This window comes from Kitasatospora sp. NPDC024654, from assembly GCF_055559155.1.
In genome coordinates this window covers 1,199-42,779 of record NZ_JBVHLF010000067.1, presented here as the reverse complement: position 1 = coordinate 42,779, position 41,581 = coordinate 1,199, and the positions used below count along the sequence as shown (strand labels likewise).

Here is a 41,581-nt window from a genome sequence, read left to right as displayed (position 1 = left end):
ACGCGCAGTCCTACCCGACACCGCCCCGGGAACGGACCAACGCGACATCACAGGCATGAGATCAACCGGCCGCTGCCGTGAAACATCGAGGCCGGGGACATTACGGGCGAACCGCCGCGACGATCACCGAGCACAGGCGGCTGACGGATCGAGGCCAAATCGCAGCTTGATCACCAACCCGATTGAGCGACAGAGTCCTTCGTGGTCGATGTCGAGCAGTGCCGGTGCATTCTCGGATGGGCTGTTCCGGTCATAAATACCTTCAGTCGTACTAGGAAGGGTGGTGCCGAGGAAGCGTTAGGGCGAGCCGGATCCCGGCCTCCCCAGAGTCAGATGAAGGAGCGTTACTTTGAGACAGACCAGGCGTTTCACCGCCATCCTGACGGCCGCTCTGGCCGTGTCCGCCTGCGGCATCGGCAGCGCCGCCGCGGCGACGGACCACCACCACAAGGCGCACTCGTCCTCCCATCGCGACTACACGGAGTACGTGGAGGACTACTCCTCAAGTGGTGGCCGCGGGCACCACCACCACGGCGGCGGCTCGGAAGGAGACGGCACCGTCGCGATCGGCTACGAGGTGCGGACCGCTATGACGGGCGTTCCCGCCGTCGGCTCGTTCGCGGCCGTCGCGCAGTGCTCGTCAGGCAAGCGGGTCCTCGGCGGGGGCTACACGACCAATGGCGTCACCGTCGCCCTCCCCCTCACCGCCGAGGGTCCCACCGCGCTTTATGACGGTTGGTACGTGAGCGGTGTGGCCGTGTCCGCAGGCGGTACTGTCACGGTCTACGCGATCTGCGCCTCGGTGTGATCCGCCCGCGAGGGTGAGCCCTGACCGCCGGGTCGGGCCGGCCGGCGACTGGTACCCGTCCCTCCAGCCCGACGCGGCGCCACGTGCGCCCAACCGTGCGGTAGTGCGCGCGGTGGCGGCCCGGACGGCGATCCGGCGCGGACGTCAGTTGGTACAGAAATTGACGGTGATCGGGCTGCCGGCGCAGTTGGTGGGGTGGTTGTCGGCGATTGTGGAGTCCTTGAGCCTCACTGGAGTACTAGTTGACACATACTGCCGATATCTGCCACCAAGATCATCGGCGGTTGGGTAGATGCAGATCCACCTGGCGCCAGCAGCGCAGCAGTCGGCATTACGTGGTGCTTTGAGCCGTGGCCACGACCGACGACGGGCCATGGCTATCTAACCTCGGCACTTCGGGGTGACAGTGGCGGCAGATCGAAGGAGCGTCCGATCGCAGTGACGGTCCGTCGGTGAAGCACTGGTCCATCACCCCGAAGTGCCGAAGTCAGTAAAGGCGCGCTCGGCCGGGGCCGGTTTCTTCTGCTCCCTGGTGCCGCAGCCCTCAGGAACCAAGATCAGCTCGCGACGCCACCGGACCCCGAACGGAGCCGAAGACCGTGCCGACCCCTGCGGGGCACGGTCGTTTGGTTGCCCCGGATGGCGGATTGCAGCCATGATGTACCACCGCTACGAAACGGGAAACGCGCAGCGAAGTGGCAGGGGCGGAATGAGTGAGTTACACCTGAAGCTCGTGGCGCTGCTGGTCGGCACTGGGATGGTGGTGGCCGCAACGGTCTTCGGTTTCCTCGGTCCTTTGGAGTCCATGTTCACCTATTCGCACGAAGGGCGGACGACTCCTTGCCCCCCTGGGGTGCGCTACTCGGCCCGCCTGAACTGCGTCTGGCAGGAGGCCGGCACTGTGACGGGAGTCCGGTACATAACGCACGGTGGCCCCGACGGCGATCCAGATGAGTACGAGGTGGACGTCCGCACCGCCACTGGGGGCATCGAGAAGGTCGATACCAGCAAAGCCGTGTACGACCGGGCTGCGGAGGGCGAACAGGCGATCCTGCACGTGTGGCGAGGCGACGCGGTCGGCCTCACCGTGGACGGTCGCACCCACGACCAGGGACCCTGGCCGTCGGATTCCTGGTACGGATGGGCGATTCTCGCCTGGGACGGCGTCGGACTGGTGATCAGTGTGGCGTGGCCTGGCGGCCCGACTCGGGAGAGTCCTCTTGCCTGGGCCCTCCCTTGGTCGATCATGGGGCTCCTCGTCGCTCTCGGCGTGGCCGGGATTCTGATGAACGTGAAAGTGTGACAGGAGCCGCCTGTGAGCACGGTGGAGCCGAGTCCCCGGCCCCACCGTGCCGTCGCATGCCTGCCAGCTACCTGACCTCGGCACTTCGGGGTGATGACGGTGGCAGATCGAGGAAGCGTCCGGTCGCCATGACGGCCTGTGGTGAAGCACTGCTCCATCATCTCGAAGCGCCGAGGACTCCTCCAGCTGCGTCAGGTCCGGCGCACACGCCGCCACCGGCGAGGTCAGGTCCATCGGCCTCGCCCGCCGCTGCGCGGCCGGCGCCATGTCCAGGCACACGTTCGTCGCGATCCGGTACAGCCATGTCCGCAGCGCCGAACGCCCCTCGAACCCCGCGTACTTCGACCAGGCCCGCACCAGCGTCTCCTGCACCGCATCCTCCGCCTCGAACGCGGAACCAAGCATCCGGTAGCAGTAAGCCGTCAGCTCCCTCTGGAACGGTTCCAGCTGCTCGACGACGTCATCGGGCGGCCCGTGTTCGGGCCGCCCCTTCGCCGTTCCCGCCCGCCGCCTACAGCGCAGTCCACCCACAGGGCCGTCCGCCCTGGCCGCCGAGCGGGTGCCAGACCGGGGACGACGGTCCGCGCTGGACCAGGTCCTCGATTCGGGCGGCGCCGGCCGGAACGGCGGTGAGCATGTCGGCGACGGCCGGGTTCTCCTCGGCGGCCAGCCGCAGGTCCGCCACCGCCGGGCGCACCCTGGCGGCTGTCGTGCCGACCAGGACGATCAGCAGTCGGGGGAAGGAGCGCCAGCGCCGCTCCCACGCCCGACCCGGCCCGTCCTCGCCCGCCTGTTCCCACACCTGGGGCCGTCGATGAATTAGGTCCTGTCTGGAGTCCGGATCACAAGTTCGGTAGATCGCATGCGCGTGGAGGGCCGGATTTGATAGTCAATCAGTCATGGCGCGAGGCGATCTCACCGACGAGCAGTGGACCCTGATCGAGCCCCATCTCCCGGTCGCTGCGGTCGGGCCTATCCCCGACCTGCGGAAGCACTTCAACGCGGTGATGTGGCGCTTCCGTGTCGGCAGCCCCTGGCGCGACCTGCCGGCCGAGTTCGGGCCCTGGCAGAGCGCGTACGACCGGTTCCGGATCTGGGCGAGGCAGGGCGTCTTCCAGCAGTTGATGGAAGCGGTGATCGCCGAGGCCGCGGCCCGTGGCGAGGTCGACCTGGGCCTGGTCAGCGTGGACTCGGCGACCGCACGGGCCCACCACCACGCCGCCGGGATGGTCCTGGACCCGGAGCAGCTGGCGGCCCTGGAGGCCGCCGTCGAGTCCGAAAAGGGGGCGACACGAAGGGACAACAGCCGCAAGACGGACAGGCTGAGGACGCCTCGCGCGCCGAGCGCCGCCGGGTCCGTCGGCGACACCGAGCCCGCTTGAAGGCCGCTGAACTGGGGCGTTCCCGAGGCGGGCTGACCAGCAAGATCCATCTGGCGACCGACCGGCGCTGCCGCCCACTGGCATTCGTTCTCACGCCGGGACAGGCGGGCGACAGCCCGCAGTTCGTCCCGGTCCTGGAGAGGGTCAAGGTGCGCGGACCGGTCGGACGCCCGCGCACCCGACCGGACGCGGTTGCCGCAGACAAGGCCTACTCGTCCCGGCGCAACCGCCACTACCCGCGGCGGCGCGGGATCAAAGTGGTGATCCCGGAGAAGGCCGACCAGGCCGCGAACCGCAAGAAGCGCGGCAGCGCCGGTGGCCGGCCGGTCTCGCACGACGCGACGCTGTACAAGGACCGCAACACCGTGGAACGGTGCATCAACCGACTTCGGAACTGGCGCGGCATCGCGTTCCGCTTCGACAAGACCCCGGAGAGCTACGAGGCCGGACTGCATCTGTGTGGCGCGATGCTCTGGCTTCGCAGCGTCACACCACATTCATGATCTGGACTCCAGACAGGACCTAGGCGTGTGCCCACGCATTTCCGGCGACAGCACACGCCTCGCAACACCGTGACCTGCACGGACACCGCTCGACAGGCCCATCCATGCCCACGAACTGCGGAACTCGGGCTGTACGACCTCGTCCACCAACTCGTCTGCGACCGGCCCGATGGCCGGGGCTCACTCAGGGCCCGCACACCGCGTAGACGGTGACAGGAACCAGAGCAACGAGTGTGGTGGCCTGCCAACCAGTGGCAGGCGAACCACCAACAGGACCATTGAAAGTGATCGCTGCCCCCGACACGCTCGAGAAACCACCACCGATGGCGTGAGTACCAGCCGGGCATGACGCCACAGCGTTACCAGCGCCGGAAACTGTGACGACCGAGCTCTGCGCTCCATCACTCGCGCCCTGGGCTCCTTGGTTGCCCTGCGGCCCCTGCACCCCGGTGCTGCCCTGGGCACCGGTGTCACCCTGGGATCCCTGGCTCCCCTGAGCACCGGTGGTGCCCTGGGATCCCTGGCTGCCCTGCGCACCGGTGCCGCCCTGGAAGCCCTGCGGCCCCTGCACCCCGGTGCTGCCCTGGGCACCGGTGTCACCCTGGAAACCCTGCGGCCCCTGGACACCGGAGTCACCCTGGAAACCCTGGCTCCCCTGGACACCGGAGTCACCCTGGAAACCCTGGCTCCCCTGAGCACCGGAGGTGCCCTGCGCCCCCTGGCTCCCCTGAGCGCCAGTGGTGCCCTGGAAACCCTGGCTCCCCTGAGCACCGGTGCCACCCTGGAAACCCTGCGGCCCCTGGACACCGGAGTCACCCTGGAAACCCTGGCTCCCCTGAGCACCGGTGCCGCCTTGGAAGCCCTGCGGCCCCTGCACCCCGGTGCTGCCCTGGGCACCGGTGTCACCCTGGGGCCCCTGGCTCCCCTGAGCACCGGAGGTGCCCTGCGCCCCCTGGCTCCCCTGAGCACCGGAGGTGCCCTGCGCCCCCTGGCTCCCCTGAGCGCCAGTGGTGCCCTGGAAGCCCTGCGGCCCCTGCACCCCGGTGCTGCCCTGGGCACCGGTGTCACCCTGGAAACCCTGGCTCCCCTGAGCACCGGTGCCACCCTGGAAACCCTGCGGCCCCTGCGCACCGGTGCCGCCCTGGAAACCCTGCGGCCCCTGCACCCCGGTGCCGCCCTGGGCACCGGTGTCACCCTGGAAACCCTGGCTCCCCTGAGCACCGGTGGTGCCCTGGAAACCCTGCGCCCCCTGGCTGCCCTGAGCACCGGTGCCACCCTGGAAACCCTGGCTCCCCTGAGCACCGGTGCCACCCTGGAAACCCTGCGGCCCCTGCACCCCGGTGCTGCCCTGGGCACCGGTGTCACCCTGGAAACCCTGGCTCCCCTGAGCACCGGTGTCACCCTGGAAACCCTGCGCCCCCTGGCTGCCCTGAGCACCGGTGCCACCCTGGGAACCCTGCGACCCGGTGTCGCCCTGGGGTCCTTGTGGGCCGGGTTCTCCTTGGGGTCCTTGCGGGCCCGGGCGTTGATGATGGCCGCCGCCGCCCTTGCCTCCACCGCCTTCACCACCGCCGCCACCCGCCGGCTGCTCCGTACGGTGAGCGGGATTGGGACTCCCAGCGCCACCCGGGCCGTACGTCCGGTGCGCGTGATCGGTGCTGGTCTTCTCGGTCGCGTCGGCCAGAGCCATCGTTGTGGAAGCCAAGTTGACGGTTAGTGAAAGAGCGGCCGCCGCCGAGACCATGGTGACGGCCTTGACGCGCGATCTTCGAAGCGATTTGTGCTCCACTGCTGGAACCTTTCCCATCGTGGTGGTCGGCGTAGTTGTCCGGGACGGCGTCCGGGTGCCGTTCCTCAGGATGCGATCAGTGCGTTCGCGGCGCACGCCCTCGATCTAACGTCCCGTGAGTGCGTTGGCTCTCGGTGGCCTGGCGGCGACGGCAGGACCTGCAGGTCGGGGCCGACCAGGGGCGTAGAGGGTGTCCTGGAGGCTGGTCCTGTGCGCTGGGCTCTTTGGGGGTGCGCGAGTGGGCGTTGGGGGCCGCTGCGTCGTTTGCCCAGGCGGTGCACCTGCTGCTTCGGGCGCGCCGGTCTGCGCCGCCCCGGCGGTCCTGGTGCGCCCGTGGGTTCTCGGCTGACGGTATGAGAGTCACTCACCCTCAGTTTCGGTCATCGGTGGATATGACGGCGCGTTCGGGGTCGGCCGGGGCCCGGCCGTGCTCCTCCGGGGGCGTCAGGGGAGGTCCAGGTGCGGCTCGGTGCTTGTGGTTCGATGCTCTGCGCGTGCAGGGGTATTCGCCATATGTCAATCCCCTGGTTTCGTAGAGGCTTTCTTTATGCGGCCAGGCCCTCCTGGCGGTGACCGGCGCGTGCTTCGCTGATGATCCGTTCGAACTCCACCGGCGGCAGTCCGCCGGCCGCGCTGTGCCTGCGGCGTGTGTTGTAGAAGTCGGCGATCCAGGTGGCGATCTCCAGTCGGGCCTCGGCTCGGGTGGCGAACTTGTGCCGGTGGATGTACTCGACCTTGATGAGCGAGTTGAAGCTCTCCGCGGCGGCGTTGTCCAGGGCCGATCCCATGCGCCCCATGGACTGCACCACGCCCAGCCGGTCACACAGCTCGTTGTAGGCGGCGGACGTGTATTCACTGCCGCGGTCGGAGTGGAAGATCACCCCGTCCACGGCGCCGCCCCGCGTGGCGGCGGCCATCTTCAACGACGCGGCGACCAAGGCCGCGTCATGGTGGGCGCCCATCGCGTAGCCGAGGAGGCGGCGCGAGAACCGGTCGATCACCGTGGCCAGGTACAACTCCCCCTCTCCGGTGTCGACTTCGGTCATATCGCCGACCCACAACACGTTCGGCGAGACGGCGTCGAAGTGCCGGCCGACCAGGTCGCGGGCCGCCCGGCGCTTGCCCTGCCGGGTCAGCGAGCGGCGCCGACACGGCGGCTTGCGGCCCTGGAGCCCGAGGTCCGCCATGATCTCGGCGACCGTGCTCACCGAGACCTTCCAGCCCTCGGCCCACAGCTCGAGCGTGACCCTCGGCGAACCGTACGTCTCGCCCGAGCGACGGAAGAAGTATGTGATCCTCTCCTCCAATCGAGCGCGTCTGACCTCACGGTTCGTCGGCGCGGCCGGACGATTGCACCACTTGTAGTACCACGCCTCGGACACGCCGAGCGCGCGACAGGAGACGGTATGCGGTATGCCGTGCTCGGCCCTCTGGCCGCTGATCACCCCGACGAGCGCCGCCGGGTCCGCCACAGCTACTTCACCCACAGGACCATGCAGCGCTTGAGGACATCACGCTCCATCTCCAGCTCCCGTACCCGCTTGGCCTGTTCGGCGGCCCGCCACCGCAGCCGGGCCAGTTCCTCGTGTTCGGACTCGCCCAGCGTGCCGTCACCGCCGGCCTTCCATGCCCGGCAGACCCAGGTGGCCAGGGTGGTCTCGTTGATCCCCAGCTCCCGCGCCACCTCCGCCACCGCCCTCCCGATCTCGGCGACGATCCGCACAGCCCCCTCACGGAACTCCGCGTCGCCGTCCTACTGACCGCCGGAGCCGGCGCCATGAGCAGCGCCTTGGCCGCGAACAAGCCCACCGGAGACATCGTCAACATACACGCGGCCAAGCCCAACGGGACGATCGGTTCCACCCACTGAGTGGGCCGCTGAACCGCTCAGTCCGCTGCCATGCGGGCTGGGCGGTTCTGGCGCTCCCGCCCTGGCTGAAGGCTGAGGCGTCGACTGGCCATCCAGGCGCTCAAGTCGGGCCAAAGTCACTGGCATTGGGGCTAGTCCCGTCCTTCGCACGTCACTCGGGAGGGTGAAGATCGAATGCCTGAATTGGTAGGGTTCGACGTACAATCGGACTCAGCCCCAGCGTCCGCATCGTGAGATTCCGATGCCGTCGCCAGTTGGCTATCGATCTTCACGCCCATGTGCGAAGTCTCCGGCTAGTGGCCCAGCGCGTGGGCGAGCTGCTCCTTGTTCATCCTCGAGCGGCCGTGGACGTTGCGCTGCTTGGCCTCGTTGTACAGCTGCTCCTTCGTCGGACCCTGGGAGCCGCTGTGGGAGCGCAGGCCGCCGCGCCGGCCGGAGGAGATGTCCTTCACCGAGCTGCGGCTGGCGGTCTTCGACTCGCTGTGGCGGGCGCGTTCCTTGTTGACGGTGCGGGCGGCGATCTCCTTGGCCCGCTTCTCGCTCTCACCGCGCTCCAGCGCGCTGTCCTTGATGTGCTCGTACTGGCGCTCCCGCTTGGGGCTTGAACCGCGTGGCATGTCACATACTCCTCGTCGGCGATTGCGTTCCGGTCGGCGGAAGGCGTTTGCCCCGCCACCCGGATGCGAACCCGCACGGCCCCGGCCGCAAGCCCGCCCTCACTCGCCCGGCCGCCCGCCACACCGCCGCGCCCACGGTTGCGAGACGCTGGGCTGCCTGTTGCTGGACGCTGCGGGTGCGGGCCCGGTCGTCGAAGCGCCCGTGCGCCCCGAAGTCCTGTCCGGTGTCGACCGGCTGGAAGAGGTTGTCCGGATCACCGGTGCGCCGCCGCTCACCGCTCTGCTGCGAGTCGAAACCGGTGCGCGCCAGGTAGTGGTCCAGCAGGCCGGGCGCGATCGCGTTCGCGACCAGGGTGGCCACCGTGCTGGCGCCGACCCAGTACTCCCGCCGCTCGGGATGGTCGGCCGCGTACACGATGGCGCGGGCGGCGACCTCGGGCTGGTAGATCGGCGGTACAGGCTGTGCCCGCTCGGGCAGGCGGGAGCGGACCCAGTCGAACTGCGGGGTGTTGACGGCCGGCATCTGCACCATCGTGGTGCGCACCTGGGTGCCGGAGGCGAGCAGTTCGCAGCGCAGGGCTTCGTGCCAGCCCTGGATGGCGTGCTTGGCGCCGCTGTAGGCGCTTTGCAGCGGGATGCCCCGGTAGGCGATGGCCGAGCCCACGTGCACGAGGACACCGCGATCCCGCGGGAGCATCCGGCGCAGCGCGGTCCGGGTGGCGTACACGTAGCCCAGGTAGGAGACCTCGGTGACGCGACGGAACTCCTCGGGTTCGATGTCGGTGAAGGGGGCGAAGACGGAGGTGAACGCGTCGTTGACCCATACGTCGATCGGGCCGAGCTCGTCCTCGGCCCGCTGGGCGGCGGCCTCCACCGCGTCCGGGTCGGCCATGTCCGCCTCGATGGCGATCACCTTTGTGGCGCCGGCCTGCTCGGCCTCCCGTACCGCGCCGTCCAGACCGGCACGGCCGCGGGCGACCAGTGCGAGCCGGTCACCTCGGCCGGCGAACGCCACGGCCGCGGCCCGGCCGATGCCGCCGCTCGCCCCGGTGACCACCACTGTGCGCGGGTCCTGCAAGTGATGTGTCATGCTCTGCGGCTAACCCCGCGGCGCGAGGACAAACCCCGGCAACTGGTTAGCGCGCCTGTTTGGCCCGATATGGTGGTTGGCCCATCCTGACGAGGCCGCCTGCGGCCGACGGATGCATGCCAGCTACCTGGGCCCGGGGGAAGTCCTGCTGCGGACTGTGGGGTCCCAGGGCAGGCATTGTGGTGTATGCCTTGGGAAGCAGAATCACAGGGCAGTAAACCTGTGAGGGGGGCGTGATGCGACACGACTACCGGCTGGAAATCGCCGCGATCGACGACGGCATGCTGGGTGGGCGGAAGCCCTGGCGCAGTTCGGGCACACGCCGGCGGTGGCGCGCATCCACGGCGCGGTCGGCATGGGCGGCGACCAGCTACTGGACCATCTCCTGGACAAGGACCGCGACCACGGCCAGGACGCGGCGATCGACCAGGCGCACCAGGCGCTGTTCGCCCGCTACTGGCCCACCCTGCGGGCCTTCGACGGGGCGGCCGATCTGCTGCGCGACCTCGCCGGGCGCGGCTGGACGATCGTGCTCGCCTCCTCCGCCTCCGCGAGGGACCTTGCGGTCATGCGCCGCGTCCTGGACGCCGACGACGCCATCACCGCCGCGACCTGCGCCGACAACGTCGATGCCAGCAAAACCGCCCCGGACCTCGTGCACGCCGCGCTGGCGAAGGCCGGTGTCGAAAGCTTGTGGAGGAGATGCCGTGCGGGCCGACTGCGGGATAGCCGACTGACCGATGACAGACTAGCCGGAGACTTCGCACATGGGCGTGAAGATCGATAGCCAACTGGCGACGGCATCGGAATCTCACGATGCGGACGCTGGGGCTGAGTCCGATTGTACGTCGAACCCTACCAATTCAGGCATTCGATCTTCACCCTCCCGAGTGACGTGCGAAGGACGGGACTAGCGGATCAGGTCGGCCTGGAGGTCCCGTGGCCGGGACGCGGGGTGGGCCTGCACACTGCCATGGCGTTGACCTGGAGGTTCGCGCCGCCCTCGGCAGAGGGAGCGCACCGGGTACCAGCCATGCGTCAGGGAGTGGTGTTCCCGAATGTCCGTTTCGGGTGCGGGCTCCGGCCCGAAGACGGCCTGGGGTCGCGACAGGCCGTGCGGAGCTGTCTCGCTGCCGGTCAGGGAAGGCCGGTCGAGTCGCGCGGGCTGGCGACGGGCACTGCCCTGGTCCACAGCCCGCCGGTCCACCGGAGCCGTGGACACTCGACTCCGACGGGCAGTCACGGCCGAACCCGCGGGTCGCCCCGACCTCCGCCTCAGTGATGTACCCACGCACTGTCGAACTCGGGCGTCGCTAGAGCCTGGTCGTGCGCCGCTGTGCGCATCTTCCTCACCTATTCGAGCCGTATCAGCGCTCTTTCGTCGTGGAAGGCTCCGAGCAGAAGCTCACGCGAGGGGGAGACCTTGGTGACGGCCTGTGCTCCGTTCCGTGGCCACGACCACGACGACCTCGACCAGAAGCATCGCCGATCGGGCGGCCGGTCAGCTCATCCGATGACCGATCAGGAACGCGGCAGTCGGCCGGATGCGGGTGGCAGGTCGGCCGATGCCGGTACTCGCGGGGCTCACCCGGTTCGCTTCCGTGGTGACACCGCCAGGCCGTTACCGCCGACCGGGGTTTACTCGGGAGCTGCGGCCGGTGGTTGTCCGATGCTCGCCGTCGCTCGGCCGAACCGGCGGCGGGCCCTGGTGGGGCTCCCGCCTCGGGCGGCTCAGCCGGCTCTGGTGGTCCGGCCGCGGAGGAACGTTCCGGCCGTGTGCCGGCACGTCGGGGCGGGTATGGGCGGCGGACCTTGTTCGGCTGGTGGTGACTGATGGCCGGTCTGGAAGCGGATGCCCAGCCGTTGGTCCTGATCCCCGTCTGCGCGTTGGCCGCGCCGATCCTGGCGGACCGGTTGCAGCGGTGGTTGCCGATGCCGACGGTGGTGTTCGAGATCGTGCTGGGTGTGGTGGTGGGCCCTCATATGCTGGGCTGGGCCCGGGTCGGTGACCTGGTGGAGATTCTCTCGCAGTTCGGCCTGGCGATGCTGATGTTCCTGGCCGGATACGAGATCGACTTCGTGCGGCTGCGTGGCGAGCCGCTCCGACGGGCGGGGCTGGCCTGGGTGGCCTCGCTGCTGGCCGCCTTCGGCGTCGGTGTCCTGCTCCATCACGTCTCCTCCGACGACGTCTTCGCCGGACTCGCGCTCACCACGACGACGCTGGGCACCATCCTGCCCATCCTGCGCGACTGCGGCGATCTGCCCACCCCGTTCGGCTCCATGGCCCTGGCCACCGGGGCGATCGGCGAGTTCGGGCCGGTGATCGCCATCGCCGTCCTGCTGAGCGGCAACACGCCCGCGAAGACCGCAGCCGTGCTCGGAGCGTTCACCGCTCTCGCCGGCATCGCCGTCCTCATCGCGCGCCGCCCCCACCCGCTGTGGGTGACCAGACTGATCGGACGCACACTGCGTTCCTCGGGCCAGTTCGCGGTACGCGCGGTGGTGCTGGTTCTCACCGGGATGGTGGCCGCCGCCATCTGGCTCGGCGCGGACATGCTGATCGGCGCGTTCACCGCCGGGGCCGTCTCCAAGCTGCTGCTCGACCGAGCTCCCGAGGCCGCGGTGGAAGTGGTCGACGCCAAACTGGAAGGCATCGGATTCGGTTTCCTCATCCCGGCCTTCTTCGTGGTCAGCGGGATGGACTTCGACCTGCACGCCCTGCTGTCCGCACCCGGGGCCCTCCTGCTGCTCCCCTTCTTCCTCCTCCTGCTCGCGGTCACCCGGGGATTTCCCGCCGCTCTGCTCGCACCACCCGGGCTCACCCGCCGTGACCGCGTCGCCCTCGGCCTCTACGGCGCCACCGCACTGCCCCTGGTGGTCGTCATCACCACCAGCGAGGAGGACGCCGGCCGGCTCCGCTCCTCCACCGCCGCCGCGCTGGTCGGCGCCGCGATGCTGTCCGTCCTGCTGTTCCCCTTCCTCGCCGGGCACCTGCGCAGCAAGTCCCCGCGGCAGCACCGCCGAGCGCACCGCAAGCCGCCGCGCAGATGGGGGCACCGGCTGTCGGCCGTCCCGGCCACTCGCCCGGCCACTCGCGCAGCCGTGACTTCGACACCCTCGTCCCGGCACGGTGAGGTGGGTTGAGCCAACCGTCCCACGACGCTCCTGTTCACGGGAGACCGAAGGGCCGCTGTGCGCTGGAACCCGGTGTACAGGTCCGCGTCTGTTCGCGCCGTTAACGTGCCGATAAAATGATTCGCGGTGTGCCGGGAAGCCTGGTCGGCGTCGCGGGGGTAAGGACTGCAGCAGTCGGCGGCAGCGCCCCCGCCTTCGTGATGCAGGGGCTTCGTCGATGCGTGCTGTGGGAACCGTCCTCTTCCTGGTGGTGCTGGCCACGGCCGTGGCCACGTTCGCCCGGCGATGGCGCATCCCCGCTCCCTCCCTGCTGGTGCTCGCCGGTCTCGCGGTGGCGCTGATACCGGGCGCTCCCGCGCTCCACCTCCGGCCGGAGACGATCGGGCTGGTCGTGCTGCCGCCGCTGCTGTACGCCTCGGCGGAGGAACTGTCACTGCGCGACCTTCGGACGGTCTGGCGGCCGGTGACCGTCCTCGCCTTCGGCCTGGTGCTGGCCTCGGCGGCGGCGGTGGGCTTCGTCGCGGCCGCGGTGACGAAGCTCCCGCCGGTGATGGCGTTCGTGCTGGGCGCGGTACTGGCCAGCACCGACCCGGTCGCGGTCACCGCGCTCGGGCGGCGCCTCGCGCTGCCCGGCCGGGTTCAGGTGCTGGTGCAGGCGGAGAGCCTGTTCAACGACGCCACCTCGCTGGTGCTGTTCAAGGTCGCCGTCGGCGTCGCGGTCGCGGCCGGGGCGGTGAGCTGGCCCGCGGCCGGCGGGGAGTTCGTGGTCCTGGCGGGTGGCGGCAGCGTGATCGGCGCGGCGGTGGCCGGGGTGGTGGCGCTGATCCGCCGGCGCACCACGGATCCGGTGCTGGAGACGGTGATCGCGTTGGTCACCCCGTACGCCGCCTACGTGCTCGCGGAGTCGGCGCACACGTCCGGGATCACCGGGGTGGTCGTCGCCGGCGTGCTGCTCGGCCGCTCCGGCCACCGTCTGAGCGACGCCCGGATCCGCCTGCAGCTGCACGCCGTCTACGCGGTGGTGGTGTTCCTGCTGGAGAGCGTGGTCTTCAGCATCGTCGGGCTGGAACTGCCCACCCTGGTGCGCGCCCTGCCGGCCGGGCGCGGCTGGTGGCCGCTGCAGGGGCTCGCCATCGCCGCGGTGCTGATCGGCGTCCGGGTGCTGTGGATGCTCCCGCTGTCCACCGCCGTCCGCCCGACCCGGGGCCGGCCCTCCTGGCGGGTGGCGACCGTGGTGACCTGGGCCGGGACCCGGGGTGTGATGCCGCTGGCCGCAGCGCTGTCCATCCCGCTCACCACCGGCGCGGGCAGCCCGCTGCCCGGGCGGCCCCTGGTTCTCGTGCTGACCACCGCGGTGGTGATCTTCACCCTGGTCGTCCAGGGCCTGAGCCTGGCCCCCGTGGTCAACCGCTCCGGACTCGCCCTGGAGCCCGAGCACACCGCCCGCGAGGAGGACGACGCCCGCGGCACCCTCAACCGCGCCGCCCTCGCCCACGTCGAGCACCTCGCGGAACTCGAGAGCGCACCCGAAGCCGCCGTCGACCGCATCCGCCGAGGTCTGCACGCCCGCCTCGACCACACCGCCGACAACCCCGAAGGCGGCACCGTCGACGCCGCCTACCGCGAACTGCGCCACGAGGTGATCGCCGTCCAGAACGCCGAACTGCGCCGCCTCTACGACGACCACCGGATCAGCGACACCACCCGCCGCCGCCTCCAGCTCGACCTCGACCGCGAGGAGAGCGCGCTCGGCAGCCGGTGAAGCGGCCGGCGCCGTACACGATCCATGAGGTCTCATGGATCGAAGCGGTAGCCCAGTCCCGGCTCGGTGATCAGGTGCCGCGGACGGGCGGGGTCGGCCTCCAACTTGGCCCGCATGGCGCGGAGGTAGACGCGCAGGTAGTTGGTGCGCTCCTCCTGGCCGGGGCCCCACACCTCGTGCAGGATCCGCCGGCGTGGCACGAGCCGGCCGGGCGCGGCGAGGAGCACGGCGAGGATCCGCCACTCGGTGGGCGTCAACCGGACCGGACCGCCGGGTCCGGTCACGGTCATCGCGTGCAGGTCGATCACGTGCTCGCCCAGGGCCACCGCGCGCGGCGGGCCGGCCGGCCTGCGCAGGACGGCGCGCAGCCGGGCGAGCAGCTCGTCCATCAGGAAGGGCTTGGTGAGGTAGTCGTCCGCACCCGCGTCGAGGGTGCGGACCTTCTCGTCGAGACTCTCGCGTGCGGAGAGGACGATGATCGGCGCGGCCAGTTTCGCGCGCAGACCGCGGATGGCGTCGAACCCGTCCGCGTCGGGCAGGCCGGGGTCGAGCAGGACCGCATCTGGCGCGAACCGGCCCGCCGCCTCGATCGCCTCCCTGCCGGAGCCGGCGGTGCGGACCGTGAAGCGGCGGGCGCGCAGGTTGAGATCGAGCACCCGCACGAGGTGCGGATCACCGTCGACCACCAGGATCACGCTCACTGTGCTCCCTTCGTGGACACTCGATCCCGGGCGGGCCTCGGCCGGCTGCCGTTCGCGTCGGCTCCTCACCCGGTGCGCCTCTTTGCCTTGTGCAATCTTTGCTCAGTGCAATAATAGGACCAGGGTGCGCCGTCGCGCTGCCCCTCGCCGCACCGATGTCCTGAAAGGGGTCTCGGATGCTCATCGAGACGGGTGTCGATCTGGTCCGCTTCCTCTGCCCATGCGGCCAACAGTGGAACCGCCGGTACGAGCTGCGCCGCTGCGAGGCGCCCAGCGGTGAGATACGCGAGTACTTCCGGCTCGACGGGGGCTGGGTGCTGCCGCCCTACGGCCCGGACGGTGCCGAGCCGTGTGGAGGCTGCGCGAAGCCCGTCATCGGGCACCTGGAGAGCCGCCGCCTCGCCGACCCGCCCTCCCCGCCGACGCAGTCGGCGGACCTCCCGCCGTGCAGTTCCTGAGGCGGACGGCCGCATACGGACGTCGGCCCCCTTGCACGGTCCGGGGGTTGCTGCGGTTCCGCGGCCTGGAGACGGACGGAAGCGCGGAGGACTTCGCGCGGATCGGGCGCGAGCACATCCCTTGCATGGAACTGATTCCCTTTCAGGAGGAACCCACATGCCCCTGCCCGTCGGCAGACACGAGAGCGCCCCCGCCTCCCAACTCCCCGGCAGCCCTTTGACCGTGCTCCTGCTCTGCGCCGGTACCGTCCGGGTACTCCCCCGCGCCCTGCACTGCACCGCAGCCCCGGTCACCGTGTGCGCCGTGATCGGAGCCGCACTCGTGGGTGGCGCCACCGTACTCGCCCTGGTCCGGCCTCTCAGCCTTCGTCGGACACCGGGGGCCGCCCGGTTCCGGCCGGAGAGCCTGCGGTGACCGCGGCCCGTCCATGGCCGCACGGTTGGCCCGGATCCGCGCACAGGCCCGGTGGTTCCCTCACAGCGTGAAGGCTTCCGGGCGCCTTCGGCCCCTCTGCGCCCGGGTCTCGCTCTCCGGGGAGCTCGACGAACGCCATTGCCGCAGCGCCGCCCGGCGGCTACGGACCGCGCTGCGCTCGGCTCCAGCCGTGCTGGAGATCGCCCTGGCCGGCGTGCGGCTGCTCACCACGGCCGGCAGCTCGCTCCTCTTCGGGACCGTCGACGCGGCCCGGACCGCCGGCATCGCGGTCGTGATCATGAACGCGCCGCCGCCGGTGCGTTCCGCCATGCGCACCGCAGGACTGGACCGGGTCCTGCGCCACGGCGACGAGCGCGACAGCTGAGGAGCGCCGTTCATTTTGCCAGCGCGTCCCCTGGGCTCGGGCTCACGACGGACGGCCCGGCCGGGTCACCAGCCGAGCAGGTCCAGCTGTTTGACCGGTGCGGCCGGCTCGCCGCCCGCCTCGGCGAACGCGTACAGCGCGGCGACCAGCCCGCTGCGCTGCTCCTCTGGCATCGCGCCCACCACCCGGGCGATCTCCGCCCGTCGCCGCTCGGTCGCCTCCACCACCGTGCGGGCCCCCTCCTCGGTGAGCTCGATCCGCACCTCGCGCCGGTCCTGCTCGCTGCTCTCGCGCACCACCATGCCGGCCGCCACCAGCCGCTCGATCATCCGCAGCGCGGTCGAGGGGTTGACGGCCAACTGTTCCGCGAGCCGGGACATGCTCATCGCTCCCCGGCTCTGCAGTACGACCAACATCCGGAACTGCGGCAACGTCAGTGCCTCCGCCACCTCACCGAGCGAGCGCGCCGAGATCGCCACCAGCACGCGCGAGGCGGTCAGCACCGCCGTGACCAGGTCCTCCTCCACCCCCGACGGGGACGAATCGGCGGTGGCGGCAGGCAGGGCACGGTCGTGAGGCATAGGTCATTTCTACCTCCCGCGCGCCCCGGCCTGCACCCCCGGGCACGGACCCTGCCGGAGCCACAGGTGCGTGGGCTCCGGCCTGCCGCCACCGGTCACCAGCCACCGATCAGAGCAGGGTCCGCCAGGAGTACCGGAAGCGGTTGAGCACCAGCAGCGCGATCACCAGGTCCATGGGCTGCTGATGCGGCTGCGAGTGGCCCACACCTCGACGAATAGTCCCTGGTCGACGTGGTCGACTTCGAACCCGGCACCGGCGACGGCGTCAGCGAACGTCTCAGCGTCCCAGACCGTGTACCAACGGCGCCCGTCGGGCTCATCGAGCCAGCCAGTGCGGCCTACGGCTTTAAGGCACACATACAGCTTGCCGCCGGGGCGCAGCAGCCGGGCGAACTGGCCGAGCACGTCCACGGTCTCCGACTCGCGGAGGTGCACCAGCGATGCACAGGCCCAGATCCCGTCGAACGTGCCGGCCGGGAAATGGGATCCGACCTCGCGCAGGTCGCAGTGTGAGGTGGGCGCATGGGCGTTGGCCATGGCGACGAACACCGGGTTGAGCTCGACGCCCTGGGCGTTGTGACCGTGGGCGGTGAATCGGGCAAGGTCCCGGCCGGGGCCGCATCCGGCGTCCAGGATCAGCGAGGGCGCCGGCAGCGAGCTGGCGAACCGCTCGACCTGGTCGGCCATCTTGGGGGCGTGGGTGGCCGCGTAGTCGTCGGCGTGGTCGCTGTAGACCGCGACAGACTCGGCGGCCGAGTCGAACAGCAGGTCCCTGCCACTGGTCGTGTGGGGTGAAGTCACTGGCAAGGGGCGGCTCCGGTTCCGTTGTCGATCATGGACCTTCCTAGGTTTCCATCGCCTCCACAGACGGAGCAACGTGGCTCTCATTCACGTTGCCCAAGCGGCTCCCATTCGCCCGCTGGCAGACGGGGCAGCGAAAGTCCTCGTAGACGTCCAGGGCGTGCGGCACGCCGGGCCTTCCGTAGACGACGACCGTTCCGTCGGATCCTGAGCATTCACGGGGACGACCAGCGGCTTCGCTGTGGCACTCGACCCGCTGCCGGCAAGGGCGATGCTCAGCCAGGTGCCGCCGGCCAGCGCCACGAGGACGGCCAGGGCCATCAGCCCGACCCGGCGGCGGGCGGCCGCCTGTTCCTGGCGCCGGAGCCGAGGATGAAGACGGTGTTCAGGGCGAATTCGAGCGGGACGAGCACGGCGGCGATCGCGGCGAAGCCCTGCTCCGCCCCGGAGAGCCGGAGCGCCAGCAGCAGCACACCGACACCGGCGGCCGTCACGGTGGCGACCGAGAGCGGCACCCCTGCGACCAGGATGTGGCCGCCCGTGGACAGCTGCAGTGACACCACGGCGAACACCGCCGCGCGCACCGCTGACGACCGCTCCGTTCCCCACGGCGGAGGAGTATGCCAGCCGCCACCGCGCGGCACAGCGCCCACCGGGGGCGCCCCCTGGGCCCCTGCCCCGAGTGCGCTGAAGGGCGGGTGGCAGGATGGCTGGCGCGATGACCGTCCCCGTGCGAGCTGCCGCCGACGTGAGACTGCTGAGAGCCGCGGTGTTCTCCGCCGTCTGCGTCACGCTGTCCGCCGCCGGGCACGGCATGGCGTCCGGTACCGCCGTCGCGCCCGGCGTTCTGGTGTTCGGCTGGGCCGCGACGATGCTCTTGGCCGCGCCGCTGGCCGGCCGGGAGCGCTCGCTGCCCGGTATCGCGGGCACCCTGCTGGTCGGCCAGCTGGGCCTGCACCTGGTGTTCGCCCTCGGGCAGACCTGGACCGGCCAAGCGACGGCGTCCCGCGCCGGGATCGTCGGCGGCGCCCTGCCCCAACTGCTCTGCAACGGCGACCGGTTGCACCTGAGCCCGGAGCAGGCGGCCGAGCTCGTCCGGCAGGCCGGCCTCGACCCGGCCGCCCTGGCGAGCGGCATGCCCGGGATGAGCACCGGCACGCACGGCATGCCGCTCGCGATGCTGCTGACCCCGTCGATGCTCACCGCGCACTTGGTGGCCGCCGTCGTGCTGGGCTGGGTGCTGCGCCGGGGCGAGGCCGCGCTGTGGAGCGTGTGCCGGCTCTCCGCCTACGGCGCCGGCCGAGTCGCCTCACTGGCGTCGCTGACCGCCGTGCTGGCCGCCGTCCGCGCGCTCGCTCTGCTCACGGCGCTTCTCGGCCGGCAGGACGGCGGCCCGGTGCGGAGGCACCGCGAGGACGGCGTCCCGCGGCGACCGGAGTCCCTGGCCCTGCTGCACTCGGTGATCCGGCGGGGACCGCCCGGAGCCGTGTTCGCGGCCTGACCGGCCGCACTGACGACACGGCGGTCTCGGCACGCCGCGCACCACTCCGCGTGCCTGACCGACCGGCCCGCACCCCGCGCGACGTCCTGGGGCATGCCCGAACCCGACATGCCCGCCTGCGACATGTCCTTCGCGACGGGACGCCGCGGGCCGCCCTCACCGATCCGCGCCGTCATCCGGCCGTGCCCGCCGCGTGTGCCGGGCTGGCCGGACGACGCCCCATACCCCGGAGTTCCTCCATGAAGTCCCTTGCCCCTCGATCGCGCCGTCTGGCCGCGGCCGCGGTCCTGGCCGCCGCGGCCCTCGCCCTCACCGCCTGCGGCGGACCGGCCGCCACGAGCGCCGCGGCCGTGGTCTCGGCACCGCCCTCCGACCCCGACGGCGGCGTCCACCTCGACCGTCCGTTCGCCAAGCCCGCCCTGGTCCTGACCGACAACCACGGCCAGCCCTACGACCTGGTCAAGGAGACCACCGGCAAGCCCACCCTGCTCTACTTCGGCTACACCCACTGCCCGGACGTCTGCCCCACCACGATGGCCGACCTCGCGCTGGCCAAGCGCGCCCTGCCCCAGGCCGAACAGCAACAGCTGCGCGTGGTCTTCATCACCACCGACCCCGACCGCGACACCCCACAGCGCCTCGACCAGTGGCTCGCCTCCTTCGACCCGAGCTTCGTCGGCCTCACCGGCGACTTCACCGCCATCCAGGCGGCCGCGCGCGGCCTCGGCGTGGCCGTCGACAAGCCGGTCGAGGAGCCCGACGGCGACTACACGGTGACCCACGGCGCCGAGGTCCTCGCCTTCTCCCCCACCGACGACAAGGCCCACACCCTCTACACCTCCGACGTGTCGGCGCAGCAGTTCACCGCCGCGCTCCCGAAGCTCATCAAGGGGCAGGACCAGTGAACTCCCTGACCACCGCCGCCGGTTGCACCCTGCTCGCCGCCCTGCTGGCCGGCTGCGCGGCCGCCCCGGCCGCCCAGCCGGCCCCCGCCCGACCGGAGTTGAAGGTGACCGGTGCCTACGTCCCGCAACCCCCGCTGGCCGACATGGCCGCCGGCTACTTCACCATCACCAACACCGGCCGCGCCGCCGATCAACTGACCGGCGTCACCAGCGACTTCGCCACGGACGTGTCCATGCACCGGACCACCGCGGCCGACCAGATGCAGAGCGTCACCTCCTTCACCATCCCCGCCGGCGGAACGCTGGTGCTCAGCACCGGCGGAAACCACCTGATGCTCATGGGCCTCAAGAAGAAGCCCGCGGTCGGCGACACGATCCCGCTCGACCTGCACTTCGCCACGACGGCACCGATCGCCGTGCAGGCCCCGGTCGAACCCATGGGCTACCAGCCCCCGCACTGACCGCACCGCCCGCCCACCCCGCGGGGCCGTCCCCCACGAGCCGGCCCCGCGGGGCCATCGCCGGCCCACGAACGATCTGGCACAGACATGACGCAACCTCACCAACCCTCCCGCCGAGCCATGTTGACCATCACCGGCGCGGCCGCAGCCCTCAGTCTGGGCACCGGCGGCGCGCTCGGCCGCGCGACGGCGGCCACCCCGCAGCCGCTGACCGCCCTCGGCACCACCGCCGCCCCCTTCCGCGGCACCCACCAGGCCGGCATCACCACCCCGCTCCAGGCCCACGGCCACCTGGTCGCCTTCGACCTCGCCCCAAGCACCGGACACGCCGGGGCGGCCGCCCTGCTGCGCCGCTGGTCGGCGGCGGCCGAGGCGATGACCGCCGGCCGCCCGCCCGCCGGCGACAACCAGATCGCCCTCGACGCCGGGCCGTGCTCGCTCACCGTCACCTTCGGCTTCGGCCGGAGCTTCTTCATCCGGACCGAACTCGAAGCCCGCCTGCCCGCCGCGCTCGTGCCGATCCCGCCGTTCCCCGCCGACGCGCTGGACCCGCGGCGCAGCGACGGCGACCTGTGGCTGCAGATCGGCGCCGACGACCCGCTCGTCGCCGTCCACGCCCTGCGCGTCCTGCAGAAGGAGGCCTCCGGCACGGCGGCGCCCCGCTGGCAGATGACGGGCTTCAACCGCAGCCCCGGCGCCACCGCGCGTCCGCGCACGGTGCGCAACCTGATGGGCCAGCTCGACGGCACCGGCAACCCCCACCCGAGCGACCCCGGCTTCACCGCGAAGATCTTCGTACCCGACAACACCGGCCCGCAGTCCTGGATGAACGGCGGCAGCTACGCGGTCGTGCGCCGCATCCGGATGCTCCTCGAGCCCTGGGAAGCACTGCCCCTCGACCAGCAGGAACAGGCGATCGGCCGCCGCAAGGCCGACGGCGCGCCGCTCACCGGCGGCACCGAGACCACCCCGATGAACCTGGACGAACTCGCCCCCGACGGCACCCCGGTGATCCCCGCCGACGCCCACGCCCGCGTCGCCGCCCCCGCCGCCAACGGCGGCGCGACGATGCTTCGCCGCGGCTTCTCCTACCACGACGGCTACCTGCCCGACGGCAGCCCCGACGCCGGACTGCTCTTCGTCGCCTGGCAGGCCGACCCGTCCCTCGGGTTCGTCCAGGTACAGCGCAAGCTCGACAGCGCCGACCGCCTGAGCCGGTTCATCCGCCACGAATCCAGCGCCGTCTTCGCCGTGCCCGGCGCCGCCGCGCCGGGCGAGTACATCGGCCAGCGCCTCCTGGAGGCCTGACACCGCCTCCGGGGCCGCCTCGTCGGCGAGCCGGCCGACAGCCTGCGATCCACGATCCGAGATCCGACAACGAAAGACACCCTGATGAACATCGCGGCCACCCCCGCCCCGACCGTGCCAGCCATGCCGCGCATGGACGGGAGGGACATCCGACATCGTCGAAACTTCTTGCATAATGCAAAAATGATGTCCTCGCTGCCCCGCCTCGCCCGCCCGATAGCCGTCTCGGCCGCGCTGCTGGCCCTGACCACCGCCTGCGCCGGGACCCCGGCCGCCCCTCCCGCGCCGACCGCGGAGGCCACGAATGCCCCCGGGGCGCCGGCCCCCGCCACACCCGGCTCACTGAGCGTCCTGGCCTCCGGAGTCGACCTGGCGATCACCGCCGCGGCCGTGCACGTGGCGGCCGACGGGACGGACGAGCTGACCATGACCGTCCGCAACAGCGGCAGCGTCCCCGAACACCTCGCCATGGTCACCACCCCCGGCGGGAGCCAGGCCACTCTCCAGAACGCCGCCGGCGACACCGACGGCTCGCTCTCGGACGCCGGGATCCTGCTGTCCCCCGGCAGCATCACCGCCTTCGGCGGCCAGGGCCCGCACGTCCTCCTCCACGGCGGGCATCCGACACCCGGCCAACTCGTGTCGCTGACCATGGAGTTCGGTGTCGTCGGCCTGGTCCACCTGCAAGCCCCGGCCATCGCGGGCTGAGCCGGGTCGCCGCGCGGGCAGCCCCTGTACGCCCGCGCGGCGACCCGGCTCCGGCGATGCCCCCGAGCCCGCCCGACCCGGGCCACGGAACCGCGCCGGATGCCCGGGGCCTCCCGGGGCGTCCGGTGCTGCGGGCGGGCGGCCGGCATCGGCCGCCCACCCCGCCGTCACGGTTCGGGGGACTCCTCCGTCGTGCGGGGGCTATGCAGGGCGGTGAGGACGGACTGGTGGGTGATCCAACCGGCCAGACGGGTGTGGGAGGGATCCAGGACCGGCAGACCGGCACCCTCCCCGCTGACGAGGGCGTCGAGCGCGTCGGACAGGTCGCTGTCGGCGGTGACCAGGCCGGGTCGGTGGGTGATGGCGGCCACCGTGGTGGCGTCGTGCGTGCCGTCGGCGAGCATCTCGGCCGCCGCGCGGGCGGTGGCGGTGCCGAGGTAGTCACCGTGAGCGGTGAGGATCGGCAGCACGCCGTGCGGGGAGGAGGCCAGCACGTCCGCGGCCTCCGCGAGCGGCATCGTCTCCTCCAGGGCCGCCGGCAGCGCCTCCATCACGGCGCCGACGGTGATCCCGGCGAAGCGGGCGCCCGGGGGCTTCTCGTCGAGGTCGATGCCGCGCCGGCGCAGCTTAAGGCTGTAGATGGTGTCGTGCGACAGGGCGCGGCTGACGCCGGTGGCGAGCACGATGGCGGTCATCATCGGCAGGATGATGCTGTACTCGCCGGTGAGTTCGAACAGGATGATCACGGCGGTGATGGGGGCGCGGGCGGCGCCGGCGAAGACCGCGCCCATGCCGATCAGGCCGTAGGCGCCGACCGGACCGGTGATCCCCGGGGCCAGGTGCTGGGCGGTGGCGCCGAACGCGGCACCGAGCATGGCGCCCATGAAGAGCGAGGGCGCGAAGACGCCACCCGATCCCCCGATGCCGATGGTGAGGCTGGTCGCGGCGATCTTGCCGATGAGCAGGAGCAGCAGGAATCCGATCACGTACTTGCCGTTGACGGCGTTCTCCAGCACCGGGTAGCCGACGCCGTACATCTGCGGCAGCAGGAGCAGCAGGCCGCCCAGCAGCAGCCCACCGGCCGCCGGGCGGGCCCACTCGGGGCCGTGCCAGGCCCAGTCGCAGGCGTCCTCGATCCAGTACAGGATGCGGGTGAAGCCGACCCCGACGACGCCGGCCAGCACGCCGAGCAGCGCGAAGAGCAGGTACTGGGAGAGGTGGTGGACGCCGAAGGCGGGCAGCTGGAGGAAGGGTGTGTTGCCGAAGGCGGCCCGGCCGATGACGGAGGCGACCACGGAGGCGAGGACCACCATGCCGAAGGACTCGGCGGTGAAGTCGCGCAGGATCAGCTCCATGGCGAAGAACACCCCGGCCAGCGGGGCGTTGAAGGTGGCGGCGATCCCGCCGGCCGCGCCACAGGCGACCAGGACCTTCATCCGGTCCTCGGCGACCTTGATCAGCCGGCCCAGGGTGGAGCCGAGCGCCGAGCCGATCTGCACGATCGGCCCCTCCCGGCCCACCGACCCGCCGCCGCCGATGCACAGGGCGGAGGCCAGCGACTTGACGACCGCGACCTGCGGCGCGATCCGCCCGCCCCGGCGCGCGACGGCGTACATCACCTCCGGCACCCCGTGCCCACGCGCCTCCCGGGCGAAGCGCTGCACCAGCGGCCCGTACAGCAGCCCCGCCACCACCGGGGCCAGCAGCACGAACCAGTGCCCGAGGAACGGGACATGGGGGTTCGCGGCATGCCCGGCCGCCGAGTAGTCGGCATGCCCGGACAGCAGCAGCGTGAAGGTCCTGATCAACCAGCGGAAGGCGATCGCCCCGACGCCGGCACCCGCACCCACCAGCAGGGCCAGTGCCAGGAGGCCGCCCTTGGTCTCACGCAACGCCGACAGGGCTCCGGGCAGGCCGCGCTGCACACGCGGCGCGGCACGGGATGGGAGGGAAGGGGAAGGCTCTGCTGTGCTCATCATATTTGCATTATGCAATAAAAATCTTTGCTCTGTGCAAGATCCTCTCGACTGCTGAGACGCGCAACACCGGATCACCGCGCCGACGGCAGCCCGGGCCGGCACTGGTAGCCCCGTTCTGGAACCCCACACGGTGCCGGGCCCAGCGAGCGTGTCAGGGGCTCGGGTGCAGGCGTTCTTTCAAGTGGCGAAGGAAGCGTTGGTGGTGCTGGAGCTGGTGGTCGAGGTGGCGGTACACGGCGAGTTTGGCCCGGTCCTCGATGAAGACCCAGGCGATGGCGTAGGCCCACACGAAGCCGATCAGAGCCCAGCTGATGGGGGTGACCAGGCCCAGGCCCAGGCCGACCAGGAGGGTGGCGAGCACTTTGGTGCCGAGGGCGGACCAGAGCATGGCCGGCGCGGGCCAGGGCCGGGCGAGGAACGGGCCGCGGCTACGGGCGACGAACAGAGTGCGGGGGCGTCGTTGACGTCGTCGCCGGTCATGCCGACGATGTGACCCTTGCTCTGGAGGGCTTTGACGATGGCGTACTTGTGCTCCGGGAAGACCTCGGCGAAGCCGTCCAGCGTCTCGATGCGCGTCACGTCGGCTTCACCGAGCTGCCGTTGCGGGTCGCGGCCCAGGAGGTCGCCGGCGGGCACGATGGCGCGGCCGAGTCCGACCCGGCCGGCGATTTCCCTGGCGATGGCCGTGTTGTCACCGGTCAGCATTTTGACCGCGGTGCCGTGCTCGGTGGCGCGGCGGATGGTCTCGGCCGAGTCCGCGCGTGGTGGATCGGACAACGGCAGCAGCCCGAGGAAGCTCCACGGGCCGTCGCCGTCGCGGCGGGCGACCCGAGGGCCCGGTAGCCCGCGGTGACGAGGCGCTGGACCGCGTCGCGGGCGCGGGCGGCCGCGACGTCGTCGAGGTCGCACAGCCCGAGGGTCGTGGCTGACGATCTCCTCCAAGACCTGTGGCTCCGCCAGGCTGCCGGCGTCGCGGTCAACACCCTGACCATCCACGCCGACCGCGTAACCGTCCACGCCGCCACGACCGGCGAGGAGGCGGGCTGTCCGTCGTGCGGAACCGTCTCGACCCGGGTGCACAGCAGCTACGTGCGGCGGTGGACGACAGCGCGGCGGGCGGGCGTCGGGTGGTGGTCGAGTTACGGGTCCGCCGGTTCCGCTGCCGTGAACGAGCTTGCCCTCGAGCCACGTTCGTCGAGCAGGCGGCGGGGCTGACCTTCCGTCACGGGCGGCGGAGCCAGGGCCTGCAGGCCGCGCTGCAGCAGCTCGCCCTGGCCCTGGCCGGCCAGGCCGGCTCTCGCCTGGCCGAGACCTTCGCGGTCCCGGTGAGTCGTTCCACGCTCCTGCGGCTGATACGCGCCCTGCCGGATCCGGCGCACGCGGTGCCGCGCGTTCTGGGCGTCGAGGAGTTCGCCCTGCGCAAGGGCCACGTCTACGCCACGATCCTGGTTGACATCGAGACCCGCCGCGCAGTCGATCTGCTGCCCGACCGCACGGTCGAGACCGTCCGCTCCTGGCTGGCCGACCGCCCAGGGGCGAAGGTCGTCTGCCGCGACCGGTCGGCCTCCTATACCGAAGCCGTCCGGCTCGGCGCCCCGGACGCCATCCACGTCGCCGACCGGTTCCACCTGTGGCAGAACCTCGCCGAGGCGGTGGAGAAGACCGTGCTCCAGCATCGTGCTCTGCTGCCCGAAGCGGCCGCTCCGGCCGAGCCAGCTCCGGCTGTCGCCTTGGCGGTCGTCAGCTCCGAGCCCCGCCGGACCGGTCGGCTGTCCAACCGGGCCCGCGAACAGCACGCCGCCGTCCACAGGGACGTGACCAGCTGGATCACCGACACCCCGACAAGGTAGGGCCTGTAGGGGTCGAGGATGCTGGTGCGTCCTGTCCAGCGGCCGACCAGCAGCTCGTCCGGGTCCTTCGCACCGGCCAGTCGGCGAACTGTGTTGCGACTCGCGACGGCAGACCTCGGGTGGTCCGGCCGGTTGGGGGGTGACGTCGATCACGGGGAGGCAGGGGTCGCGTCCGAGGCTACGGCGCTTGAGGGGGCAGGCGGCCGACCAACCACGGATGAGCCCCACGACGACCAGGGCGAGAAGCGCGATCAACACCGGACGGCTCCGATCAGGATCCACGGCCCGGAGGAATGGTCTCACCTACGGAGTCCGGCTTGGTACCCACGAGGGCATGATTGCTCTTCGTAGTGACTCAACGAGGAAGGGTCCGCCTCGTCAACGCGGAAGTCATCGCCAGTCGGTCAGTCCCAGCTCTGGCGCCGCAGGTCGGATAGGCCGAATCCGGCGCGCACCACGGGCCGCGACTGTCACGACATCGCTCGACTGCCGCCCTGGTGTCCGTTCCTCGCTTCCCACGATCAGTCGTCACGACCCGCCACCCCTGCGCCCACTCGTGCTGGACCATCGGGCGGCGAGCTTCGGCGGCCGGCGAGGAGCCGCTGTCGGTGCAGGCCGTCACATGGAGCAGTCCGCCGTCAACTGGAGCGGGTCACGACGTGGGACGTCCCGATGACCTCCCCCTGCGCGTTCAGCGCCCTCACTTGGAAGTACGGTCCGGGGTCGTCCGTGGTGACGGCCGTCTCGAAGCCGGTCCGATCGGCGTGGTCGACGACCACCGACAGGGAATGGGTGTCCGGACCGGCTAGCACCTGCCACGCTGTGGTCTGCGTCGAACCGTTCCAGGAGGCGTAGACGATGCTCCGCCCGCTGTCGGTGCGCGCCGCCGCGCTGGGCGGGTACCACGGCCTGCCGACCCATTCGTGGCGGAACGCCCGGTACGAGATGTCGGATCCCGGCATCATGGCGTCGTAGAGCAGGTTCTTCGAGCCGTCGCCCTGGGTGTTCCCGGCACCCCGGTACTCCGAGTAGTAGGACTCCTGCCCCCAGCCGACGAACTCGTCGCCATTGGTGAGTGCCTGGGTGTCACCCTGGGACGCCGCGTACAGCCCCGGGGCGTGGTAGTAGGTCCGCGCCACGGTCGCGCGGTGGTTGGGGAGGTCGAGGTCGAGGATCAGGCCGTGCGACTGCTGCTCGGGGGTGCCGCCCGGCTGGTCGCAGCAGCCGTCGTCGAACATGCTGATCCGGTTTCCCGGCCGGAACCGGGCATGGTGCTGCCAGTAGAAATCCGCGTTCGGGCCGAAGCTGAAGTCGCTCTTCTTACCGCCGAGCTGCCAGCGGATGTCGCCCGTCCGCCGCGCGACGTCGTAGACCGCCCACATGTCCCGGGCCGAGATCAGCAGTTGGCCGTCCGGGCCCTCGTCGACCGAGTTCACGTGGAAGGCGTCCCACACCCCACCGGATGACGACGCGGAGGAGGCCGACACCTCGGAGTCCGCCGGGTTCAGGTGGTCCAGGGCGTCCCACGAGAAGACGAGCTTCCCGGTCGCGAGATCGACCTCCTGGACCTCACTGTCCTCGATGGCCCCGTTCTTCGGCCCTCCGTACGGGGTGAGGTCCATCGGGACCGGCTTGGACGCGATGAACAACGCGGTCCCCCGGCGCGTCAGGAGGAATTCGTGGAAGTCCGGGTAGAAGCCGTGTCGGGCGAAGACCGTCCTGAGCAGGCGGTAGCGGTCGTCGTAGACGTAGTAGCAGCCGCCCGGCTCGGGGGCGCCGCCGGGCAGGTTGGTGTAGTACGGGGGAATCGCGATGGTTCCCTGCCAGAACGTCAGCACCGGCTGTTCGGCGCCGGTCCGGGGGTTGCGGTACGTCTGAACCCGGAAGTCGCCGTTCTCGAGGTTCGCGACGGGCAGCGGCCGGAACCAGACCGGATCGCCGGAGTCGTCGAGCATCAGTGACCCGGTCTGGCCGACCGGCTGGGTGAGGTTGTACGGGGCGACGAAGACGTCCCCAGGAGCCGTGCCCGGTCGTCGTGTGGTCACGGTGACCCGCATGGGACGCAGCTTCGGCGCGGACACGAAACTCCAGACATCGCTGCCGGAGGTGATCGGTGGCGGCACGCTCGTCGCCGGCGGGGCGGGGCGGGTCGCGCAGCGGGCACCGTCCCACCCCATCGAGTCCGACGCCGCAGACGTGCCCGCCCCGAGCGAACCGAGTGCCCCGGCTGTCACCATCACCGTCGCGACCGCCGTCCAGCGACGCCAGGCACCCGTAGCTACCGGCACGCCCCTGCTCCTCTGCTGCCCACCTGCACGGAATCGGAGCGACGGCCCCACCGTCCCGGCCGTCCTGCCCGGACGCGGCGGGAAACCGGCGCTCTGCACGAGGGTGTACCGGCCTGCGGCATTCGCCCCGGAGGCTCTCGCCCTCGGTGACCGGTATGGCCCACAGGTGGCACCCGAACAGACCAGACGACCAGCCGCCGCCGAGGGTGTGTCGCCCGCGGTGCGGGCTGCCGAAGGCACTCTGAACAGCGACGTGGGAAATGATCTCTCAGATCGGGGGAAGTGAGGCGGTTGCATCCGCCGATTTCCGCAGGCTATCGGATTCTGTCGGTTGGCCAAGACGCGCAGCAGCTCCGCCCGAGTCCCAGTGCTGGCCACCACCGCCGAGCACGTCAGGGCCTTCGCCGAGCTGATGAACGACCGCCGCGGACGAGAGCTCAAGGACTGGATCACACGCGTCCAGCAGGACCAGGTCCCGGCCCTTCGCAGCTTCGCCAACGGTCTCCTGCAGGACCTCGACGCGGTCGTCGCCGGCCTGACCATGAGCTACAGCTCCGGCGCGGTCGAGGGCCACAACAACAAGATGCTCAAGCGCCAGATGTTCGGCCGCGCCAACTTCGACCTCCTGCGCAAACGCGTCCTCCATGCGGCATGAGGTCGCCGGTCGTGGCGGCGTGGACGGTTACGCGGTCGGCGTGGATGGTCAGGGTGTTGACCGCGACGCCGGCAGCCTGGCGGAGCCAGAGGTCTTGGAGGAGGTCGTCAGCCACGACCGTTCATGATCGTGGTTCCGGTGACGCTCCGTGGCTCTGGCACGGAAAGTGATCCAGAACCTTCCACGGGGGACCGCCGACCTGCCGGCGCAGTCGCGCGAGCGAGGCGGACAGTGCCTGCTTTGTGAAATCGAGCCGTTGTGGGAGGCGGCCGTCGTCGATGTCCGGCATGTCCATCCATTCGAAGCCCGAGGGCTGGCTGGGGCCGTAGCGGTAGGCGTAGACGACCCGCAGGCCGGTGCCGCGCCGTTGAGCCTCGCTCAGGGCGAAGGCCACAGCCTGCTCGGCGTTGGGTGAGCCGTCCGTTCCGACGACGACCGGCCGGGCCGGGGAGCGCGGAGGAGTGACGGTCATGGGATTCTCTCAGGGGTTCGGTGGACACTGGTTGCCGGTCCCGCTCGACGGGTTCCGACGCGAGGACGGTGGTTCTTTCACACGGTCGGCGTCGTCGGTCGATAGGGCGCTGCGGGCCGCGACGGCTGGGTCGGCGCGGTCCCGCCGGACGTGGTGCCTGCATCCCCGAGCCCGGCGACGACCTGCCCGAAATAGGGCTCTCCTGCCGTATGTGTGGGTGCGCTGATCTACGGCTGGACGTGAAACACGCCGTCCTCTCTGATCCTTGAGGTGTCGAAGCCCAAGTTTGATCAAGGCGGCGCCGGCGGTGGCGATGTCGCGTGCGTACGTGGTGAGGGCGGTGAACCGCCTGCGCCGCCCCGCCGACGAGTCCTTGCATCAGCCCCCGGTTTCCCGATGACCGGCACTGCTGCCGACAGCGCGGTCCACCACTCTGCGCATCTGGGAAGCGGCGCCGGTGCCGACACACCGTCAGCGATCAGCGACTGGTGACGGGGCCTGGCGAGCAGCCCGGCCGTGGAGGCTCCGCTGCCGCCACTCCGGACGAACCGAGTCCTTCCGGCGCCCGACCGCACTGCCGGACCGGAGCGACCACCACCTGTGCGTCGGAGGCGATCCCGACCTCCCCGGCCGTCAGCGGCGGACGCGGGCGGCTGCGCCCATCGCGGCCATGACGAGTGCCAGCAGCACGCAGACGCCTCCCGCAGCGGCGTTGCTGGCAATGGTGACGGGGGTGTTCACGGGGCCAGAGACCACCCATGGGGCGATGATGGTCCAGATGCCGACCCCAGAGCGCCCCAGCTCAGGCCGTGCGTGCGCTCGTACGCGGAGCCCAGACCGGTCGTCAGCAGGGCGAACGCGATCCCGGCGATGAGGTTGGTGACGGCGAGCGTGTGCAGGCCCTCGAATCCGACGATCCAAGCCGATGCCGCGAGATACAAGCCGGCGAGAATGCTCACGCCCTCCACCGCCTGGGCGGCGCCACTCGAAACGACCCGTTCGGAGCGGGCGCGGAGCGCGACGATATCCGGATGATCTTCGATCTTGTGTGAGGCCGGCGCGGTCATGACCGCGCCTCCTTTCGGTGAGTGCGGGCGCGCTGCTGGCGCCACGCTGGAGCGGTTGCCCAGACACCACGCGTCGATTCATTGCATGGCGCAAAGGTCTGGGTGGGTCGGAGATCCGGCGATCCGTACGGCGATGCTGGCGTCCGCAGAGCCTCCGTGGCAGCCGCTCGAGCAGGGCCGCGGTGGCGATGATCGCGGCGAGGCCGGTGAGCATTCCGTGGAGCGGCGGGCCGGGGCGGGCGATGCCGGAGGTGATCAGCAGGGCGGTGGCCGCGGCGGCCGGGGCGGGCGAGGGCTTCACGGCATTCCACGATCCCGCCCGTGGTGACCCAGCGGCTGCGCCAGATCAGACCGCCGGCCTCGTAGTAGCCGCCCCACACGTACGGGCCGGCGGGGGTGACGGTGAACCAGCCGGGACCACCGATCAGGGCGGCGAAAACGGCGTCGCTGTCCCAGCCCGGTGCGCACATCCACACGATGTCGCCGCGCGGGCCGACGAGGGCGCCGCGCCGACCGTCGGCGAGCAGGGCATAGTCACGCAGCGCGTGCGGGGCCGGGGCTTCGGCTGACTGCGGCACGCGGGTCTCCCTGCGCTAGCGGTCCGGCCGCGGCACCGGCCGGGCCGCGGCGGGGGCGGGCGACCGGGGGCCGGGGCCGGGCCGGGTGGGGGCGGTGGCACCGGGTCGGGTTCGAGCGGTTCCGGTCCCGGCGGCGGCACCGGGTCCGGACCCAGCGGGTCGGGCCGGGGTCCGGGGGCCGGGCCGGGCTGTGGACCTCCCGGTGGCGCGGGGGTCGGCGCGGGTGGCACCGGGTCGGACCGGGTGGCGTCCGGCCGGAGGTCGCCTGGGCTCGTGCTGGTCATGGTCGTCTCCTGCGGGGTGATCGGCTTCGGCTTGCGGTGGTGGCCTCTCAGTCGCGCACCGCGGCGGCGGTGCGGCCGTGTCGTTCGAGGACGTCGTCACGAGGGGTCAGGCCGTGGCCGGGGGCGCCGTCCGCGCCGGGCCGGAGTTCACCGCCGGTCGGATCGAGGGTGCCGTCGAAGAGGAGGTTCTCGATGCGGACGTGGTCGTGGAACCATTCCAGGTGGCGCAGGTTGGGCACGGCGGTGCCGGCGTGGGCGTGGACGTGCGGGGCGCAGTGGCCCGACAGGTCCAGGCCGTGGGCTTGGGCGAGGGCGGCCGCGCGGAGCCAGACGGTGATGCCGCCGCAGCGGGTGGCATCCGCCTGGAGGCAGTCCACGGACGGGGCCATGGCGGCGAAGTACGGGAGGGTGAATCCGTACTCGCCGGCGGCCACGTCCGCCGCGGCGGCGGCACGGACCCGGGCGAGGCCGGCGAGGTCGTCGGAGGAGACCGGTTCTTCGAACCAGCGGACGTCGAAGTCCCGGAAGCGCTCGGCGAGCCGGATCGCCTGCTTGGCGCTGTAGGCGCCGTTCGCGTCGACGTAGAGCTCCGCGGCGGGCCCGATGATCCGGCGGGCCTGCTGGACGCGGGCCAGGTCGTGGCCTTCCCGGGTGCCCCACTCCTCCCCGATCTTGATCTTGACGCGCGAGATGTGGTCCCGCTCGGTCCAGCCGCGCAGCTGCTCCTCCAGCCGCCGGTCGGAGTAGGTGGTGAAGCCACCGCTGCCGTAGACGGGCACGCCGCTGCGGGCCCGTCCGAGCAGGTCGGCCAGTGGGAGCTGGAGCAGGCGGGCCTTGAGGTCCCACAGGGCGATGTCGACGGCGGACAGGGCGTAGCCGCCGATGCCGGGCCGCCCGACGTTGCGCAGTGCGCGGTGCATGGCCTCGTTGGCGGCCGGCACGTCGAAGGCGCCGCGGCCGACGACCGATCCGGCCAGCAGGTCGGTGACGACGCCCGCGCAGGTGGCGGACCCGTAGGTCCAGCCGTAGCCGCAGGTGACCCCGGACCGTGCCTGGACGAGGACCATGGTGGTACTGGTCCAGGTGGCGGTGCCGTCGGCCTCCGGGGTGTCGGTGGGGAAGTCGAGGACCCACACCCGCAGACCGTCGACGGTCGGCGCCGGCCCGGCCGTCACGGTGCCTCACCAGCCGCGTGCTGCGCGGCGACGCGCGCGAACTGCCGGAAGTCGGCCGCAGCCAGGGCCGCGAGGGTGGCGGTGGCGAGCCGGGTGGCCCGGGGGGCGAACACGGATCCGGCCGTGAAGCCGGTGGCGATCCACAGACCGGTGCAGAAGGGGCAGCTGACCAGTTCGCCGATCGCCTGGCGGGCACCGGTACCGCGAACCTCCTCCGTCAGCTTCGCCGGACCGGCGGTGCCCTCGAAGTGCGTGAACGGTGCCCGCAACGGGCTGGTGACCGGGTCCTTGGCGATCAGGCGGCCGAGCTGATGAGTGGCCAGCGCGATGAGGGTGACGTCCCATGGACTCGGCTCGGGCAGCTTGCGTCGGGTGGCCTGGGCGGCGGCACAGGCGCCCAGCAGAGCGGCGGTGTAGGCACCCATGAGGCCGGTGTAGGCCGCGAGTGGGCGATCGGCGTCCCCGGCGCGGGCTCGGGCCTCGCGGTGCAGTCGTTCATACAGCGAGACCCAGAAGGCGTTGCGTGACTTCACGACGCCCTCCTCACGCGGTGGCGGGCGGCGAGAACTGCCCCCGCGGCCAGCCCCGTCAGACCGCCAACGGCACCTGCGGCCAGGAACCGGGCCGCCGCGGGGTGGGGCTGGGGGCGCGGGACGGCCCTCTCGGGGTAGTCGGCGAGTGGCGGGCCATCTAGCGCGAGGGCGAGGGCTTCGGCCAGGTGTACGGCCTGCCGTCCGGTGGCGGCCTGGTCGATCTGGGTGCGGCAGCTGAAGCCGTCGGCCAGGACGAAGGCGTCGGGGGCGGTACCGCGCACGGCGGGCAGCACGCCCTGCTCGGCGACGGCCCGGGACAGGTCGTAATGGCCTTGTTCGAAGCCGAAGTTGCCGGCCAGGCCGCAGCAGCCGGCGTCCAGCACGTCGGCGTCGAGGCCCGCCCGGCGCATCAGTTCGCGGTCCGGGTCCGCACCGAGAACGGCGTGCTGGTGGCAGTGCGTCTGCACGGTCGCCGCCCGGCCGAGCCGCGGTGGTCGCCAGCCGTCGGGCGCGTGGTTGACGAGCTGTTCGGCGAAGGTGCGCGTCTGCGCGGCCAGCCGCCGGATGTCCTGGTCGCCGTCGAGCAGGTCGGGGGCGTCGGCGCGGAGGGCGGCCGCGCAGGAGGGTTCGAGTCCGATGATCGGTGTGCCGGCCTCCAGCCAGGGCCGCAGCACGCGGGCGGTGCGCTTCAGGACGCGGCGGGCGGTGGCGAGCTGGCCGGTGGAGATCCAGGTCAGGCCGCAGCAGACCGGCTCGTCCGGCACGGCGACGTGGAAGCCGGCGTCCTTCAGGACGCGGACGGCGGCGTCGGCGATGTGGGGGTGGAAGTGGTTGGTGAAGGTGTCCGGCCACAGCAGCACGGTGCGCGGATCACGCGGGTCGGGCTCCGGCAGGCCGGCCCGCTGCCACTCGTGCTGGAACGAGAGAGGAGCGAACTGAGGCGCGTCGCGTCGCGGATCGATCCCGGCCACGCGCTTCCCGAGCGTGCCGAGGCCCGGCGCGTCGAGCGCGGCGTTGGCCAGTGCGGCCAGCCCTGGGCCGGTGCGAACCAGGTGCGCCCACAGCGGCAACCAGCCCATGGTGTAGTGGGCGGCCGGGCGCAGCCGGCCCTGGTAGTGGTGGGCGAGGAACTCGGCCTTGTAGGTGGCCATGTCGACGCCGACCGGGCAGTCGGACTTGCAGCCCTTGCAGGCCAGGCAGAGGTCGAGTGCGTCGCGGACCTCGGTGGAGCGCCAGCCGTCGGTGACGGGTGAGTCCTCGTGCCCGCCGAGCATCTCGAACAGCAGGCGGGCGCGGCCGCGGGTGGAGTGCTCCTCCTCGCGGGTGGCGCGGTAGGAGGGGCACATCACTCCGCCCTGGTGGGTGCGGCAGTTGCCGACGCCGACGCAGCGCAGCACCGCGCGCCCGAAGTCGTGGTCGTCGGCGGCGAAGGAGAAATGCGTCTGCTGGGGCTGCGGCCGCCAGTTCGCGCCCAGGCGCAGGTCGTCGTCGACGCGGTGCGGGTGGACGACCTTGCCGGGGTTCATCCGGTTTCGCGGGTCGAAGAGTGCCTTGACCTCGCCCATGGCGTCGACCAGGGGCTGGCCGAGCATCCGCGGGAGCAGCTCGCCGCGGGCCTGCCCGTCACCGTGTTCCCCGGACAGGGAGCCGCCGTAGGAGGCGACCAGGTCGGCCGCGTCGAAGAGGAACGCGCGGAACACCTCGACGCCCTTGCCCTCGCGCAGTTCGAAGGGGATCCGGGTGTGCACGCAGCCCTGCCCGAAGTGCCCGTACAGGGAGGCCTGTTGGTAGCCGTACCGGCCGAAGAGCCGTTCCAGGTCGCGCAGGTAGTCGCCGAGGCGCTCCGGGGCCACCGCGGAGTCCTCCCACCCCTCCCAGGTCTCGCGGCCGTCCGGCGGGCGGGCGGTCACCCCCAGTCCGGCTTCGCGGGCCCTGAGCATCTGCTGCTCCCGGGCCGGGTCGTCGGAGAAGGCGACGGTCGGGTCGTTCCGCTTCCGGCCGAGCGCGCGCAGCAGCGCGTGGGCCTGCTCGTCGGCCTCGTCCCTGGTGTCGCCGGTGAACTGGAGCAGCAGCCAGCTGTCGCCGTCGGGCAGGCGCTCCAGGGAGTCGAGATGGGCGTGCTCCTCGCGCATCAGCTGGGCCATGCGTCCGTCGATGGCCTCCAGTTGGGCGGGACTGCTGTGTGCGAGCAGTTCGGGAACGGCGTCCGCGGCGGCGTGGATGTCGTCGAAGCCGAGCACCAGCATCGCGTCGGCGGCCGGCACCTCGACCAGGTGCAGTTCCGCGCGCAGCACGGTCACCAAGGTGCCCTCGCTGCCGACCAGGGCCCGGGCCACGTCGAAGCCGTTCTCCGGCAGCAGGGAGTCCAGGTTGTAGCCGGACACCCGGCGCGGGATCTTCGGGTACCCGTGCCGGATCTCCGCCAGATGACGGCCGGTGATGTCCCGCAGCCCCTGGTACAGCCGGGCCCGCGCCCCGCCCTCGGCCACGATCCGCGCGTACTCGTCCTCGCCGGTGGCTCCGGCCCAGAAGCGGATGCCTTCGTAGCCGAGGACTTCCAGCCGGCGGACGTTGTCGACGGTCTTGCCGTACGCCTGGGCGGACGCGCCGCAGCTGTTGTTGCCGATCATCCCGCCCAGCGCGCAGTGCGAGTGGGTGGCCGGCTTGGGCCCGAACATCAGCCCGTGCGGGGCGAGTTGGCGGTTGAGCTGGTCCAGGACGATGCCCGGCTCGACGACACAGGTCCGCGCCTGCGGGTCCACCGAGACCAGGCGATGGCAGTACTTCGTCCAGTCGATGACGACCGCGGTGTTGGTGCACTGGCCGCCCAGGCTCGTCCCGCCGCCGCGCGACAGCAGCGGTGCGGCGAAACGGGAACAGACGGCCACCGCGGTGGCGCCGGCCTGCACGGTGCGCGGCACGACCACGCCGAGTGGCACCTGCCGGTAGTTCGACCCGTCGGTCGCGTACGCGCCGCGGCTGCCCGCGTCGAACCGGACCTCGCCGTCCACCTCCGCGCGCAGCGCCCGCTCCAGGCCCGCGAGGTCCACCTCGTCGCCGGTACCCCTGCCCTTCACCATCAGCTCCCGCCGCCGGGCAGGAACTCCTGGATCTTCGCCTTGACGCCCTGCTGCACCACCGAGGCCCGGTCGCTGTCACCGTGCAGCACCGCCGCGGCGGCGGACTTGATCTGGTCCCAGGTGGCGTGCGGCGGGATCGGCGGCACCGCCGGATCGGTGCGGAAGTCGATGACGAACGGCCGGTCCGCCACCAGGGCCTGGCGCCACGCCGGCTCCACGTCCTCGGGCCGCTCCACCCGCACCCCGTCGAGTCCGAACAGGCCGGCCACATCGGCGTACCGCACATCCGGCAGGCGCTGCGAGGGCTCGAACTGCGGGGCTCCCTGCATCGCGCGCATCTCCCAGGTCACCTGGTTCAGGTCGTGGTTGTTCAGCACCGCCACGATCAGGCGTGGATCGGACCACTCGTGGAAGTACTTCGCGGCGGTGACCAGCTCCGCCAGGCCGTTCATCTGCATCGCGCCGTCCCCGACGATCGCGATCGCCGGGCGGTCGGGGTGGGCGAACTTCGCGCCGATCACGTACGGCACCCCGGGGCCCATCGTGGCGAGGGTGCCGGACAGGGAACCGCGCATGGTGCCGCGCATCCGCAGGTGCCGGGCGTACCAGTTCGCCGCGGACCCAGAGTCCGCAGCTACGATCGCGTCCTCGGGCAGCAACCCGTCCAGGGCGTGCACGACGTACTCGGGATTGATCGGATCCGCCGTCACCTCCGCACGGCGCTGCATGACCTCCCACCAGCGCGCGGCGTTGTCCTCGACCGTCTTCCGCCAGGTGCCGTCCTGCTTGGTCTCCAGCGTCGGGATCAGCCGGCGCAGCGTCTCGCCGGTGTCTCCGACGAGGTTGACCTCGAACGGGTAGCGCAGGCCGACCATGGACGGGTCGATGTCGATCTGCACCGCCCGCGCCTGGCCGAACTCCGGCAGGAACTGCGTGTAGGGGAAGCTGGAACCCACCACGAGCAGGGTGTCGCAGTCCCGCATCATCTCGTACGACGGCCGCGTGCCGAGCAGCCCGATCGAGCCGGTGACGTAGGGCAGCGTGTCGGGAAGCACGTCCTTGCCGAGTAGGGCCTTCGCCACCCCGGCTCCCAGCAGCTCGGCGACCTGCTCGACCTCGGCGCGGGCATGACGGGCGCCCTGCCCGATCAGCATGGCCACCTTCTCGCCCGCGTTGAGGATCTCCGCGGCTTTCGTGAGATCCTCCTCGGCGGGGACGGGCGCGTAGCGGGCGACACCGAGGCTGGAGGGGACCTGCTTGAAGGCGTGCGCCGGCGGCTCGTACTCCAGCTCCTGCACGTCGGCTGGGACGATCACCGCGGTGACCGTGCGCCGCGTGGTAGCCACCCTCATCGCGCGATCCAGCACGTTCGGCAGCTGTTCGGGGACGGTGACCATCTCGCAGAACTCCGAGGCCACGTCCTTGTAGAGCGAGAGCAGGTCGACCTCCTGCTGGTAGGAGCCTCCCATGGCGCTGCGGTCGGTCTGCCCGACGATCGCCACCACCGGGACGTGGTCCAGCTTGGCGTCGTACAGGCCGTTCAGCAGGTGGATCGCCCCCGGGCCGGAGGTGGCGGCGCACACCCCGGTGCGACCGGAGAACTTGGCGTACCCGACGGCCTCGAAGGCGGCCATCTCCTCATGCCTCGCCTGGATGAACCGCGGCTCGTCCTCAGCGCGGCCCCAGGCGGCGAGCAGACCGTTGATGCCGTCCCCCGGGTAGGCGAAGACGTACTCGACCTCCCACTCCCGCAGACGCTGCAACAGATAATCCGCGACCTTCATCGTCCTGCTCCTCCTGATCCAGGTGCTGGCCGTTCGCCACGGCGTGCGTGGTCCCTGGCTCGGCTAACCGCTCACGCCATCCTGAAACCCGCACGCGTACCAGCCACCGGAGCCGGCCCGCTGCGCGAATGCGGGCAGTATCTCGGCGTCGTGACGGTCGCCCGGACAGGCGTGCCGGACAGGCTTCGCCGATGCCCCGCCTGGCCGTAGGCGCTTCAACGGCGTCGGCACCACGCGCACCCCGACCCTGAAGGATGACGACCACACCGTCTACACCTACCAGGCCGGCACGCACCTGATCACCGGCGTGCGCCAGCCCAAGTACTACGGTGACACGACCACCAGCCCCACCCCGGCCATGTCGATGACCTACGACAGCTCGGAACGGGTCACCACCCAGACCGACCAACTGGGGCGCACCACCACCTTCACCTACGGCCCCAGCGGCGCTCTGGTCACCGGCCAGACCGAGATCACCGACCCGGCCGGCAACTCCACCCTGGACACCTACCAGAACAACCTGCTGGTTTCCGAGACCAAGGGCTACGGTTCCGCCGCGGCGAGCACGGTCAGCTACACCTACGACCCGGTCACGCTCGGGGTCACCACGATCACCGACCCGAACGGCAACGTCGAGACCTTCGCCTACGACGACAACGGCAACAAGATCTCGTCCAGCGACGCCCGGGGCTACACCACCGACTACATGTACGACGTCGACAACGACCTGGTCTCGACTATCGACCCGACGGGCCTGCAGACCACCAACACCTACGACGCGGCGGGCCACATCGCCACCGCCTCCGGGACCAACAGCGGTGCCCTCACCTACGGCCTGCTGACCAGCACCAGCGTCCAGCAGATCGACCAGTCCGCCGAGCACATCGACGGAAACACCACCACCTACCCCGTCCGCACCACCAACTACTACTACGACTCGGCCGCCCACCCGGCCGACCGCACCCGCGTGGTCGACCCGAACGGCAACACCACCACCGCTGCCTACGACAGTGACGGTGACCGGACCAGCCTCACCGACGCGGCCGGCGACCAGACCAAGTACGGCTACAACACCGGCACCGGCCAGCTCAGCTCCACCGTGAGCCCGGACGGCGTCGCCGCCGGAACGGCCCCTGGCTGCGCCCCGCCTGCCACTGGCTGCACCACCTACCAGTACGACGCCTTCGGCAACCTCACCAAGACCACCGACCCGCTCGGCCACACCACCACCAACGCTTACGACGCCAACGGCGACAAGACCTCGAGCACCGACGGCAACAACCAGACCACTGCCTACGGGTACGACGCCGCCAACGAACAGATCACCGTCACCGCACCCGACCAGACGACCACGCACACCGACTACAACCAGGACGGCACCGTCGCCGACACCGTCGACGGAGCCGGCCACAAGACCAGCTACGGCTACGACGCCCAGGGGCGCCGGACCAGTGCGACCGACCCGGACAACCGCACGACCACGACCACCTATGACGCCAACGGCAACCGCCTGACCGTCACCAACCCGGCCCATCAGACCACCACCTACACCTATGACCCGGCCAACGAGGTCACCGCAGTCAGCTCCTCGGACAGCGGCACGCCTGGAGTCAGTAACATCACCTACGACCCCGACGGCCGGCGCACCGCGATGACCGACGGAACCGGGACGACCACCTGGACCTACGACAGCTTCGGCGACGTCACGAACCAGACCAACGGCACCGGATCCTCGGTGAGCTACACCTACGACAACGACGGCAACGAACTGACCGTCACCTACCCCGGAGCCCAGACCCAGGTCGTCACCCAGACCTTCGACAAGGCCGACCGCCTGGCCAGCGTCGAGGACTGGAACAGCCGGACCACCACGTTCGGCTACGACAACAACAGCAATCCAACCACCACGACCTACCCCAACGGCGACACGGTCAAGAGCAGTTATGACGGCTCCGATGCCATGAGCACCACCAGCCTCACGCAGGGCAGCACCACGCTGGCCTCGGTCGCCTACACCCGCGACAACGCCGAACAGGTCACCGGCCTCACGCCCACCGGACTGCCCGGCACCGCGCAGACCTACGCCTACACCACGGACGAACAGCTGAAGTCCACCACCTCCGGCAGCACGACCAGCCCGTACGCGTACGACGGCGCCGAAAACGCCACCACCGACTCCGGTGCGGCCCAGGCGTTCGACGCGGCAAGCCAGCTCTGCTGGAGCCTGCCGGGGACGGCGACCAGCTCCGCCGGGTGCACCGCACCGCCGACCGGAGCGACCACCTACACCTACAACACCGATGGCGACCGCACTACCAGCACCACCGCCACCGGAACCGCCAGCAACTACACCTACAACGCGGCCGACCAGCTCACCAGCGCCACCGGCCCAGGCGGATCCGCCAGCTACACCTACGACGGCCAGGGACTGCGCGCCACCAAGACGGTCGACGGCACGGTGACCGACTTCACCTGGAGCACCGGGACAACCCCGCACCTGCTGAGCGACGGCACCACGAACTACCTGTACGGGCCGAGCGGCACCCCCATCGAGCAAATCTCGGCCGGGGGAAGCCAGTGGTACTTCAGCGACGCACTCGGATCCACCAGGGCGCTCCTCAACACCGACGGCACGATCGGCGGCGCCTACGCGTACGACGCCTACGGCAACCTGCTCAGCTCGACCGGAACCGACAGCACCCCCTCCTCTTCGGCGGCGGCGGGTACACCGACACCGAAACAGGTTTCATCTACCTACAGGCCCGGTACTACGACCCAGCGACCGCGCAATTCCTCACCCAGGATCCCGCGTTCACCACGACCATGCAGTACTACGCGTACGCGGACGACAACCCGCTCAACGCCGTGGACCCCTCGGGTGACTGCTGGGGCTGGCTGAAGAGCACCGGCCACTTCGTATACGAGCACCGGGTCGCCATCGCCGGGTACGCCGTCGGTGTGGGATGCACCATCGCGACCGAGGGAGCCGGCGCGGCCATCTGCGTGGGCGTCGGAGGCTTCGTCGCCGGCGCGGTGGCCAAGATGGCCGGTGACAAGAAGGCATCGGTCGACCAGATCGCCAATGCAGCTGCCGACGGCGGTACCTGGGCCGGCTACGGAGGTGCCGGCACCCTGGCGGTGCAGAAGACCGCCGCAGCCGCGGTCACCGAGGTCGCCAGGGTGACGCAGGTCCTCGACCTACTGGACTTCCTGTAGCTCCAGTGGCCGTGGGGGGGGGGGGGGGGGGGGGGGGGGGGGGGGAGAGGAAGAAACAAAGAAAAACCCCCCCACCGCACCCCCCAGCCACCCCACCCCCCCCCCCACCCCCCCCCCCCCCCCACCCCAAACACACC

Annotated in this window: 37 protein-coding genes and 5 pseudogenes; 20 read left to right on the top strand and 22 right to left on the bottom strand. The window is 71.2% G+C overall.

All coding sequences use genetic code 11. From position 1 onward, the window contains the following. The first annotated feature begins 349 nt into the window (after positions 1–349). Together ACZ38L_RS29570 and ACZ38L_RS29565 are read left to right on the top strand one after the other, a co-directional pair. The gene (locus ACZ38L_RS29570; RefSeq protein WP_465698916.1) at positions 350–808 is read left to right on the top strand and encodes a hypothetical protein; all 459 of its coding nucleotides are present in this window, start codon (positions 350–352) and stop codon (positions 806–808) included. Positions 809–1,541: 733 nt separating this feature from the next. Next, positions 1,542–2,111 (top strand): hypothetical protein, encoded by a 570-nt coding sequence (locus tag ACZ38L_RS29565; protein ID WP_465698928.1) that lies wholly within the window; start codon positions 1,542–1,544, stop codon positions 2,109–2,111. A gap of 177 nt (positions 2,112–2,288) precedes the next feature. Here ACZ38L_RS29565 and ACZ38L_RS29560 read toward each other — a convergent pair. Both ACZ38L_RS29560 and ACZ38L_RS29555 read right to left on the bottom strand, forming a co-directional pair. Further along, positions 2,289–2,558 (bottom strand): annotated as a pseudogene (locus tag ACZ38L_RS29560) (sigma-70 family RNA polymerase sigma factor); the annotation flags it as partial. Positions 2,559–2,622: 64 nt separating this feature from the next. Next, positions 2,623–2,913, bottom strand: coding sequence for a hypothetical protein (locus ACZ38L_RS29555; protein WP_465698914.1), 291 nt, complete (start codon positions 2,911–2,913; stop codon positions 2,623–2,625). Positions 2,914–3,010: 97 nt separating this feature from the next. Between ACZ38L_RS29555 and ACZ38L_RS29550 the strand changes: the two are divergent. Together ACZ38L_RS29550 and ACZ38L_RS29545 are read left to right on the top strand one after the other, a co-directional pair. Beyond that, positions 3,011–3,996: pseudogene (locus tag ACZ38L_RS29550) on the top strand (IS5 family transposase). Between the two features lie 421 nt (positions 3,997–4,417). Then, complete coding sequence (locus tag ACZ38L_RS29545; RefSeq protein WP_465698912.1) at positions 4,418–5,713, top strand: hypothetical protein; 1,296 nt, start codon at positions 4,418–4,420, stop codon at positions 5,711–5,713. A 617-nt stretch (positions 5,714–6,330) separates the two neighbouring features. Here the strand turns inward: ACZ38L_RS29545 and ACZ38L_RS29540 are convergent. The 4 genes and pseudogenes from ACZ38L_RS29540 to ACZ38L_RS29525 form a co-directional block, all read right to left on the bottom strand. Next, positions 6,331–7,272: an IS3 family transposase gene (locus ACZ38L_RS29540; protein ID WP_465698910.1), complete on the bottom strand. Its 942-nt coding sequence runs from the start codon at positions 7,270–7,272 to the stop codon at positions 6,331–6,333. Then, a pseudogene (locus tag ACZ38L_RS29535) lies at positions 7,260–7,517 on the bottom strand (transposase); the annotation flags it as partial. The pseudogene ACZ38L_RS29535 and the gene ACZ38L_RS29540, both read right to left, overlap by 13 nt. Positions 7,518–7,948: 431 nt before the next feature. Beyond that, positions 7,949–8,272: a plasmid stabilization protein gene (locus tag ACZ38L_RS29530; protein WP_465698908.1), complete on the bottom strand. Its 324-nt coding sequence runs from the start codon at positions 8,270–8,272 to the stop codon at positions 7,949–7,951. 1 nt (position 8,273) lies between these two features. Continuing rightward, positions 8,274–9,362, bottom strand: coding sequence for an SDR family oxidoreductase (locus tag ACZ38L_RS29525; RefSeq protein ID WP_465698907.1), 1,089 nt, complete (start codon positions 9,360–9,362; stop codon positions 8,274–8,276). 301 nt (positions 9,363–9,663) lie between these two features. Between ACZ38L_RS29525 and ACZ38L_RS29520 the strand changes: the two genes are divergently transcribed. The 3 genes from ACZ38L_RS29520 (at position 9,664) to ACZ38L_RS29510 (ending at position 14,259) form a co-directional block, all read left to right on the top strand. Next, entirely contained in the window at positions 9,664–10,149 is a 486-nt protein-coding gene (locus ACZ38L_RS29520; RefSeq protein WP_465698922.1) for an HAD family hydrolase, read from the top strand. A gap of 1,046 nt (positions 10,150–11,195) precedes the next feature. Next, positions 11,196–12,506 carry a cation:proton antiporter gene (locus ACZ38L_RS29515; protein ID WP_465698906.1) on the top strand — a complete coding sequence of 437 codons (1,311 nt, stop codon included), beginning with the start codon at positions 11,196–11,198 and terminating at the stop codon, positions 12,504–12,506. Between the two features lie 208 nt (positions 12,507–12,714). Then, positions 12,715–14,259 carry a Na+/H+ antiporter gene (locus ACZ38L_RS29510; RefSeq protein WP_465698905.1) on the top strand — a complete coding sequence of 515 codons (1,545 nt, stop codon included), beginning with the start codon at positions 12,715–12,717 and terminating at the stop codon, positions 14,257–14,259. Between the two features lie 32 nt (positions 14,260–14,291). Here ACZ38L_RS29510 and ACZ38L_RS29505 read toward each other — a convergent pair whose 3' ends face one another. After that, entirely contained in the window at positions 14,292–14,960 is a 669-nt protein-coding gene (locus ACZ38L_RS29505; RefSeq protein ID WP_465698903.1) for a response regulator, read from the bottom strand. A gap of 176 nt (positions 14,961–15,136) precedes the next feature. Here ACZ38L_RS29505 and ACZ38L_RS29500 point away from each other — a divergent pair, with 176 nt between their 5' ends. The 3 genes from ACZ38L_RS29500 to ACZ38L_RS29490 all read left to right on the top strand — a co-directional run bounded on the left by ACZ38L_RS29500 (position 15,137) and on the right by ACZ38L_RS29490 (position 16,218). Beyond that, the gene (locus ACZ38L_RS29500) at positions 15,137–15,418 is read left to right on the top strand and encodes a hypothetical protein (RefSeq protein WP_465698901.1); all 282 of its coding nucleotides are present in this window, start codon (positions 15,137–15,139) and stop codon (positions 15,416–15,418) included. Positions 15,419–15,575: 157 nt separating this feature from the next. Next, positions 15,576–15,833: a hypothetical protein gene (locus ACZ38L_RS29495; protein WP_465698899.1), complete on the top strand. Its 258-nt coding sequence runs from the start codon at positions 15,576–15,578 to the stop codon at positions 15,831–15,833. A gap of 67 nt (positions 15,834–15,900) precedes the next feature. After that, positions 15,901–16,218: an STAS domain-containing protein gene (locus tag ACZ38L_RS29490; RefSeq protein WP_465698897.1), complete on the top strand. Its 318-nt coding sequence runs from the start codon at positions 15,901–15,903 to the stop codon at positions 16,216–16,218. Positions 16,219–16,283: 65 nt separating this feature from the next. Here ACZ38L_RS29490 and ACZ38L_RS29485 read toward each other — a convergent pair whose 3' ends face one another. The 3 genes from ACZ38L_RS29485 to ACZ38L_RS29475 all read right to left on the bottom strand — a co-directional run bounded on the left by ACZ38L_RS29485 (position 16,284) and on the right by ACZ38L_RS29475 (position 18,163). Beyond that, positions 16,284–16,799 (bottom strand): MarR family winged helix-turn-helix transcriptional regulator, encoded by a 516-nt coding sequence (locus ACZ38L_RS29485; RefSeq protein WP_465698895.1) that lies wholly within the window; start codon positions 16,797–16,799, stop codon positions 16,284–16,286. 162 nt (positions 16,800–16,961) lie between these two features. Then, positions 16,962–17,600: a class I SAM-dependent methyltransferase gene (locus ACZ38L_RS29480; RefSeq protein WP_465698893.1), complete on the bottom strand. Its 639-nt coding sequence runs from the start codon at positions 17,598–17,600 to the stop codon at positions 16,962–16,964. Positions 17,601–17,920: 320 nt separating this feature from the next. After that, entirely contained in the window at positions 17,921–18,163 is a 243-nt protein-coding gene (locus ACZ38L_RS29475; protein WP_465698891.1) for a hypothetical protein, read from the bottom strand. Positions 18,164–18,318: 155 nt separating this feature from the next. Here ACZ38L_RS29475 and ACZ38L_RS29470 point away from each other — a divergent pair, with 155 nt between their 5' ends. The 5 genes from ACZ38L_RS29470 (at position 18,319) to ACZ38L_RS29450 (ending at position 22,483) form a co-directional block, all read left to right on the top strand. Then, entirely contained in the window at positions 18,319–19,101 is a 783-nt protein-coding gene (locus ACZ38L_RS29470; protein ID WP_465698889.1) for a hypothetical protein, read from the top strand. Positions 19,102–19,340: 239 nt separating this feature from the next. Further along, positions 19,341–20,006 carry an SCO family protein gene (locus tag ACZ38L_RS29465; RefSeq protein WP_465698887.1) on the top strand — a complete coding sequence of 222 codons (666 nt, stop codon included), beginning with the start codon at positions 19,341–19,343 and terminating at the stop codon, positions 20,004–20,006. Next, positions 20,003–20,467: a copper chaperone PCu(A)C gene (locus tag ACZ38L_RS29460; protein WP_465698885.1), complete on the top strand. Its 465-nt coding sequence runs from the start codon at positions 20,003–20,005 to the stop codon at positions 20,465–20,467. The genes ACZ38L_RS29465 and ACZ38L_RS29460 overlap by 4 nt, the downstream gene beginning before the upstream one ends. Positions 20,468–20,587: 120 nt before the next feature. Continuing rightward, complete coding sequence (gene efeB, locus ACZ38L_RS29455; RefSeq protein ID WP_465698883.1) at positions 20,588–21,775, top strand: iron uptake transporter deferrochelatase/peroxidase subunit; 1,188 nt, start codon at positions 20,588–20,590, stop codon at positions 21,773–21,775. Positions 21,776–21,958: 183 nt separating this feature from the next. After that, positions 21,959–22,483, top strand: a complete 525-nt coding sequence (locus ACZ38L_RS29450; RefSeq protein WP_465698881.1) for a hypothetical protein — start codon at positions 21,959–21,961, stop codon at positions 22,481–22,483. Between the two features lie 167 nt (positions 22,484–22,650). On the opposite strand, the gene ACZ38L_RS29445 is transcribed toward ACZ38L_RS29450, so the two are convergent. From ACZ38L_RS29445 to ACZ38L_RS29435, 3 genes are all read right to left on the bottom strand, one after another. Further along, complete coding sequence (locus ACZ38L_RS29445; protein ID WP_465698920.1) at positions 22,651–24,351, bottom strand: chloride channel protein; 1,701 nt, start codon at positions 24,349–24,351, stop codon at positions 22,651–22,653. A 262-nt stretch (positions 24,352–24,613) separates the two neighbouring features. Beyond that, complete coding sequence (locus ACZ38L_RS29440; protein ID WP_465698926.1) at positions 24,614–24,850, bottom strand: hypothetical protein; 237 nt, start codon at positions 24,848–24,850, stop codon at positions 24,614–24,616. Further along, positions 24,760–25,371, bottom strand: a complete 612-nt coding sequence (locus tag ACZ38L_RS29435; RefSeq protein WP_465698879.1) for an HAD family hydrolase — start codon at positions 25,369–25,371, stop codon at positions 24,760–24,762. The genes ACZ38L_RS29440 and ACZ38L_RS29435 overlap by 91 nt, the downstream gene beginning before the upstream one ends. Before the next feature lie 143 nt (positions 25,372–25,514). On the opposite strand from ACZ38L_RS29435, the gene ACZ38L_RS29430 reads away from it, so the two are divergent. After that, the gene (locus ACZ38L_RS29430) at positions 25,515–26,312 is read left to right on the top strand and encodes an ISL3 family transposase (protein ID WP_465698877.1); all 798 of its coding nucleotides are present in this window, start codon (positions 25,515–25,517) and stop codon (positions 26,310–26,312) included. Between the two features lie 638 nt (positions 26,313–26,950). Here ACZ38L_RS29430 and ACZ38L_RS29425 read toward each other — a convergent pair. Beyond that, a complete protein-coding gene (locus ACZ38L_RS29425; protein WP_465698875.1) occupies positions 26,951–28,369 on the bottom strand; it encodes an arylsulfotransferase family protein in 1,419 nt (472 codons plus the stop codon). A gap of 598 nt (positions 28,370–28,967) precedes the next feature. On the opposite strand from ACZ38L_RS29425, the gene ACZ38L_RS29420 reads away from it, so the two are divergent. Then, entirely contained in the window at positions 28,968–29,255 is a 288-nt protein-coding gene (locus tag ACZ38L_RS29420) for a transposase (RefSeq protein WP_465698918.1), read from the top strand. A 121-nt stretch (positions 29,256–29,376) separates the two neighbouring features. Here the strand turns inward: ACZ38L_RS29420 and ACZ38L_RS29415 are convergent, their stop codons facing one another. The 8 genes from ACZ38L_RS29415 to ACZ38L_RS29380 all read right to left on the bottom strand — a co-directional run bounded on the left by ACZ38L_RS29415 (position 29,377) and on the right by ACZ38L_RS29380 (position 38,228). Further along, positions 29,377–29,727, bottom strand: a complete 351-nt coding sequence (locus ACZ38L_RS29415) for a universal stress protein (RefSeq protein WP_465698873.1) — start codon at positions 29,725–29,727, stop codon at positions 29,377–29,379. Positions 29,728–30,360: 633 nt separating this feature from the next. Further along, positions 30,361–30,483, bottom strand: coding sequence for a hypothetical protein (locus tag ACZ38L_RS29410; RefSeq protein ID WP_465698871.1), 123 nt, complete (start codon positions 30,481–30,483; stop codon positions 30,361–30,363). Next, a complete protein-coding gene (locus ACZ38L_RS29405; RefSeq protein WP_465698869.1) occupies positions 30,465–30,794 on the bottom strand; it encodes an SPW repeat protein in 330 nt (109 codons plus the stop codon). Before ACZ38L_RS29405 ends, ACZ38L_RS29410 begins: the two co-directional genes overlap by 19 nt. Further along, positions 30,791–31,372, bottom strand: a complete 582-nt coding sequence (locus tag ACZ38L_RS29400) for a trehalase-like domain-containing protein (RefSeq protein ID WP_465698867.1) — start codon at positions 31,370–31,372, stop codon at positions 30,791–30,793. Before ACZ38L_RS29400 ends, ACZ38L_RS29405 begins: the two co-directional genes overlap by 4 nt. A gap of 331 nt (positions 31,373–31,703) precedes the next feature. Then, the gene (locus ACZ38L_RS29395) at positions 31,704–32,831 is read right to left on the bottom strand and encodes an enolase C-terminal domain-like protein (RefSeq protein WP_465698865.1); all 1,128 of its coding nucleotides are present in this window, start codon (positions 32,829–32,831) and stop codon (positions 31,704–31,706) included. Continuing rightward, positions 32,828–33,364, bottom strand: a complete 537-nt coding sequence (locus tag ACZ38L_RS29390; RefSeq protein ID WP_465698863.1) for a DUF1360 domain-containing protein — start codon at positions 33,362–33,364, stop codon at positions 32,828–32,830. Before ACZ38L_RS29390 ends, ACZ38L_RS29395 begins: the two co-directional genes overlap by 4 nt. Further along, complete coding sequence (locus tag ACZ38L_RS29385) at positions 33,361–36,444, bottom strand: FAD-binding and (Fe-S)-binding domain-containing protein (RefSeq protein ID WP_465698861.1); 3,084 nt, start codon at positions 36,442–36,444, stop codon at positions 33,361–33,363. The genes ACZ38L_RS29390 and ACZ38L_RS29385 overlap by 4 nt, the downstream gene beginning before the upstream one ends. Further along, positions 36,444–38,228: a thiamine pyrophosphate-requiring protein gene (locus ACZ38L_RS29380; RefSeq protein ID WP_465698859.1), complete on the bottom strand. Its 1,785-nt coding sequence runs from the start codon at positions 38,226–38,228 to the stop codon at positions 36,444–36,446. Before ACZ38L_RS29380 ends, ACZ38L_RS29385 begins: the two co-directional genes overlap by 1 nt. Positions 38,229–38,586: 358 nt before the next feature. Between ACZ38L_RS29380 and ACZ38L_RS29375 the strand changes: the two are divergent. From ACZ38L_RS29375 to ACZ38L_RS29365, 3 genes and pseudogenes are all read left to right on the top strand, one after another. Then, positions 38,587–40,911, top strand: a pseudogene (locus ACZ38L_RS29375) (type IV secretion protein Rhs); the annotation flags it as partial. Beyond that, positions 40,806–41,048, top strand: a pseudogene (locus tag ACZ38L_RS29370) (RHS repeat-associated core domain-containing protein); the annotation flags it as partial. The pseudogenes ACZ38L_RS29375 and ACZ38L_RS29370, both read left to right, overlap by 106 nt. Before the next feature lie 3 nt (positions 41,049–41,051). Then, the gene (locus tag ACZ38L_RS29365; RefSeq protein WP_465698924.1) at positions 41,052–41,444 is read left to right on the top strand and encodes a hypothetical protein; all 393 of its coding nucleotides are present in this window, start codon (positions 41,052–41,054) and stop codon (positions 41,442–41,444) included. Positions 41,445–41,581: the final 137 nt, after the last annotated feature.

Bases quoted from the DNA above. Each gene is read 5' to 3' on its own strand.
- ACZ38L_RS29530 (WP_465698908.1), bottom strand. From the start codon at position 8,272: ATGCCACGCGGTTCAAGCCCCAAGCGGGAGCGCCAGTACGAGCACATC.
- ACZ38L_RS29495 (WP_465698899.1), top strand. From the start codon at position 15,576: ATGCCCCTGCCCGTCGGCAGACACGAGAGCGCCCCCGCCTCCCAACTC.
- ACZ38L_RS29405 (WP_465698869.1), bottom strand. From the start codon at position 30,794: ATGACCGCGCCGGCCTCACACAAGATCGAAGATCATCCGGATATCGTC.
- ACZ38L_RS29450 (WP_465698881.1), top strand. From the start codon at position 21,959: ATGATGTCCTCGCTGCCCCGCCTCGCCCGCCCGATAGCCGTCTCGGCC.
- ACZ38L_RS29415 (WP_465698873.1), bottom strand. From the start codon at position 29,727: ATGACCGTCACTCCTCCGCGCTCCCCGGCCCGGCCGGTCGTCGTCGGA.
- ACZ38L_RS29515 (WP_465698906.1), top strand. From the start codon at position 11,196: ATGGCCGGTCTGGAAGCGGATGCCCAGCCGTTGGTCCTGATCCCCGTC.
- ACZ38L_RS29500 (WP_465698901.1), top strand. From the start codon at position 15,137: ATGCTCATCGAGACGGGTGTCGATCTGGTCCGCTTCCTCTGCCCATGC.
- ACZ38L_RS29525 (WP_465698907.1), bottom strand. From the start codon at position 9,362: ATGACACATCACTTGCAGGACCCGCGCACAGTGGTGGTCACCGGGGCG.
- ACZ38L_RS29465 (WP_465698887.1), top strand. From the start codon at position 19,341: ATGAAGTCCCTTGCCCCTCGATCGCGCCGTCTGGCCGCGGCCGCGGTC.
- ACZ38L_RS29470 (WP_465698889.1), top strand. From the start codon at position 18,319: ATGACCGTCCCCGTGCGAGCTGCCGCCGACGTGAGACTGCTGAGAGCC.
- ACZ38L_RS29485 (WP_465698895.1), bottom strand. From the start codon at position 16,799: ATGCCTCACGACCGTGCCCTGCCTGCCGCCACCGCCGATTCGTCCCCG.
- ACZ38L_RS29380 (WP_465698859.1), bottom strand. From the start codon at position 38,228: ATGAAGGTCGCGGATTATCTGTTGCAGCGTCTGCGGGAGTGGGAGGTC.
- ACZ38L_RS29365 (WP_465698924.1), top strand. From the start codon at position 41,052: ATGCAGTACTACGCGTACGCGGACGACAACCCGCTCAACGCCGTGGAC.
- ACZ38L_RS29510 (WP_465698905.1), top strand. From the start codon at position 12,715: ATGCGTGCTGTGGGAACCGTCCTCTTCCTGGTGGTGCTGGCCACGGCC.
- ACZ38L_RS29440 (WP_465698926.1), bottom strand. From the start codon at position 24,850: ATGCTCTGGTCCGCCCTCGGCACCAAAGTGCTCGCCACCCTCCTGGTC.
- efeB (WP_465698883.1), top strand. From the start codon at position 20,588: ATGTTGACCATCACCGGCGCGGCCGCAGCCCTCAGTCTGGGCACCGGC.
- ACZ38L_RS29385 (WP_465698861.1), bottom strand. From the start codon at position 36,444: ATGGTGAAGGGCAGGGGTACCGGCGACGAGGTGGACCTCGCGGGCCTG.
- ACZ38L_RS29425 (WP_465698875.1), bottom strand. From the start codon at position 28,369: ATGCGGGTCACCGTGACCACACGACGACCGGGCACGGCTCCTGGGGAC.